The sequence below is a fragment of the Sphingopyxis sp. DBS4 genome (assembly GCF_024628865.1).
In the GTDB taxonomy this organism is placed as follows: Bacteria; Pseudomonadota; Alphaproteobacteria; order Sphingomonadales; family Sphingomonadaceae; genus Sphingopyxis.
In genome coordinates this window covers 3689330-3743587 of sequence record NZ_CP102384.1, presented here as the reverse complement: position 1 = coordinate 3743587, position 54258 = coordinate 3689330, and the positions used below count along the sequence as shown (strand labels likewise).

Genomic DNA, 54258 nt, shown 5'->3' with positions numbered 1-54258 from the left:
GCGGATCACGTCCCACAGCCCGACCTTCATCGCGTGCAGCTCCGCCAGCCGCTCGGCATAGGGCATCGCCGCGAGCGGCCGGGCGAGGACATCGCCGAGCAGGCGCCAGAACTGATTGGTCGGATGCGCATAATATTGCCGTTCGGCGAGCGATCGCGCACCGGGCAGGCTGCCGAGGATCAGCAGGCGCGTATCGCGGGCGACGTGCGGGGCAAAGCTGGCGTGGCGCGGCGCGGACATGGCAAGGGGATAGCGCGGACGCGGCGGCGCAACAATATTACCGACCGCGAAGCCTCGCCCCTTGACCGACGGGGGAATCGCCGCTAGGGGCGCGCTCGACCGAAAAGGGCGGTTTGCCGCCTTTTTCAGTTACAACAGCGCTTGAACATTGCTGGCGCGGATGGAGCCTCCGGAGGATCAATGCGATTCCGCCGGGGTCTTTTGCTGTTATCAGGTCGGCCGTTTTTCGCCATTTTCGGCGGGTGAGCGGCCGGAGCTTCATCCACCGCGGTACAGTAACCGTTCGCTTTGATGGGCGGACACATAAAGGTGAAGCATTCATGCCCACGATCAACCAGCTGGTCCGCAAGGGCCGGACTCCCCAGAAGGTGAAGTCCAAGGTTCCGGCGATGGACGCAAACCCGCAAAAGCGCGGCGTTTGCACCCGTGTCTACACGACGACCCCGAAAAAGCCGAACTCGGCGCTCCGCAAGGTTGCCAAGGTCCGCCTGACCAACCAGCGCGAAGTCATCACCTATATCCCCGGCGAAGGCCACAACCTCCAGGAACACAGCGTCGTGCTGATCCGCGGCGGTCGTGTCCGCGACCTTCCCGGTGTGCGTTACCACGTCCTGCGCGGCGTGCTCGATACGCAGGGTGTGAAGGACCGCAAGCAGAGCCGTTCGAAATACGGCGCGAAGCGACCCAAGTAAGGTCCGCTTTTTCGGCTATTTGATCATCCCGCGACGCTTTGGCGGCGGGATGCTGTTGTAAAAGGAATTACCCATGGCTCGTCGTCGTCGTCCTGAGCGCCGCGAAATCCTGCCCGATCCCCGTTTCGGGGATATCGTGCTGTCGAAATTCATGAACAGCGTCATGCTGGACGGAAAGAAGTCCGTCGCCGAGAGCATCGTTTACGGTGCCCTGGAATCGGTCGAAGCCCGCGCCAAGAAGGAACCGATCGGCGTGTTCCACGAAGCGCTGGCGAACATCCGCCCGAACATCGAAGTCCGCAGCCGCCGCGTCGGCGGTGCAACCTATCAGGTTCCGGTCGAGGTCCGTCCCGACCGCGCGCAGGCGCTGGCGATCCGCTGGCTGATCGCCGCGGCGCGCAACCGCAGCGAAACCACGATGGCCGCGCGCCTGTCGGGCGAGCTGCTCGACGCGTCGAACAACCGCGGCAACGCCGTGAAGAAGCGCGAAGACACCCATCGCATGGCCGAAGCGAACCGCGCCTTCAGCCACTACCGCTGGTAAGGGAAAGCGGGACGCCCCGGCGTCTCGCAATCGTAAATATTCTTCCTATATCGGGGGCGGCCCCACCGGCCGCTCCCCAAATCCAAGGAAAAGACCATGGCACGCAGCCATCCGCTCGAACGCTATCGCAATTTCGGTATCATGGCGCACATCGACGCCGGCAAGACCACGACGACCGAGCGTATTCTCTATTACACCGGCAAGTCCTACAAGATCGGCGAAGTCCATGACGGCGCCGCCACGATGGACTGGATGGAACAGGAACAGGAACGCGGCATCACGATCACGTCGGCTGCCACTACCTGTTTGTGGAAGGCCGATGAAGGCAAGGGCCCCGAGCATCGCCTGAACATCATCGACACCCCCGGACACGTCGACTTCACCATCGAGGTCGAGCGCAGCCTGCGCGTCCTCGACGGCGCGGTCGCCGCGTTCGACGGCGTTGCCGGCGTCGAGCCGCAGTCGGAAACCGTGTGGCGCCAGGCCGAAAAATACGGCGTGCCGCGCATGTGCTACATCAACAAGCTCGACCGCACCGGTGCCAATTTCTATTATTGCGTGCAGACGATCATCGATCGTCTGGGCGCGGTTCCGGCCGTCCTTTATCTGCCGATCGGCGCCGAAAGCGATTTCGTCGGCCTCGTCGACCTCGTCAACGAGCGCGCGATCATCTGGAAGGACGAAAGCCTGGGCGCCGAATTCTTCTATGAAGAGATCCCCGCGGACCTCAAGGACAAGGCCGCCGAATATCGCGAAAAGCTCGTCGAGCTCGCCGTCGAACAGGACGACGCCGCGATGGAGGCCTATCTCGAAGGCACGCTTCCCGACGTCGCGACGCTGAAGGCGCTGCTCCGCAAGGGCACGCTGGCGCAGGCCTTCGTACCGGTGCTGTGTGGCTCGTCGTTCAAGAACAAGGGCGTCCAGGCGCTGCTCGACGCGGTCGTCGACTATCTGCCCTCGCCGCTCGACATTCCCGACGTTCAGGGCATCAACCCGGCGAACGACCAGCCCGACTCGCGCGCGACGTCGGACTCGGCGCCGCTCTCGCTGCTCGCGTTCAAGATCATGAACGATCCGTTCGTCGGCTCGCTCACCTTCGCCCGCATCTATTCGGGCACCCTCACCAAGGGCACCTATCTGAACTCGGTGAAGGACAAGAAGGAAAAGATCGGCCGCATGCTGCTGATGCATGCCAACAGCCGCGAGGACATCGAGGAAGCCTATGCGGGCGACATCGTCGCGCTGGCGGGCCTCAAGGAAACCACCACCGGGGACACGCTCTGCGCGACCAACGCGCCGATCATCCTCGAACGGATGGAATTCCCCGAACCGGTGATCGAGCTGTCGGTCGAACCCAAGACCAAGGCCGACCAGGAAAAGATGGGCATCGCGCTCAACCGCCTGGCCGCCGAGGATCCCTCGTTCCGTGTCTCGACCGACCATGAATCGGGCCAGACGATCATCAAGGGCATGGGCGAGCTTCACCTCGACATCCTCGTCGATCGCATGAAGCGCGAGTTCAAGGTCGAAGCGAATGTCGGTGCGCCGCAGGTGGCGTATCGCGAATCGCTCGCGAAGCCGGTCGACGTCGACTATACCCACAAGAAGCAGTCGGGCGGCTCGGGCCAGTTCGGCCGCGTCAAGGTCAGCGTCGCTCCCGGCGAGCGCGGTTCGGGCATCACCTTCATCGACGAGATCAAGGGCGGCAACATTCCGCGCGAATATATCCCGTCGGTCGAAAAGGGCATGCGCGAATCGGCCGAAAACGGTCACATGATCGGCTTCCCGATCATCGACTTCGAAATCAAGCTCACGGACGGCGCCTATCACGACGTCGACTCGTCGGCGCTGGCGTTCGAAATCGCGGGCCGTGCGGCGATGCGCGAAGTGGCGGCGAAGGCCGGCATCAAGCTGCTCGAACCGGTGATGAAGGTCGAGGTCGTGACTCCCGAGGAGTTCATGGGCGACGTGATCGGCGACCTCAACAGCCGCCGCGGCCAGATTCAGGGCACCGACAGCCGGGGCAACGCCCAGGTGGTCGAGGCCATGGTCCCGCTCGCCAACATGTTCGGCTATGTGAACCAGCTCCGCTCGTTCACCCAGGGCCGCGCGCAATACTCCATGCAGTTCTCGCACTATGAAGAAGTGCCGAACAACGTGGCCGAAGAAGTGAAGGCCAAGATGGCCTGACGGATCGAAGCCGCGCGGACTTGCGCCGCGCGGCAAGACCCTCTAAGGGCGGCGCCTGATTCAGCAGGCTCGTCCGCGACTGATCAACGCAAACACTGAACAAGAAGGTTATACCATCATGGCCAAGGCTAAATTTGAGCGGACGAAGCCGCACTGCAACATCGGCACCATCGGTCACGTCGACCATGGCAAGACCTCGCTGACCGCAGCGATCACCAAGGTGCTCGCGGAAAACATCGCCGGCAACGCGGCCGTCGACTTCGCGAACATCGACAAGGCGCCCGAAGAGCGCGAGCGCGGCATCACCATTTCGACCGCGCACGTCGAATATGAGACCAACGGTCGCCACTATGCGCACGTCGATTGCCCGGGTCACGCCGACTATGTGAAGAACATGATCACCGGCGCCGCGCAGATGGACGGTGCGATCCTCGTCGTGTCGGCCGCTGACGGCCCGATGCCGCAGACCAAGGAGCACATCCTGCTCGCGAAGCAGGTCGGCGTTCCGACCATGGTCGTCTTCCTCAACAAGGTCGACCAGCTCGACGATCCCGAGCTGCTCGAGCTCGTCGAACTCGAAATCCGCGAAGAGCTTTCGAAGCGCGACTTCGACGGCGACAATATTCCGATCATCGCCGGTTCGGCCCTCGCCGCGCTGGAAAGCCGCGACGACAACATCGGCAAGGACGCGATCCTGAAGCTGATGGAAGCCGTCGACAGCTGGATCCCGCAGCCCGAGCGTCCGCTCGACAAGCCCTTCCTGATGCCGATCGAAGACGTGTTCTCGATCTCGGGCCGCGGCACCGTCGTCACCGGTCGCGTCGAAACCGGCATCGTCAAGGTTGGTGAAGAAGTCGAAATCGTCGGCATCAAGGACACCAAGAAGACGACCGTCACCGGCGTCGAAATGTTCCGCAAGCTGCTCGACCAGGGCCAGGCTGGCGACAACATCGGCGCGCTGATCCGCGGCGTCGGCCGTGAAGAAGTCGAGCGCGGTCAGGTTCTGGCCAAGCCCGGTTCGATCACGCCGCACACCGAGTTCACCTCGGAAGTCTATGTCCTGTCGAAGGACGAGGGCGGCCGTCACACGCCGTTCTTCGCCAACTATCGTCCGCAGTTCTACTTCCGCACCACCGACGTCACCGGCGAGGTTATCCTCCCCGAGGGCACCGAGATGGTCATGCCGGGCGACAACGTCCAGCTGTCGGTCAAGCTGATCGCTCCGATCGCCATGGACCCGGGTCTGCGCTTCGCGATTCGCGAAGGCGGCCGCACGGTCGGCGCGGGGGTTGTCGCGACGATCACAAAGTAATATAGGGCCGCGAGCCGCGCGATTCGGATCGATTCGCGCGGCTCGTAGCTTAAAGGTTTTTGATGGCCGCTCCGGCTTCCAATAGGAAGTCGGGACAGGCCATTTCGGCTCTTTCGCATCGTCAGACGGGATTCGACTGGATAAGTCATGGAAACGCAGAATATTCGCATTCGCCTGAAGGCCTTTGATCACCGCGTGCTCGATCAGGCCACCACCGACATTGCCGATACGGCACGTCGCACGGGCGCTCTCATTCGCGGCCCGATCCCGCTGCCGACGCGCATCGAGAAATTCACCGTGAACCGCGGTCCGCACATCGACAAGAAGTCGCGCGAGCAGTTCGAGGTGCGTACCCACAAGCGGCTGCTCGACATCGTGCAGCCCACCCCGCAGACGGTCGACGCGCTGATGAAGCTCGACCTCGCCGCGGGCGTGAACGTCGAGATCAAGTTGGCCTAAGGCCAACGCAGCCCCCGCGAAAGCGGGGGTCTCTATCGGCAGGACGCTTCGGCGCCTGCATCACGATAGGGTGGATACCGCCGGTCGCTTCCACCGGAAGCATTTCAGACCGGGCTGCGTCCCCCGTCTCGCCGCTTCTCCTTCGGGATGGCGGCACCTCAGCCCGGACGGGGCGATGCATCGAAATCACGGGCTGGGAGGGTAGTCGTCGGGCTTTGCCTGCTGGCTTCCCGCAAGCCGTGCGGAATGGTCCGCCCGGCCTCTGTTGAGGAGTATGATCATGCGTACTGGCGTGATCGCGAAGAAAATGGGGATGACCCGCCTGTTTCAGGACGACGGCCGCCACGTGCCCGTCACCGTCCTGAGCCTCGAAGGCTGCCAGGTCGTCTCCGTGCGCGATAAGGACCGCGACGGCTATGTGGCCGTTCAACTGGGTGCCGGTTCGGCCAAGGCGAAGAACGTCGCCAAGCCGCAGCGTGGCGCCTATGGCAAGGCCGAGGTCGAGCCCAAGGCGAAGCTCGTCGAATTCCGCGTCGCCGACGACGCGACGCTCGACGTCGGTGCCGAGCTTTCGGCCGACCATTTCGTCGCCGGCCAGATCGTCGACATCCAGGGCGTGACGCAGGGCAAGGGCTTTGCCGGTGCGATGAAGCGCTGGGGTTTCGGCGGTATGCGCGCGACCCACGGTGTTTCGATCAGCCACCGTGCGCATGGTTCGACCGGTAACCGTCAGGATCCGGGCCGCGTCTTCAAGAACAAGAAGATGGCCGGCCACATGGGCGCGCGCAATCGCACCCAGCAGAATCTCGAAATCGTCCGCACCGACGTCGAGCGCGGTCTTCTCTTCGTCAAGGGCTCGGTCCCTGGCTCGAAGGGCGGCTGGCTGCTCGTCCGCGATGCGGTGAAGCTGCCGCGTCATCCCGAGGCCCCCTATCCGGCGGGCATCAAGAGCGCGGCCAACACCAACGATGCCCCGGCTGACGCGCCGGTCGAAACGCCGGTCGAAGAAACCGTCGTCGACACCGCGGCCGCCGACGGCGCACAGGAGTCCTGATCATGAAGGTCAAGGTTCAGACCCTCGATGGCAAGGCTGGCGCCGACATCGATCTTAACGACGACGTCTTCGGCGTCGACGCACGTGCCGACATCCTGCACCGCGTCGTCGCGTGGCAGCTCGAAAAGCGCCGTGGCCCCGCCCGCGCCGCCCGCGAGCGCAGCGACGTTGCCCGCACCGGCAAGAAGTTCGGTCGCCAGAAGGGTGGCGGTACCGCCCGTCACGGCGATCGCAAGGCGCCGATCTTCATCGGCGGTGGTAAGGCGCATGGTCCCCGGGCTCGCACCTTCGGCCATTCGCTGAACAAGAAGATTCGCGCACTCGGCCTCAAGATGGCGCTGAGCGACAAGGCGAAGGGCGGCAAGATCGTCGTTCTCGACACGCTCGAGCTCAAGGACGCGAAGACCAAGGCGCTCGCCGGCAAGCTCGGCAAGCTCGACCTCGGCAACCGCGCCCTGTTCATCGACGGTGACGCGGTCCACGCCAGCTTCGCGATGGCATCGGCCAACCTGATCGGCATCGACGCGATGCCGGCTGCGGGCGCCAATGTCTATGACATCATCCGTGCCGACACGCTGGTCCTGACCCGCGCGGCGGTCGAAAAGCTGGAGGCCCGTTTCAATGGCTAAGGCAAAAACTGTCGATGCGCGTCATTATGACGTGATCCTCGCTCCGGTGATCACCGAAAAGTCGACGCTGCTCAGCGAAAACAACGCCGTGGTGTTCAAGGTCGCGAATGACGCGACCAAGCCCGCGATCAAGGCGGCCGTCGAGGCGCTGTTCGATGTCAAGGTCGTCGGCGTCAACACGCTCGTCACCAAGGGCAAGACCAAGCGCTGGAAGGGCAAGCCCTACACCCGCAGCGACGTGAAGAAGGCGATCGTTCGCCTGGCCGAAGGCCAGTCGATCGACGTCACCACGGGCGTCTGAGCGGCTCGGGAAGGCAGAGAAAATGGCACTCAAACATTATAACCCGACCAGCCCCGCGCAGCGCGGCCTGATCCTCGTCGACAAGTCGTCGCTGTGGAAGGGCAAGCCCGTCAAGGCGCTGACCGAAGGCAAGCGCAAAACCGGCGGCCGCAACAACAAGGGTCATGTGACCTCGCGCGGCATCGCCGGCGGCCACAAGCAGAAGTACCGCTTCATCGACTTCAAGCGTCGCAAGTGGGACATGCCGGCCACCGTCGAGCGTCTGGAATATGACCCGAACCGCACCGCGTTCATCGCGCTGGTGAAATATGAGGACGGCGAGCTCGCTTACATCCTGGCGCCGCAGCGCCTCGGTGTCGGCGACACGATCGTCGCGGGCAAGAAGACCGACGTGAAGCCGGGCAACGCGATGGAATTGTCGCAGATGCCGGTCGGCACGATCGTCCACAATATCGAGATGAAGCCGGGCAAGGGCGGCCAGATCGCTCGTTCGGCCGGCACCTATGCGCAGGTCGTCGGTCGTGACCGCGGCCTCGTCATCGTGCGTCTCGGTTCGGGCGAACAGCGCTACATTCGCGGCGAGTGCATGGGCACGGTCGGCGCGGTGTCGAACCCCGACAACCAGAACACCAATCTGGGCAAGGCGGGCCGCGGCCGCTGGCTCGGCAAGCGCCCGCTGACTCGCGGCGTTGCCAAGAACCCGGTCGATCACCCGCACGGCGGTGGTGAAGGCCGCACCTCGGGTGGCCGTCATCCGGTGACCCCGTGGGGCAAGCCGACCAAGGGTGCCCGTACCCGCCACAACAAGTCGACCGACAAGATGATCATCCGGTCGCGTCACGCGAAGAAGAAGAGGTAAGCCATGGCTCGCTCGGTCTGGAAGGGTCCGTTCGTCGACCTTCATCTCCTCAAGAAAGCCGAAACGGCCCAGGACGGCGGCAGCTCTGCGCCGATCAAGACCTGGTCGCGCCGGTCCACCATCCTGCCGCAGTTCGTCGGGCTGACCTTCAACGTCTACAACGGCCGCAAGTTCGTGCCGGTGTCGGTCAATGAAGACATGGTCGGCATGAAGCTGGGTGAATTTGCGCCGACGCGCTTCTTCCCCGGCCACGCGGCCGACAAGAAGGGCAAACGCTAATGGGCAAGGAAAAGTCCCCCCGCCGCGTTGCGGACAATGAGGCGCTCTCGGTCGGCACGCAGATTCGCGGCTCGGCGCAGAAGCTGAACCTCGTTGCCGCGCTGATCCGCGGCCGCAAGGTCGAAGACGCGATGAACGTCCTCGCTTTCTCGAAGAAGGCGATGGCCGTCGACGTGCGCAAGGTTCTCGCCAGCGCCGTGGCGAACGCGGAGAACAACCACAACCTCGACGTTGACGCGCTGGTCGTCAAGGAAGCGAGCGTGGGCAAGTCGATCTCGATGAAGCGCTGGCACGCTCGCGGCCGCGGCAAGTCGACCCGGATCGTCAAGCCTTTCAGCCGCATCCGCATCGTCGTCCGCGAACAGGAAGAAGAGGCGTAAGATGGGCCAGAAGAGCAATCCGATCGGCCTGCGCCTGCAGGTCAACCGCACCTGGGACAGCCGCTGGTTCGCCGAGGGCCAGGACTATGGCCGCATGCTTGTCGAGGATCTGAAGATCCGCAAGTTCGTGTTCAAGCACCTGCCGCAGGCCGCGATCTCGAAGGTCGTGATCGAGCGTCCGGCAAAGCTGTGCCGCGTGTCGATCTATGCCGCCCGTCCGGGCGTCATCATCGGCAAGAAGGGCGCCGACATCGAAAAGCTGCGCAAGCAGCTCGGCGCGATGACGGGCAGCGACGTGTCGCTGAACATCGTCGAGATCCGCAAGCCCGAAGTCGACGCCAAGCTCGTCGCGCAGGGCATTGCCGATCAGCTCGAACGCCGCGTTGCCTTCCGCCGCGCGATGAAGCGCGCGGTGCAGTCGGCGATGCGTCTCGGCGCCGAAGGCATCCGCATCAACTGCGCCGGCCGTCTCGGCGGCGCGGAAATCGCGCGCACCGAATGGTATCGCGAGGGCCGCGTGCCGCTGCACACGCTGCGCGCCAACGTCGACTATGCCGAGGCCGAAGCGCACACCGCTTACGGTGTCTGCGGCATCAAGGTCTGGATCTTCAAGGGCGAGATCCTGGGTCATGACCCGATGGCGACCGACCGTCTGATGCTCGACGCGCAGACGACCGGCGTCCGTCCGGCCCGTGACGATCGCCGCTAAGGACTGCTGACATGCTGCAACCGAAAAAAACCAAGTTCCGCAAGGCTTTCAAGGGCCGCATCCATGGCCTCGCCAAGGGCGGCACCAGCCTGAACTTCGGCTCCTACGGGCTGAAGGCGATGGAGCCCGAGCGCATCACCGCGCGCCAGATCGAAGCGGCCCGCCGCGCGATCAGCCGCGCGATCAAGCGCCAGGGCCGCCTCTGGATTCGCGTGTTTCCCGACGTCCCCGTGTCGTCGAAGCCCGCCGAAGTCCGCATGGGCAAGGGCAAGGGCTCGCCTGAATTCTGGGCCGCCCGCGTCAAGCCCGGCCGCATCCTGTTCGAACTCGACGGCGTCCCCGGCCCGGTGGCCGCGCTGGCGTTCGAACGCGCGGCGATGAAGCTGCCGATCAAGACGAAGGTCGTTGCCCGCCTCGGCGACACCTCGCACCTGGAGGGTTGAGGGCCATGGCCAAGACCGAAGATCTGACCAAGAAGACCGACGACCAGCTCGCCGAACAGCTTGGCGAACTGAAGCGCGAGGCGTTCAACCTCCGTTTCCAGGCCGCCACCGGCCAGCTGGAAAAGGCATCGCGGGTCAAGGAAGTGCGTCGCACCATCGCGCGCGTCAAGACCGAGCAGACCGGGCGCGCGCGCTCGGCCGCCAAATAAGGAGACCAACCCATGCCGAAGCGCATATTGACCGGCACGGTGGTGTCCGACAAGGGCGACAAGACCGTCGTGGTGAAGGTGGAGCGGAAGGTCAAGCACCCGCTCTACGGCAAGATCATCCGCCGTTCGAAAAAGTATCACGCCCACGATGAGGACAACGCCATCAAGGCTGGCGAAACCGTCCGCATCCAGGAAACGAAGCCGATTTCGAAGCTGAAGACCTGGAAGGTTCTCGACAAGGTCGAAATCTCGACCAAGGCGAAAAAGGCCGACGAGATCGCGTAAAGAGTTTCACGGAACCGCCGGGGTGCCCCGGTAGGCCAAGGAAGAAGGAAGTGCATCGATGATTCAGATGCAGTCACAATTGGAAGTCGCCGACAACAGCGGTGCGAAGCGCGTCCAGTGCATCAAGGTGCTTGGCGGCTCGAAGCGCCGTGTTGCCGGCGTTGGCGACGTGATCGTCGTGTCGATCAAGGAAGCCCAGCCGCGCGGCAAGGTGAAGAAGGGCGACGTGCATCGCGCCGTCATCGTCCGCACCGCGAAGGACGTGCGCCGTGCCGATGGCTCGGTGATCCGTTTCGACAGCAACGCCGCCGTGCTGGTCAACAAGAATGAGGAGCCGATCGGCACCCGCATCTTCGGCCCCGTCGTCCGCGAACTGCGCGGCCGCGGCTATATGAAGATCATCAGCCTGGCGCCGGAGGTTCTCTAATCATGGCGAACAAGATCAAGAAGGGTGACACGGTCGTCGTCCTGTCCGGCAAGGACAAGGGCAAGACCGGCGAAGTGACGCAGAGCCTGCCGAAGGACGGCAAGGTCGTCGTCGCGGGCGTCAACGTCATCACCCGTCACCGCAAGCCGACCCAGCAGAACCCGCAGGGTGGCCTCGAGCGCAAGGAAGCGCCGCTCTTCGCGAGCAAGGTCGCGCTCGCCGATCCCAAGACCGGCAAGCCGACGCGCGTCCGCTTTGAAACCAAGGACGGCAAGAAGGTCCGCGTGGCCGTGAAGTCCGGGGAGACGATCAATGGCTGACAATTACACCCCGCGCATGCGCAAGCGCTATGACGATGTGATCGTCAAGGCGATGACCGAGAAATTCGGTTACAAGAATGCGATGGAAGTGCCGAAGATCGAGAAGATCACGCTCAACATGGGCGTCGGCGAAGCCACGCAGGACAAGAAGAAGGTCGAGAGCGCGGCCGCCGAGATGGAACTGATCGCGGGCCAGAAGCCTGTCGTGACCAAGGCGAAGAAGTCGATCGCCCAGTTCAAGCTGCGCGAAGGCATGCCGATCGGTTGCAAGGTCACCCTGCGCCGCGAACGCATGTACGAGTTCCTCGATCGCCTGATCACGATCGCGATGCCGCGCATCCGCGACTTTCGCGGCGTGTCGGCGACGAGCTTCGACGGCCGTGGCAACTATGCCATGGGCCTCAAGGAACAGATCATCTTCCCCGAGATCAACTATGACCGCATCGACCAGGTGCGCGGCATGGACGTGATCGTCACCACCACCGCTCGCACGGACGAGGAAGCCCGCGAACTGCTCAAGCTGTTCGGCTTCCCCTTCCCGATCGAAGCGCAGGAAAAGGAAGCCGCCTGATCCCTCCGGGACCAGGCAGGCTCTTTCAAGAAGGAAAGAGAACTTAAGTCATGGCGAAACTGAGTTCGACGAACAAGAACGAGCGTCGCAAGAAGCTGGTGAAGAAATATGCCGGCCGTTACGCGAAGCTGAAGGCGATGGCCGCCGACACCTCGCTCGACGATGGCGAGCGTCTGATCGCGCGCCTCAAGATGGCGGAAATCCCCCGCAACGGTAACCCGACCCGCATCCGCAACCGGTGCGAGCTGACGGGCCGCCCGCGCGCTTACTACCGCAAATTCCGGCTGTGCCGCGTGCAGCTCCGCGATCTGGCCAACAAGGGCCTGATCCCCGGTGTTGTGAAGTCGAGCTGGTAAGGGACTGACAAGATGGCAATGACCGATCCCCTGGGTGATATGCTCACCCGCATCCGCAACGGCCAGCAGGCGAAGAAGGACAGCGTCCTGACCCCCGCCTCGACCCTGCGCGTCCGCGTTCTCGATGTGCTCCAGCGCGAAGGCTATATCCGCGGCTACAGCGAGGAATCGCTGGGCGCGAAGGGCCAGCACAAGGGCATCCGCATCGAACTCAAATATTTCGAGGGCCAGCCGGCGATCCGCCACGTGGCCCGCGTCTCGAAGCCGGGCCGCCGCGTCTATTCGGGTTCGAAAGAGCTGCCGATCGTGCGCAACGGCCTGGGCATCACCATCGTGTCGACCCCGCGTGGCGTGCTTTCGGACGCCGAAGCCCGCGAACATAATGTCGGCGGCGAAGTGCTGGCGGAGGTGTTCTGATGTCGCGCATTGGTAAGAAATCAGTAGCGATCCCGGGCGGCGTCACCGCCGCGATCGATGGCGGTCAGCTGTCGGTCAAGGGGCCGAAGGGCACGCTTGCGATGCCGCTTTCCGACAACATCAATTATGAAGTCGGCGAAGGCAGCATCTCGGTTCAGCCCGCGAACGACAGCCGCGAAGCGCGCGCCTTTTGGGGCATGCAGCGCACGCTGGTGCAGAACCTGGTCACGGGCGTGACCGAGGGCTTCACCAAGGTGCTCGAAATCACCGGCGTCGGCTATCGTGCCAACTCGCAGGGCAAGACGTTGAAGCTGCAGCTCGGCTACAGCCACGATGTCGATTTCGCGGTGCCCGAGGGCATCGAGATCAAGACGCCGGACAATACGACGATCGAGATCAGCGGTATCGACAAGCAGAAGGTCGGCCAGGTCGCGGCGGAAATCCGCCGTTGGCGCAAGCCCGAACCCTATAAGGGCAAGGGCATCAAATATCGCGGCGAGTACATCTTCCGCAAAGAAGGCAAGAAGAAGTAAGCCATGGCACATCTTACCCCTTTCCAAAAACGTCGCCAGCGCGTCCGCACCGCGCTCCGTCAGCGCGCCGCCGGGCGTCCGCGTCTTTCGGTGCACCGTTCGGGTCGTCATATCTATGCGCAGCTTATCGATGACGCCGCCGGCAAGACGCTGGCTGCAGCCTCGACGCTCGACAAGGATGTGCGCGGCAAGACCGGCGCGACCGCGGCTGCTGCTGCCGATGTCGGCAAGCGCCTCGCCGACGCCGCCAAGAAGGCGGGCGTGACGCAGGTCGTGTTCGACCGCGGCGGTTTCCTGTTCCACGGGCGCATCAAGGCGCTGGCCGACGCGGCGCGCGAAGGCGGATTGGAGTTCTAATCATGGCAGACGAAGTTCAGAACGCCGAAGTCGCTGTCGAAGCGACCGAAAACACCGGCGCTCCCCGCCGTGGCCGTGGCGGCCGCGACGGCGGTCGCGGTGGTCGTGACGGTGGCCGTGGCCGCCGCGACGATCGTCGTCCGCGCGACGAGGATGGCGGCGAGGAGCTGATCGAAAAGCTCGTCCACATCAATCGCGTCTCGAAGACGGTGAAGGGCGGCAAGCGCTTCGGTTTCGCCGCGCTCGTCGTCGTCGGCGACGGCAAGGGCCGCGCCGGTTTCGGTCATGGCAAGGCGCGCGAAGTGCCCGAAGCCATTTCGAAGGCGACCGCCGCCGCGAAGAAGGCGATGATCCGCGTTCCGCTGCGCGACGGCCGCACGCTGCACCATGACGGCCGCGGCGTGTTCGGCGCGGGCAACGTCACGCTGCGCTCGGCGCCCGCGGGGACCGGCATCATCGCCGGCGGCCCGATGCGCGCCGTGTTCGAATCGCTGGGCGTCGCCGACGTGGTGACCAAGTCGGTCGGCACCTCGAACCCCTACAACATGATCCGCGCGACCTTCGAGGCGCTCGGCGAGCAGACCAGCCCGAAGTCGGTCGCGCAGCGTCGCGGCAAGAAGGTTTCGGACCTGATCAAGCGTGGCGGTTCGTCCGACCGCGCAGCCGAGGCCGAGGCCGCGGCGGTGACGGAGTAAGACAATGGCCGACAAGAAGATCAAGATCCGCCAGATCGGTTCGCCGATCCGTCGTCCCAAGAGCCAGCGTGCGATCCTGACCGGCCTCGGCCTGGGCAAGATGCACCGCGAGGTCGAACTGGTCGACACCCCCGAAGTGCGCGGCATGATCCGCAAGCTTCCGCACATGGTGGAAGTCGTCGAGGGCTAAACCGACATGAAGCTCTACCGCCTGTTGACCGGTCCCGACGACAGCGCCTTCTGCGCGCGGGTCGAGGGATTGCTCAACCGGGGGTGGCAGCTTCACGGCAGCCCCTCGATTACCAATGTCGATGGTCGCGGTTATGTCGCCCAGGCCATCGTGATGGAGAAGGCCGGGCCCTATCCCGGTTTTCAGCCGTCGAATGAAATCGAACCGGACTGACCCCTTGGGTGGTCCATAGCGCGAACACAGCGAAAGCGAGTGCAATGACTATCAAACTCAACGATCTTCGTGACAACAACGGTGCCCGCAAGGGCCGGATGCGCGTCGGACGCGGCATCGGCTCGGGCAAGGGCAAGACCGCCGGTCGCGGCCAGAAGGGCCAGAAGGCCCGCAGCGGCGTCGCGATCAACGGCTTCGAGGGCGGCCAGATGCCGCTCCACATGCGCATCCCGAAGCGCGGCTTCAACAACATCTTCGGCAAGGACTATGCGATCGTCAATCTGGGCCAGGTCCAGAAGCTGATCGACGAGAAGAAGCTCGACGCCAAGAAGACCGTCGACCACGCCGCGCTCAAGGCCGCCGGCGTTGCACGCGGCGGCAAGGACGGCGTCCGCCTCCTCGCCAAGGGCGAACTGACCGCCAAGCTGACCTTCGCGGTCGCCGGCGCGTCGAAGGGCGCGATCGAGGCGGTCGAAAAGGCCGGCGGCAAGATCGAACTGCCCGCGGCGCCGGAAGCCAAGGCGGAATAAGCGATATCGGATGGGGCGGCTCTCAGGGGCCGCCCCATTCTCCTTACACGAACCTGTTTTCCGTTCGTGTCGAGCGAATATCAAAAGCGGCATTGGAGCGTCGGCTCACCGCTAAATGGGCCTTTCCCCTTGCGCTTCGTGACCGTCGAACGCACATAGGCGCCGGGTCGCGGGGGGCGCGGTCCGCCACTCGAGGAATAACACCCATGGCCTCTCGCGCCGACCAGCTTTCTTCCAGCCTGAACTTTTCGAAGTTCGGCCAGGCGACCGAACTCAAGAACCGCCTCTGGTTCACGATCGGCGCGCTGATCGTTTTCCGCTTCCTGTCGTTCGTGCCGCTGCCGGGGGTCGATCCCGTCGCGCTGTCGCGGCTCTATTCGCAGGCGGCGTCGGGCGGCATCCTCGACATCTTCAATACCTTCTCGGGCGGCAGCCTCGAGCGCATGAGCATCATCGCGCTCGGCGTCATGCCCTATATCACTGCGTCGATCGTGGTTCAGCTCGCCTCGGCGCTCGCCCCCAGCCTCGCCGCGCTCAAGAAAGAGGGCGAGAGCGGACGCAAGAAGCTCAACCAGTACACGCGCTACGGCACGGTGTTCCTGACCGCGATCCAGGGCTATTTCATCGCCGTCGGCCTCGAAACGCTCGGCCAGAGCCAGGGCGTCGCGGCGGTCGTCGATCCGGGCATGATGTTCCGCATCGGCGCCGTGATCAGCATTGTCGGCGGCACGCTCTTCCTGATGTGGCTCGGCGAACAGATCACCAGCCGAGGCATCGGCAACGGCGTTTCGCTGATCATCATGGCGGGCATTCTCGCCCAGCTTCCGCGCAGCTTCGCGCAGATGTTCACCCAGGTGCGCGAAGGCTCGATGGGCGGCGGCACGATCATCGCGGTCATCGGCGGCGCGGTCCTGATCATCGCCGTGATCAGCTTCATGGAGCTCGCGCAGCGCCGCGTCCTCGTCCAATATCCGAAACGCGCGACGCAGCGCGGCATGATGCAGGCCGATCGCAGCCACCTGCCGCTCAAGGTCAACACGTCAGGCGTGATTCCGCCGATCTTCGCTTCGTCGCTGCTGCTGATGCCGCTCACCGTCACCCAGATGCTCGGCAGCAATGTCCAGCAGGATACGGCGTGGGGCGAATTTCTCGTCACCCTCAACCAGTATCTCGCGCACGGCCAGCCGCTCTACATGGCGCTCTATGCCGCGGGCATCATCTTCTTCTGCTTCTTTTACGTCGCGGTCGTCTTCAACCCGGAGGAAACCGCCGACAATCTGAAGCGCCAGAACGGCTTCATCCCCGGCATCCGCCCGGGCAAGAACACCGCCGCCTATCTCGACTTCGTGCTGACGCGCATCACCGTGATCGGCGCGGTCTATCTGGCGCTGATCTGCCTCGTTCCCGAATATTTCATCGCGGGGTCGGGTTTGCCCTTCCAGCTCGGCGGCACCAGCCTGCTGATCATCGTCAACGTGACGATCGACACGATCAGCCAGATCCAGAGTCACATGCTCGCGCATCAATATGGCGATCTCATCAAGAAGGCCAAATTGAAGGGCGGCGTTGCGCGGCGCTGACCGGTCGGTTAGGGCCACCCCGACGGAACTGGAAACAGGGGCTTTGCATGACGCTGAACATCATTTTGCTGGGTCCGCCGGGGGCGGGCAAGGGAACGCAGGCTTCGCGGCTCGAAAGCGAACATGGCATGGTCCAGCTTTCGACCGGAGACATGCTGCGCGCCGCGGTCAAGGCAGGAACGCCGATCGGCCTCCAGGCAAAGGCGGTGATGGACGCGGGTGAACTGGTGTCGGACGAAATCGTCTCCGGCCTGATCGGCGAACGGCTCGACGAGCTCGGCGGCGAAACCTCGGTGATCTTCGACGGCTATCCGCGCACCGCGGCGCAGGCCGACGCGCTCGATTCGATCCTCTCGGCGCGCGGCCGCAAGCTCGACCATGTGATCGAACTGGTGGTCGAGGAGGATGCGCTCGTCGACCGCATCACCGGCCGCTTCAGTTGCGCCAAATGCGGTGAAGGCTATCACGACCGTTACAAGCTGCCCAAGGTCGCCGATACGTGCGACGTCTGCGGCAGCCACGACTTCAAGCGTCGCCCCGACGACAATGAGGAAACGGTGCGCACGCGGATGGCCGAATATCGCGCCAAGACCGCGCCGATCCTGCCGATCTACGAAGCGCGCGGCATCGTCAGCAAGGTCGACGGCATGGCCGACATCGACCATGTCAACGACGCGATCGAGGCGATCCTGGGAAGCGCCCGCTAGTCAGCTCTTCCGCCGCCGTCTATGAGGACGACGAAGGGGGACTGGGGCATGGGTTTCAAATCATATCTCGCGCTCGTCGCGTTGGGCGGTGCTGCGCTTGCGGCCGTGCCGGCGCAGGCGAAGGTCATCGACCAGAGCGACATCGGCTTCACCGTCGCGCACACCGCGCAGGTCGCGGCGACCCCCGACGATGTCTGGAAGATGCTGCGCCTCCCCGACAAATGGTGGTCGAAGGAGCATAGCTGGTCGGGCGATGCCGCAAACTTCTGGCTCGATTCACAGGCTGGCGGCTGCTTCTGCGAAAAACTTCCCGGCGAAGGCGGCGCGATGGGCAGCGTCCAGCACGCGCGGATCATCTTCGCCAAGCCGGGCGAGATGATGCGCTTGTCGGGCGCTTTCGGTCCGCTCCAGAGCGAAGCGGTCACCGGCACGCTGACGATCCATATCAAGCCGACCGCGACGGGCAGCGCGATCCGTTTCGACTATGTCGTCGGCGGCTATATGCGCTTCAAGGTCGCCGATGTCGCACCCGCGGTCGACAAGGTGCTCGGCGAACAGCTTGTCGGCCTCGCGAAAGCGCTCGGCGGTTCGCTGCCGGTCGCGCATGAAAAGGACGACGGCGATGCGAAGGAAGCCTCCGCGAAGGACGCGCCGGCCAGCGACGAACCTGGCCTCGACGCTGTCGCCGCCGATCTGGTGAAGGAAACGCCGAAGGATGAGCCCGAGGATTGAAGCGCGGTCATCTTGGATTGGAAAGCCGTGTTCCCCCGCGAAGGCGGGGGCCCATCTTCCGCTGGTGCCAGTTTGAACCGGCCGGAGATGGGTTCCCGCCTTCGCGGGGGAACACAGATGCTTTCAATCGAAGATGACTCTATTCCGCGGGCTTCCCCCGCAGCTTCGCGAGCGCCGCGAACGGCCCCGCCTGTTCCTCGCTGAGCACGCCTTTCTCGGCGAGGATGCGGTCGGCGTCGGGGTGACGCGGGAAGGGATCGAGCGCCAGCGACAACGTCTGCACCGCTGCTTCGCCGAGGTCGATCCGCTCACCTTCGAGCGGCAATATGTCGAGGTCGGCGTCGCTGATTTCGACCTCCTCGTCGCTCGCCGGCGACGCGTCGCGGAGGAAGCGGAGGTCGAAGGGTTCGTGGAGCCGGGCGGGCACCGGCAGTCCGGTCGCCGCGCAGCTTTGCACGACCTTGGCATCGATCGTGCCCGTCGCCGCGATCCCGCCCGCGACGCTGCGCACCTCGGCAGCCACCGCGAAGCGGTCGAGCGCGACCAGGGCCAGCCGCCGCGCGATCGCGGCCCGCGACGCTTCGTCGGCTTCGATCGCCACCGTGCGGCCTTGGCCTGCTTCAGCGAGCGTGACGAGATGCGAGAATTCGGGCACGGTCATGCCGTCTGTCCGGGCAGGCGGTCGGCGGCGACCAGCGCCGCGACCGGCATCGCCGAAAGGCCCGCGCGCAAGTCCGCGACTCCCGCCAGCACATGCGCCAGTCCCGCTTCGGGCGGCTCCTTGCCGCGCCACAAATTGCGTACCAGCGCTGCCTTGAGCTCGTCCGACCCGTCGGGCGCGCGATAGACGCCGAGCCGGCCCCCGAGCGCGCCGACCATCCGCCCGATCTGTTTGCCGACGACCATGTCTCCGAAACCGATCTGGCGCATCTGGCCATCCATGTCGTCGACGAACAATTCGGTGAGTTGAACCCCCGCGACCGCTTGATCGGGATCGTCGTCGATCCGGTGGAGGACGAGCGCGAGCACCAGACTGATCATGTCGAAGCGGCCGTCGAGCGTGTCGGGAACCTGACCGTCGCTATACCAGTGCGGCGCGCGCGCAGCGGCGATGACGGCATTCCATAGCGGGCGGCGTGCCTCGCGCGGATCGGCGTCGGGTTTGAAGAGCTTGCGGAGCGATGAGAACATCGCGCACGCTTAGGCGGAATCACCCCATCCGAAAAGGGGCGTCGGATTCGGTTTCCGATGCGCGAAAACCGTTCGGCACCGGCCCGCTCCCCCACCCGGCCACCCGACGGCAGTATCATATGGGTGGCCGGGTGGGGGAGCGGGCCGGTGCCGTCTCCACCAAAATCGAGTCAGCTTGGCGCAAGCATTGCCGCGGCATAAGCCGCTTGTGCCTGCCGTCTGCTTGCGGTTAAGAGGCGCGATTGCCAGCGCTCGCGCAAAGCGGCGCAACGGAGATAGTTGATGCCGATCCAGACCCCCATGCTTCCCGCCCGCCCCGTGCGCCTGATCGTCGCCGGGCTGGCGCTTGCGCTGACCGCCAGCGGCTGCGCGCAGCTCAAGGGGCGGCAGGGCTATGTCGTCGATCCGGTGCTCACCACCGCGATCACCCCCGGCGTCGACAATCGCGAATCGGTCGAAAAGACGCTGGGCCGCCCGACCTTCGTCGGCCAGTTCAGCGACAATGAATATTATTATGTCTCGCGCGAGACCCGCCAGCTCGCCTTCGCCCGCCCGCGCCCCGTCGCGCAGCAGGTGCTGCGCGTGCGCTTCGATCCCGCAGGCAACGTCGTCGGTGTCGACAAGACCGGCCTCGAACTGGTGAGCAAGATCAGCCCCGAAGGCGACAAGACCCCGACGCTCGGCCGCCACCGCAGCTTCTTCGAGGATATCTTCGGCAATATCGGCGCAGTCGGCGCCCCCGGCATGGGCGGCGGTGGGTCGCAGGGGCAGTAAAGATTATCGATGTCCTGTTCAGGTTGATCCGTCTGGGAGCCTGACTTGTCCTTAAAAAACAACTGTTCCCCCGCGAAGGCGGGGGTCCATCTCCGGCCGGTGCTATTTTGAACCGGCCGGAGATGGGTCCCCGCCTTCGCGGGGACACACAGCTCTTTTTGCGCACAAGTGTCTTGCGCCGATTGAATCCATCTCGACAGGACAGACTGTAGCGGAGGGGAGCCCTCTCGTTACCCTGCGATGCCCCCCGCGGCGAGCACCGCGAGCGTCACCAGATCCGACGCGGGCGAGGCCATGGTCGCGACCTGCACCGGCTTTTCCATCCCGATCAGCATCGGGCCGATCACCGCGCTGCCGCCGAGTTCGCGCAGCAGCTTCGCCGACAGATTGCCCGATTGCAGCCCCGGCATGATCAGCACGTTCGCGGCTCCCGACAGGCGGCAGAAGGGATATTTCTCCATCACCTTCGCATTGAGCGCGACGTCGGGCGCCATTTCGCCCTCATATTCGAACTCGGGCTTGCGCTCGTCGAGAATGTGGACCGCCTCGCGGATATTGTCGAGCCATGACCCCGGCGGGTTGCCGAAGGTCGAATAGGAAAGGAAGGCGACGCGCGGTTCGTGCCCCATCCGCCGCGCGACCTGTGCGGTGCGCTCGGCGATGTCGGCAAGCATTTCGGCCGACGGACGTTCGTTGACCGTGGTGTCGGCCATGAACACCGTGTGATGCTGGCCGACGAGGACATGGATGCCGAACGCTGTCTTGCCCTCGGCGGGGTCGATCACGCGCCGCACTTCGCGCATCGTCTGCGAATAGGTGCGGGTGACGCCGGTGATCATCGCGTCGCCGAGGCCGAGCTTGAGGAGCAGCGAACCGAAGATGTTGCGGTCGCGGTTGACCATGCGCTCGATATCGCGGCGGAGATAGCCGCGGCGCTGAAGCCGCTCGTACATCATCTCGACCATCTGCGGCACATGCGGCGAATTGACGCTGTTGTGGACCTCGAAGCTTTCGGGATCGGTGACCCCCATCGCGCGCAGCTTGTCGTGCAGCCCCTCGCGCCCGACGAGCACCGGAATGCCGTAGCCGCCGTCGCGGAACTGGATCGCTGCGCGCAGCACCACTTCTTCCTCGCCCTCGGCGAAGACGACGCGCTTCGGATTGGCGCGCGCCGCTTCATAGGCGAGCGTCAGCACCGAGGTCGTCGGATTGAGCCGCGCGCGCAGGCTGGTGCGATAGGCCTCCAGATCCGCGATCGGCTGCTGCGCGACGCCGGTGTCCATCGCCGCCTTGGCGACCGCGGCGGGGACGATCTCCATCAGCCGCGGGTCGAAGGGCGAGGGGATGATATATTCGGGGCCGAAGCTCGAGGCGCGTCCGCCATAGGCCGCCGCGACCTCCTCGGGCACCTGCTGGCGCGCGAGGTCGGCGATCGCATAGGCGGCGGCGATCTTCATCTCCTCGTTGATCGCGGTCGCGCGCACATCAAGCGCGCCGCGGAAGATGAAGGGGAAGCAGAGGACGTTGTTGACCTGGTTCGGATAGTCCGAGCGCCCCGTCGCGATGATCGCATCGGGCCGCGCCGCGCGCGCGTCGGGCGGCGAGATTTCGGGATCGGGGTTCGCCATCGCGAAGATGATCGGCGCGGGGGCCATGTCCTTGACCATCTCGGGCTTCAGCGCGCCCGCGGCCGACAGGCCCAGGAAGACGTCGGCGCCCTTCAGTGCCGCGGTCAGGTCGCGCGCCTCGGTCGGCACCGCGTGCGCCGACTTCCACTGGTCCATCCCCTCGGTGCGGCCCTGATAGATGGTGCCCTTGCGGTCGCACATGATGACATTCTCGTGCCGCACGCCCATCGCCTTGATGAGCGCGGTGCAGGCGATCGCCGCGGCGCCGGCGCCGTTGACGACGACCTTGATCTCGCCGAGATCGCGGCCGGTCAGGTGGCAGGCGTTGATCAGGCCGGCGGCGGTGATGATCGCGGTGCCATGCTGGTCGTCATGGAACACCGGGATGTTCATCTTTTCCTTGAGCGCCGCCTCGATGATGAAGCAGTTGGGCGCGGCAATGTCTTCAAGGTTGATGCCGCCGAAGCTCGGTTCGAGCAGTTCGACCGCGTCGATGAACGCCTGCGGGTCCTCGGTCTTCACCTCGAGGTCGATCGAATCGACGTCGGCGAAGCGCTTGAAGAGGACGGCCTTGCCTTCCATCACCGGCTTCGAGGCGAGCGCGCCGAGATTGCCGAGCCCGAGGATCGCGGTGCCGTTCGAGATCACCGCGACCAGATTGCCCTTGATCGTATAATCATAGGCCTTGGCCGGATCCTCGGCGATCGCGTTGACCGGGACGGCGACACCGGGCGAGTAGGCGAGGCTGAGGTCGCGCTGGGTCGCCATCGGCTTCGAGGCGATGATCTCGATTTTCCCGGGCCGGCCGTAATTATGATAGAGCAGGGCCTCGCGGTCCGAGAATTGCACCTTGTTGCCGCTGTCCATGTTTTTCCCCTTGGTTCGATTCCAGACGCGCGCCCGTTTCCCAATCCCCTAGCGTCACCTTGGCGAAATGTAACTGCCTACGGAGCGAGCCTCGGGAAAAAGATTCGCGCGGCGGGCGAACAAACTCCGTGGGTCTGATAAGATTTACAGGTCTGCGAAGGGCGGTTTCGGCTACTCTTCTCCCCTCCCGCCCGCGGGAGGGGTTGTGGGGTGGGCCAGCGGCGTTGCGGTTGCCCACCCCGCTGCGACTGACGAACAAAGTTCGTAAGTCTCGCTGCCCCTCCCGCTTGCGGGAGGGGAAAGCGGCGCCATCCTCCACCGTTCGCTCCCCACTCAAAGCTGCCCTCATGTCGCCCACGCCTTGCCATGCCGCCCCCAATCACTAAGCAGAGTGCGATGCCTGCCACCGCCCGCCCCGCCGCCAACAGTAACAGCGCCCCCGCCGCCACCCCGATGATGGCGCAATATTGGGCGCTGAAGGAGAAAGCGGGCGACTGCCTGCTCTTCTATCGCATGGGCGACTTTTTCGAATTGTTCTTCGAGGATGCCAAGGCGGCGGCATCGACGCTCGACATCGCGCTGACCTCGCGCGGCGAGCATGGCGGCGCGCCGGTGCCGATGTGCGGCGTTCCCGTGCATAGCGCCGAATCCTATCTCGCGCGGCTGATCAAGGCGGGGCACCGCGTCGCGATCGCCGAGCAGATCGAAACCCCGGCCGAGGCGAAGGCGCGCGGTGGTTCGAAAGCGCTCGTCGCGCGCGACATCATCCGTTTCGTCACCGCGGGCACGCTGACCGAGGAGGCGCTGCTCGAAGGGCGCAGCGCGAACCGGCTCGCGGCGCTCGCGCGGGTCGGGAGCGAGGGCGAGGTCGCGATTGCCGCCGCCGACATCTCGACCGGGCGGTTCGAGGTTGTGGCGGTGCGCCCCGAGCAGGTCGACGCCGAACTCGCGCGGCTCGCGCCCTCCGAACTGCTGGTCAGCGAACAGGCCGAGGAGGTGCCCGAATGGGTCGCGCGCCAGGTCGTGCGGCGCCCCCAATCCGACTTTTCGAGCGCGGCGGCGGAGAAGCGTCTCGAAAGCTTCTTCGGCGTGCAGACGCTTGACGGTTTCGGCCAGTTCTCCCGCGGCGAGCTGGCGGCGATGGGCGCGCTCGCCGCCTATCTCGATCATGTCGCGACCGGACAACCGATCTTCCTCCAGCCGCCGCTTCGCGTATCGGCGTCGGGGCGGATGGCGATCGACGCCGCGACGCGCGAAAGCCTCGAACTCGTCCGCACGATGGCGGGTGCGCGCGACGGCAGCCTGCTCGGCACGATCGACCGCACCGTCACCGCGGCGGGCGCGCGGCTGCTCGCCGACGATCTCGCGAGCCCGCTCACCGACAAGGCGGCGATCCTCGACCGGCTCGACCTTGTCGACGCACTCGCGCGCGATGCGCTGTGGCGCGGCAATCTGCGCGCCGCGCTGCGCGCGCTGCCCGATGCCGGGCGCGCGCTCGGGCGGCTCGTCGCGGGGCGCGGCGGGCCCCGCGATCTCGCGCAGCTTCGTGATGCGCTCGGCGGCGCGCGGTTGCTCCGCGAACGGCTCGCGCGGCGCCCAGACCTGCCCCCTTTGCTGGCGCGGCTGCTGCCGGGACTCGACGGCCATGGCGCGCTCGTCGACGAACTGACCCGCGCCTTGATCGAAACGCCGCCGGTCGACGCCGCGCAGGGCGGCTATGTCGCCGAGGGTTATGACCATGCGCTCGACGCCTTGCGCGAAACCGCGCGCGACGGGCGCAAGGCAATCGCTGCGCTCGAAGCGCAATATCGCGATCGTACCGGCATCGCCTCGCTCAAGATCCGCCATAACGGCGTGCTCGGCTATCATGTGGAGGTGCCCGCGAAGCACGCCGACGCGCTGATGGCACCCGAATCGGGTTTTACCCATCGCCAGACGCTGGCGGGCGTCGTGCGCTTCAACTCGGCCGATCTTCACGAAACCGCGAGCCGCGTCACCCAGGCGGGCGTTCACGCGATCGCCGCCGAGGCCGCGCACCTCGAAGCGCTGACCGATGCCGCGGTGGCGCGGCGCGAGGCGATCGCGGCGAGTTGCGACGTGCTGGCGCGCATCGACGTCGCCGCGGCGCTTGCCGATCATGCGATGAGCCACAATTGGTGCCGCCCCGACCTCGCCGACGAACCGTGCCTCGACGTGGCGGGTGGGCGGCATCCGGTGGTCGAGGCGGCGCTCGCCAAATCGGGTGAGCGCTTTGTCCCCAACGATGTGTCGCTGTCGGAAGCCGACCGGCTGTGGCTCGTCACCGGCCCCAACATGGGCGGTAAATCGACCTTTCTGCGCCAGAATGCGCTGATCGTCGTGCTCGCGCAGGCGGGCGGCTTCGTGCCGGCGGCGTCGGCGCGGCTCGGGCTCGTCGACCGCCTGTTCAGTCGTGTCGGGGCGAGCGACAATCTCGCGCGCGGGCGCTCCACCTTCATGGTCGAGATGGTCGAGACCGCCGCGATCCTCGCGCAGGCAACACCGAACAGTTTCGTCATCCTCGACGAGGTCGGGCGCGGCACCTCGACCTATGACGGGCTCGCGCTCGCCTGGTCGGTGGTCGAGGCGGTGCACGAGGTCAATCGATGCCGCTGTCTGTTCGCGACGCATTATCACGAACTGACGCGGCTTGCCGAAACGCTGAACGCCTTGTCGCTCCACCATGTCCGCGCGCGCGAGTGGCAGGGCGATCTGGTGCTGCTCCACGAAGTCGCCGAGGGGCCCGCCGACCGCAGCTACGGCCTCGCGGTCGCGCGCCTCGCGGGGGTGTCCGCGGCCGTCGTCAAGCGTGCCGAGGCGGTGCTCGCGAAACTCGAGGCGGGGCGCGAGAAGACCGGCGGGCTCGCCGCGGGCCTCGACGATTTGCCGCTCTTCGCCGCGACCCTTGCCGAAGCCCCCGCCGCCGCGACCGACGCGCTGCGCGAGGCGCTTGCCGCCATCGATCCCGACGCGCTCGCGCCGCGCGAAGCGCTCGATGCGCTCTACCGGCTCAAGCAGATCGTGGCGGGTGAGGTCTAATGGCGATTCAGGCCGGATCGTCGAAAAAGCAGCGTGTCCCCGCGAAGGCGGGGACCCATCTCCGGTCGGTTCCATTTTGCGCCGGCCGGAGATGGGCTCCCGCCTTCGCGGGAGAGCGCAACTTTCTTGAAGGGCGTTCGGGATGAGCGACCTGTTCGACGATCTCGAAAACCGCCGCGCGATTATCGATCGCCGCGCGCTGTCCGATCGGCTCGATACCATCGCCGAGGAGACGAGCGATTCGGGCACGCGCCGCCGTGCGATGGTCGCGCTGCTCAAGGAGGCGCTCGAAACCGGGCGTGCCGAGATCGACCGCCGGTTGCTCGACCATCCCTCGTCGGGGCGTGTCGCGGCGAACGCGACCGCTTTCCTGATCGACCAGATCGTCCGGCTGAGCCACGATTTCACGGTCGACCGCCTCTATCCCGCCAGCAACCGCTCGGCGGGCGAGCGGATCACGCTGATCGCGGTCGGCGGCTACGGCCGCGGCGAGATGGCGCCGTTCAGCGACATCGACATCGGCTTCGTCACGCCGTTCAAGCAGACGAGCTGGACCGAACAGGTGATCGAGGCGCAGCTCTATACGCTGTGGGATTTGGGGCTGAAGGTCGGGCACAGCTCGCGCTCGATCGACGAGATGATCCGCGCCGCGAAGGAGGATCTGACGATCCGCACCGCGCTGCTTGAGGCGCGCTTCATCTGGGGCGACCGCGACCTTTACGACCAGGCCGCGGCGCGCTTCGATGCCGAGGTTGTCGCGGGCAATGCGCGCGCCTTCGTCGCCGACAAGCTCGCCGAGCGCGACGATCGACACAAGCGCATGGGCGATTCGCGCTATGTCGTCGAACCCAATGTGAAGGAAGGGAAGGGGGGACTGCGCGACCTCCACACCCTGTTCTGGATCGGCAAGTTCATCCACCGCGTCCGCACCGTTCCCGAGCTCGTCGACGCCGGGCTGCTCACCGAACGCGAGCTCCGCCAGTTCGAGCGCGCCGAGAATTTCCTGCTAGCGGTGCGCTGCCACCTCCATACGCTCGCGGGGCGCGCCGAGGACCGGCTGACCTTCGATTTCCAGCGCGAGATCGCGCAGCGCATGCATTTCGCCGAGCGGCCGGGGAAAAGCGCGGTCGAGCGCTTCATGCAGCTCTATTTCCTTCATGCGAAAAGCGTCGGCGACCTGACCGGCACCTTCCTCGCGCATCTCGACGAGCAGCTCGCGGCGCGCGGGCGGCGCTTCCTGCCGACGCTGCGGCGGCGGCCGGGCAAGCTCCATGGTTTCGTCCTCGACCGTGGTCGGCTCGCGTTGCCGTCGGACGATTTTTTCGCGGCCGACCCGGTGCGGCTGATCGAGATTTTCGCGCTCGCCGACAAGCATGGGCTGGAGATCCATCCGCAGGCGATGCGCCAGGCGCGCCACGACGCCAAGCTGATCGAGACGCAGGGCGTGCGCCGCCAACCCCGCGCGAACGAATTGTTCCTCGACGTGCTGACCAGCCCGCGCGACCCCGAAACGGTGCTGCGCTGGATGAACGAAGCGGGGGTGTTCGGCCGCTTCGTTCCCGACTTCGGCCGCGTCGTCGCGCAGATGCAGTTCGACATGTATCATCATTATACCGTCGACGAGCATACGATCCGTGCGATCGGCCTGTTGTCCGATATCGAGCAGGACCGGCTGAAGGAGGATCACCCGCTGTCGACGATGATTATGCACCAGCTTCATTCGCGGCGGGTGATCTATGTCGCGGTGCTGCTGCACGACATCGCCAAGGGGCGCGGCGGCGACCATAGTGTGCTCGGTGCCGAACTCGCGCTGCGCGTCTGCCCGCGACTGGGGCTCAGCGAAGCCGAGACCGAGACGGTGTCGTGGCTCGTCCGCCACCATCTGCTGATGTCGGCGACCGCCTTCAAGCGCGACCTTGCCGATTTCAAGACGATCCTCGACTTCGCGCAGATCGTCCAGAGCCCCGAGCGGCTGCGCCTGCTCCTCGTTCTCACCGTCGTCGACATCCGCGCGGTCGGGCCGGGGGTGTGGAACAGCTGGAAGCGCCAATTGCTCAGCGAATTGTTCGACTCGGCCGAGGAGGTGCTGCGCCTCGGCCACAAGCAGCGCGGGCGCGAGGCGCGGATCGCGAGCAAGAAGGAAGCGGTGGCGGAGCTGCTCGGTATCGGGGAAAAGCGCTTCGCAGCGCTGATCAAGCGGCTTCCCGAAAGCTATTGGATTGCTGAGCCGGTCGAGGTGATCGCCGCCAACCTTCGCCATATCGAGGCCGCGGGCGACGCCCCGCTCCACATCGCCGCGGTGCCCGACGAGGATCGCGGCGCGACATTGGTGATGGTGCTCGCCGCCGACCATCCGGGGCTTTTCTACCGCATGGCGGGAGGCATCCATCTTGCGGGCGGCAACATCATCGACGCGCGCATCCACACGACGCGCGACGGCATGGCGCTCGACAATTTCCTCGTCCAGGACCCGCTCGGCCGGCCGTTCGCCGAGGCGGGGCAGATCGACCGCCTGACCCGCGCGATCGAGGACGCACTCGCCAATCGCCAGAAGCTGCTGCCGAAACTCGAAGCGCGCGCACTGCCGCGCACCCGCGCCGAGGCGTTCCGCATCGCGCCGAACGTGTTCATCGACAATAAGGCGTCGAATCGGTTCACGGTGATCGAGGTCAATGCGCAGGACCGCCCGGCGCTGCTCAACCAGCTCGCCTATGCGCTGTTCCAGTCGAAGGTGACGGTGCACAGCGCGCATGTCGCCACCTATGGCGAGCGCGCGGTCGACACTTTCTATGTCACCGACCTGATCGGCGACAAGATCGACGCTGCGGCGCGGGTCAAGAGCCTCGAAAAGCGGCTGCTGGAGGCGGCGGCAAGCCGCAGCGAAGAGGCGGTGGCGGCTTAGGGTCCTGACCCTAGAAATCGAATCCGTGTTGCACCGGCGCGACCGGCACGCCCTCTAGCTCGAGCATCCGCGCCTTGGACAAAGCGCCGCCCGGTGCGGAGAACCCTCCGATCCCTCCGCCCGCAGCCATGACCCGGTGGCAGGGGATGATCAGCGGCACGGGATTCGTTGCCATCGCCTGCCCGACCGCGCGGGCATGTTCGGGGCCCGCATCGAGTGCGCGGGCAACCGCGCCATACGTCGTCGTCTGGCCCCAGCCGAGCTTGCGTACATGGGCATAGACCCGCGCGAAGAAGGGCGGCGGTTCGCCGAGTTCGACCGGCGCTTCGAAAAACTCGACCCGCTCGCCTTCGAAATAGCGGATCGCGGCGTTGATGACCGCCGCTATCCCGGCCGGCGGCTCCGCTCGCCTCGCGCCGGGAAGGTGACGCAAAATGGCGCGCTCGGTCTCGGGCGCGGTCGGCGCGGGCAGACGAAAGCTCGCTATGCCGGCGCCCTTCCAGCCGATTGCCGCGACCCCGGTCGCCGTTCCGAAGAGCTGATAATGGCCCTGGCTGATCAAGCCTGATCCCCCGTTCTTGTCGGAGATATAGGGCGGTATTTTTTCAAAGCCATATCGTCGGCGCAGAGGCGCGAGCGGCTGCGACCGGACCGCTTTGGGGCGGAAAGCCGACGTTGCCCAAAGAGGGGATCAGCTTGTGCCCGCCTTCACCGGATTTCGTTCATGCGCGGCGATATTCTCCGGCAGCGTCAGCCACGCGTGCCGGTCCTGCGCCCAGACCGCCTGCTCGGGCATCGGAAAATCGGGATCGGCAAAGGCGCCGACGGCGACGCCGATGCGATCCGGAAGCCGGTCGGGTTCCCACCACAGCGACGATCCGCATTCGGGGCAGAAATGGAACGTGACGTCGAAACCGCTCGCCGATGTCCGCCGAAACGTCTTCGCAGCCCCCGCGGCCAGCGAGACGGCGACGCGGGGATAGAAAACCGCGACGCTGAACAGCGACCCGGTCCGCCGCTGGCAGTCGAGACAATGGCAGAGCGAGACTTTCGCGGGTTCGCCGATGCAGCGGAGCTGGAGCCGGCCGCAATGGCAGGTTGCGAGCCGCTCGATCGGCGCGCCGCTCATGCGCCGGTCATCGCGGCGGCGGCGGCGAGCAGCCCCGCGTTGAAGCGCTGCGACAGCGGCGCATCGGGAACCGCGTTGAAGCCGTGGATCGCCCCGGCGTAGCTGTGGAGCTCGACCGGCACCCCGGCGGCGGTCAGCCGCCGCGCATAGTCGAGATTCTCGTCGAAGAAGAGGTCGAGGCTGCCGGTCGCAATATAGGCAGGCGGCAGGTTCGACAGATCGTCGGCGAGGCTCGGCGAGAACCAGCCGCGCCGCGCGTCGTCGGCGCGGTAATCGCCCCGCAGAGCGCGCCAGCCGAAGCGGTTGCTCGCGCGCGTCCAGATGAATTCGCCGGTGGTCGGATTACGCCAGGGGCAGGCATCGCCGCCGGTGCGATGGTCGAGCATCGGATAAGTGAGAAGCTGCCCTGCGATTCCCGGGCCGCCGAGGTCGCGTGCCATGATCGCCAGCGCCGCCGCCAGCCCGCCGCCCGCGCTTTCGCCCGCGACGACGATGCGGCTCGTATCGTACCCGAGCGCATCGGCTTGCCCCGCAAGCCACGCCAGCGCCGAATGGCAATCCTCCTGCGGCGCCGGAAAGGGATGTTCGGGCGCAAGCCGATATTCGACCGAGGCGACCGGCACGCCGGCGGCTGCGGCTAGTGCCGCCGGTCCCGCCTGCATCTGCCGGATCGACCCCATCACCATGCCGCCGCCATGAATATGCAGGATCGCGCCGCTGCCCGGCCGGGTTTCCGCCGGACGATAGAGGAAGATCGGAATATCGGGCCCGCCGTGGATCGACGGGATCAGCACCTCTTCGGGTGCGATGACCGGCGGTGGCAGGAAGGCATAAGTTTCGGACGCTCTGGCGCGAATATCGGCGATGGGCACCGATTCCAGGTCGATGCGCGGAAAGATGTCGAGCACCGGCGCGATATCCGGGTCGACGAGATGGCGGGTATTCATGGCGGGTTTCTCCCCAGACTCTGTTGCCGGGACAAGTTGCACGAAATTCGCATCGGGCTCCAGACCGTGCGAGCAGATTCCGACTGTTTCCCGTCATTTCCGCGAAAGCGGGAACCCAGAGTGGGGTCAGCCGACGCATGCTCTGGGTTCCCGCTTTCGCGGGAATGACGAAGGTTGGGAATGTCCGCGCTCCACCCCAAGCCGCCGCTCCAGCGAGGGAGGACTTTGTCCGCGCGGCCTGGGCCTTGTCGGGGCCGCCCTACCCGCGCAGCACCGCCCCCAGCTTCGCCGCCGCGACAACCACCTTGTCGGCAATCGCCTTCAGATCGGCGTCGGTGAAGCTCTTTTCCTGCGGTTGCAGTTCAACCTCGACCGCGAGGCTAACCTGCCCCTCGGGCACCCCTTGGCCGGCAAAGCGATCGAACAGCCGGGCGTCGACGATCGCCGCCTTGTCGGCGCCGCGGATCGCGCGGACCAGATCGGCGGCCGCCAGCCCCTCGGGCGCGAGGAAAGCAAAGTCGCGGCGCACCGATTGCAGCGCGGGCGGCGCATAGGCCACACGCGCCGGGCCGCTCGCGCGTTTCGTCGGAATCGCATCGAGGAAGATCTGCACCGCCATCACCGGGCCATCGACGTCGAAATGTTTCGTCAGTGCCGGGTGCAGCGCGCCATATTCGGCGAGCACCGCCTTGGGGCCGAGCCGCAACGTCGCCGACTGGCCGGGATGCCAGATGCCGGGTCCGGCAACGGCTTCCATCACCTGCAGCCGCTCGGCGGGCGCGCCTGCGGCGTCGAGCAGCGCCAGCGCCGCCGCCTTCGCGTCGAAGGCGTCGAAGGGCGCGGCCTTGCCGGTCTGCCAACCGCGCTGGGTCTTGTCGCCCGCCATTACCAGCCCAAGCGTCGGATGTTCGCAATCGTCCCGATAACGGCGGCCGATCTCGAACAGGCGGATGCTTCCGGCGCCGCGATCCTGATTGCGCTGCGCGGCGGCGAGCAGGCCGGGGAGCAGCGACGGACGCATCACCTTGAGGTCTTCGCTGATCGGGTTGGCGAGGCTCCAGATGCCGCCGCCGAAGGGTGCGGCCTCGCGTTCGGAAATGAAGCTCCACGTCACCGCTTCGTGGAAGCCCGCGGCCGCCGCGGCGCGGCGCACCCGGCGTTCGAGCATCTGTTCGGCGGTCGCGGTCGGCCGGGCGACGCCATCGGCGCGCGGCAGCGGCACCGATTCGATCGCGTCGAATCCGGTGATCCGCGTGACTTCCTCGACCAGATCGGGCGCGCCGTCGACGTCGCGGCGCCAGCTCGGCACCGCGACCTGCCAGTGCCCGGCCTGCTCGATAATCGAGAAACCGAGCGCTTCGAGTATCTCATTCTGGCGCGATGCCGGAATCGCGATGCCGCCGAGCGTCGCCGACAGCGCCGGGTCGTAATCGACCGTCTTCACCTCGGCGGGCGGGGTGCCCGCGCGCGTCACCGCCGACGGCGTGCCGCCGCAGATGGCGAGGATATGACCCGTCACGATTGCCGTCGCGTCGTCGAGGAAGGCCGGATCGACCCCCCGCTCGAAGCGGCTGCGCGCGTCGCTGGTCAGGCCGAGCGCCTGCCCGGTCAGCGCGATGCGTTCGGGGGTGAAGTAAGCGATTTCGATCAGCACGTCGGTCGTCGCTTCGCTGCACCCGCTATGCTCGCCGCCCATGATGCCCGCGATGTCGTGGACCTCGCGCTCGTCGGCGATCACGGTCATCGTGTCGATGAGCGTATAATCCTTGCCGTTGAGCGCGGTCACCGTCTCGCCCGCCTCTGCGCGCCGCGCGACGAGTGCGCCGGTCAGCGTGGCGCGGTCATAGATGTGGCTGGGGCGGCCGAGGTCGAACATCACATAATTGCTGATGTCGACGAGGGCGGAGATCGAGCGTTGCCCGACCGCTTCGAGGCGGCGGCGCATCCAGTCGGGCGCCGTGCCGTTGGTCACGCCGGCGATCGTGCGGCCGAAGAAGGCGGGACAGGCGTCGGGATCGTCGGTGCGGATTTCGGTCGCGGGCGCGCCTTCGCCCGGGATCGTCGGGACGTCGAGCGGCTTCAGCGTACCGAGCCCGGCAGCGGCGAGGTCGCGCGCGATCCCGCGCACCCCCATGCAGTCCTGCCGGTTCGGGGTGATCGAAATGTCGATCACCGGATCGCCCGCGCCCGCATAATCGGCGAAGGGCGTGCCGATCGGGGCGTCGGCGGGCAGCTCGATGATGCCGTCATGATCGTCGCCAAGCTCCAGCTCGCGCGTCGAGCACATCATGCCGTTCGATTCGATGCCGCGCACCGCGGCGACCTTCAGCTCCATGCCGTTCGCGGGCACCACCGCGCCGGGCAGCCCGAGTACGCCGACGAGCCCCGCGCGCGCGTTCGGCGCGCCGCAGACCACGGTGAGCGGATCGCCGCCGTCGCCGGTGTCGACGGTCAGCACCTGCAGCTTGTCGGCCTGGGGGTGCTTCGAGGCGGTCAGCACCTTGGCGACGCGGAAGCCCGCGAGCTTCTCGGCCGGATTCTCGACGCCTTCGACTTCGTGGCCGATGCGGTTGAGGGCGCCGACGACATCGGCGACCGAATAGTCGCCATCGAGATGCTCGCGGAGCCAGTCGAGGGTGATCTTCATGCCGAAATCCCCCCGCTCAGCGTTGGCACCGACAGTGCGCCGAACCCGTAATGCGCCAGCCAGCGCAGGTCGCCGTCGAAGAAGGCGCGCAGGTCATCCATGCCATATTTGAGCATCGCCAGCCGGTCGATGCCGATGCCGAAGGCAAAGCCCTGCCATTCGTCTGGATCGAGCCCGCAGTTCGCGATGACGCGGCGGTTGACCATGCCGCTGCCCAGCAGCTCCATCCACGCATGGCCCTCGTCGTCGCCGTTGCCGCCGACGATCCGCCGCCCCTTTTCCTGGGCATAGCCGACATCGACCTCCGCCGAAGGCTCGGTGAAGGGGAAATAGGAGGGGCGCAGGCGGAGCACGATGTCGTCGCGCTCGAAGAAGGCCTTGAGGAAGGTTTCGAGCGTCCATTTGAGATGCCCCATATGGATGCCGCGGTCGATGACGAGGCCTTCGACCTGATGGAACATCGGCGTGTGCGTCGCGTCGCTGTCGCTGCGATAGACGCGCCCCGGCGCGATGATCCGGATCGGCGGCTGCTCGCTCATCATCGTGCGGATCTGCACCGGCGATGTGTGGGTGCGCAGCAGCATCGCGCGGCCCTCGGCATCGGTGTCGGGGAAATAGAAGGTGTCGTGCATCGCGCGCGCGGGATGCGTCTCGGGAATGTTGAGCGCGGTGAAATTGCGCCAGTCGTCCTCGATCTCGGGCCCGGTCGCGACCGCGAAGCCCATGTCGGCGAAGATTTCGGCAAGCTCGTCCATCACCTGACTCACCGGGTGGACGCTGCCTTTGGGTGCGGCGGCGGCGGGGAGCGTCATGTCGAGCGTCTCTTCGGCAAGCTTCGCGTCGAGCGCGGCGCCTTCAAGCGCGGCCTTGCGTGCGCCGATCGCGGCGGTGATGGCTTCGCGCAGGCCGTGAATCTTCGGCCCTTCGGTCTGGCGCTCTTCGGGGGTCATGCCGCCGAGCGTCTTGAGCAGCCCGGTCACGCTCCCCGCCTTGCCGAGCGCCGCGACGCGCAGCGCCTCGAGCGCGTCGAGATCGCTTGCGGTTTCAATCTCGCCCAGCAGCTTCGCTTTCAAGGCTTCTGTCTCGCTCATCGTCGTTCGTTTCTGTATCGTTCGGGGGACGGCGGTCCCCCGCGCGTCGGTCGTCTGCCGCTTGCACCGAAGGCGGCGCACGGGTCAAGTCCGGCGGCGCGAAACGCGCGCTATCCGCCGGGCTTGTGGAGTCCCTGCACCGCTTCGCCGGCCGCCGCGGCGCGCGCCAGCGCGGCAGCGCCGAGGATCGGCTTCGGCCGCGCGGCATAGGCGCGCGGGCTCATTCCCATGAAGCGCTGGAAATCGCGCGTGAACTGCGCCTGATCATAATAATGATAGTCGAGCGTTTCGATCCAGCTCATCGACGGGTCGAGCATGAAGCGCGCGAGGCTGCGCAGGAAGCGCTGGCGGCGCAGCAGCAGCTTGGGCGGAAAACCGAAGGCGCGCCGCGACAATCGCTCGACCGACCGCTCGGAGAGGCCGAGCTTTTCGGCGAGTTCGGCGACGCTGGTCAATTCGTCGTCGATGAGCGCGGCGTGGGCGGCGAAGATGGCGGGATCGTCGGGCGGCGCGGCGGCGAGCAGACCGGCGAAATGGTCGTCGAGCAGGCGCGCCGCACTCTCCGCATCATTTGCCTGCCGAAGCTCGTCCGCGAGCGGGGCGTGCGCGGCGAATGCAGGATGCTGCGCGCCATCGACGAAATGGTCCGCGAGATCCTCGGCGGGAAGCGCGAAGAATTTGGCCCAGCCCGCGGGCAGGATTCCAATGCCCCAAGCGCGCATCCGGCCCGCGGCGAAATAGGTCGCCTGGCTCGTTGGGCCGGTGACGATGAAGCGCGGCGCGGGGGCCGGCGTGTCGCCGCCGACCGCGGCAAGCGAGGGTTCACCATCGATGAAGCGCAGATTTGCCCATTCGGGATGCAGATAATCCTCGACGCGCACTCCGGGGGACGCCTCGACCTCGGTGAGGTAGATGATGCTGCAATAGGGACGAAGCGGCTCCGATACGGGAAAGAAGCGCGTCGTGACGCGCACGCCGGCCGCCGGCCCGCTGGCAGTTTCTCCCACGGTCATGACGTCATCTCATGCGGAGCGGCGCGTAAAAAAACAACAGTTCAGACGAAGCGATTGTCGGGTTTTTACAATTTTTCGCAGGCCCGCGACGGCATATGTCGCGCCATAGGGACACTTCCGCCGGCCGTATGCTTTCTGCGACCCACGGCTATCCGGTTCGGAGGGAGGGGGGCGATGGTTTTCCAATAAGCCATTGTCGGAACGGCGCGGGGGGAAACCTTCGCGCCGTTCCTGTTTGAGGACCGCAGGGCGTCGGCTAACGACCGATTGCGGATGCCCCGGCATCTCCTAACTTTGTCATCCCCGCGAAAGCGGGGACCCAGAGCGTGCGTCGGCTAACCCCACACTGGGTTCCCGCTTTCGCGGGAATGACGAAGGTGGGCAGGGGTAGCCCCCCACCCCAAAGCCGACATCCGGCGCAGGTGATCGCAGCCCAACGAAAAAGGGCGGCCCCGAAGGACCGCCCTTTTGTTTCAGCAATTTCGCCGAAAGCCTTACGCTGCCTTGGGCAGCGCCGCCTTCGCCTGTGCGATGATCGCGGTGAAAACGCCGCCTTCGTTCATCGCCAAGTCGGCCATGACCTTCCGATCCAGCTCGATCCCGGCCAGCTTCACGCCGTGCATGAACTGCGAATAGGTCAGGCCTTCGGCGCGGACCGCAGCGTTGATGCGCTGGATCCACAGGGCGCGGAAGGTCCGCTTCTTCACCTTGCGGTCGCGATAGGCGTATTGACCGGCCTTTTCGACCGCCTGCTTGGCGATGCGAATCGTGTTCTTGCGACGGCCGTAATAGCCCTTCGCCTGATCAAGGATCCGCTTGTGCTTGGCGTGCGTGGTCGTGCCGCGTTTGATGCGTGACATGGTCTAGCGCTCCTTACTTCAGGCCGTACGGCGCCCAGAGGCGTACATGGGCCGTGTCCGAATCGCTGAGCACGCTGGTGCCGCGGTTGGTGCGGATATATTTCGAATTGTGCGAAATCAGGCGGTGACGCTTGCCGGCAACGCCGTGCTTCACCTTGCCCGAGGCGGTGAATTTGAAGCGCTTCTTCACACCGCTCTTGGTCTTCAGCTTGGGCATTTTCGTCTCCTTTTTAAGCGACGATATCGACCGGCCCTGGCAGCCCTTGTCGCCAGGCAGGTCCGCTAATCTATCGTGCGAAGGCGCGCGCCTAGACGGATTCGCGCCGAATTGCAAGCGGGGAAGCGGCCTAGAAGCTTGCGCCGTCGACCTTCTGGATTGTCAGCGAATCGAGGTCGGCCTCGGGCACGCAGCGCAGGTTGACCGCCGCCATCTTCTTGCCGTCGGGGCCGGTGCCGACCGAAAAGCCCTGACAACCGCAGTCGGTGCAGAATTGATGGTCGATATTATGCTTGTTGAACGTGTAGGAAGCGAGCTTGTCGCTGCCGCCCGTCAACTGGAACTGGTCGATCGGCACGAAGGAAAGCAGGAAGCCCTTGCGCCGGCAGTGCGAGCAGTTGCAGCTCATCGCCGTCGTGGGAATGTCTCCCTCGACCGTATAGGTCACCGCGCCGCAATGGCAGCTTCCGTCGAACGCCATGTCTCTCTCCCTGGGGCCTGGCCCTAATGGTGGCAGGCAAGCCCTTCGATAACATCTTCCAGCCGCGCCGGATCGCCTAATGCGATGACATGGCCGTCACTGTCGGCGTTCAGCGGCTCGCCGTTCCAGTCGCACATCGTCCCGCCCGCGCCCTCGACGATGGGGACGAGCGCCGCATAATCGTGGAGCTTCAACCCCGCCTCGACCACCAGGTCGATATGACCGCTGGCCAGCAGACCGTAGTTATAGCAGTCGCCGCCAAAGACCATGCGCTTGTGCGACGTCTTTGCCGCGAGCGCCATGAAATGCTCGCCGTCGTGGTCGCTGAAATATTGCGGGCCCGTCGTTGCCAGCACGGCGTCGGACAGGTTGCGGCAGGTGCGCGTACGCGCGGGCTTGCCGTTGAGCAGGGTCGGCTGCCCCGTCGCGCCCACCCAGCGCTCACCGGCGATCGGCTGGTCGATGATACCGATCAGCGGCCAGCCGTCCTGGAGCAGCGCGATCAGCGTACCGAAGATCGGGCGACCGGCCATGAAGCTGACGGTGCCGTCGATCGGATCGAGCACCCATTGGCGCGATGCCTCTGGCCGTTCGGCGCCATATTCCTCGCCGATGATGCCGTCGCGCGGTGCCTCGGCATCGAGCAGGCGGCGCATGGCGGCTTCGGCGGCGCGGTCGGCCTCGGTCACCGGCGAGGCGTCGGCCTTGGCCTCGTGCGAAAAGGCGGCGCGGAAAAAGGGACGGATCGTCGCGCCCGCGGCGTCGGCGAGGCGATGGGCGAGCGCGATGTCGGATTCGAGGGTCATCTTGTTTCCCAAAGCAAAAAACCTGTTCCCCGCGAAGGCGGGGGTCCATCATCCGCCCGTGCAAAATAGCGCCGACAGGAGATGGGTCCCCGCCTTCGCGGGGACACACGACAGCCCTGAAGGCGGCGCCACGCTACGCCAGCCTAGTCGAACAGCGACGACACGCTCGATTCGTCGGCGATGCGCTTGATCGCTTCGCCGAGCAGCGGCGCGACGGTCAGCGCGCGGACCTTGCCGCTGTCGTTGACCGCGTCGGTCGGCATGATCGAATCGGTGATGACGAGTTCGGTGAGCTCGCTCGCATCGACACGGGCGACCGCGCCGCCCGACAGGACGCCGTGGGTGCAATAAGCGACGACGCCCTCGGCGCCCGCGGCCTTCAGCGCGGCGGCGGCGTTGCAGAGGGTGCCCGCCGAATCGACGATATCGTCGATGAGGATGCAGAAGCGGCCCGCGACGTCGCCGATGATATTCATCACTTCGGATTCGCCGGCGCGCTCGCGGCGCTTGTCGACGATCGCGAGCGGCGCGTTGTCGAGCCGCTTCGCGAGCGCTCGGGCGCGCACCACGCCGCCGACGTCGGGCGACACGACCATCAGATTCTTGCCGCCGAAGCGCGCCTGGATGTCAGCGCTCATCACCGGTGCGGCATAGAGATTGTCGGTCGGAATGTCGAAGAAGCCCTGGATCTGCCCGGCGTGGAGGTCGATCGCGAGGACGCGGTCGGCGCCCGAGGTGGTGATCAGATTGGCGACGAGTTTGGCCGAGATCGGCGTGCGCGGGCCGGGTTTGCGGTCCTGGCGGGCATAGCCGAAATAGGGGACGACCGCGGTGATGCGCTTCGCCGAGGCGCGGCGCAGCGCGTCGGTGAGGATCAGCAACTCCATCAGATTGTCGTTGGCCGGGAAATTGGTCGGCTGGACGACGAACACATCCTGGCCGCGCACATTTTCGTGGATTTCGACGAAGACTTCCTCGTCGGCGAAGCGGCGGACGCTGGTGTCGGTCAGCGGCAGTTCGAGATAATCCGCAATCGCGCGGGCCAACGGCAGATTGCTGTTGCCGGAGATGAGTTTCATGGGGGCCCTTTCGCGGTGAGTGGGATTGCGCCGCCCTTAGCCAGCGGGCGCCGATAGGGGAAGGGGTTAAAGCCACCCCGCGGCACGCAATTGCGGCATCATGTCGCGCGACACCGGAACCTCCTGTCCGCCTGCCAATGTCAGCATGGCGGAGCGGCCGTCGCGGCGCACCGAGGCGACGGCATCGCGGGCGACCCACCAGCTCCGGTGGACGCGAAGGCCGTCGACGGAACCGAGCCCTGCAATGGCGTCGCGCATCCTCATCAGGACCAGTTCTTCGCGCGCCTCGCCGATGACGCGGACATAATGATCCTCGCCCTTCAGGGCGCGCACGGGGCCGAAGCCGGGCGGCAGGGGAAGCGAGGGCGGCGAGACGATGGATGGCGTTTCGGCGCGCGGCACGTCGGCATCGACCGCTACGGCGGCTGGCGCGTGCGGCTTGCCCGCCGGCGCGCGTCCGAACAGCGCGGTCATGGTGACGGCGACGACGGCGCAGATGATCAATATATAGAAATAGAGCCGCCAGAAGCCGGGCCAGCGGAGCACTTCGGGAAAGCCGATCCCCATCGACATCACCGCGATGATCAGGGTCAGGGGAAAGCTGCTGACGACAAGCGCGAGCATGGTGCCCGCCGGTCCCGGCAATCCGGTGGTTTCGCACAGCCAGCGGGCGACGATCCCCGACGGGCGATAGACGGCATAGCCCGCGAGCAGCCAGATCACCCAGACCAGCATCCGTTCGGCGGTGGGCAGCGCGAAGGTGCCGAACGGGCCGAGCAGCCCGAGCAGCAGGCCGAGCGCCGCCATCGCCATCAATTCCATCGCCAGCCGCTTTGCCATCCGGCGGCTTGTGTGGGCCCGTTCGCGAAGCGTCAATGGGCCGCGCGCCCCGCTTTGCGAAGAAATCGGCCGGATCGGCGAAGCGGCGCTTGCCGGCGAACGGCGGCGCGGCAGGAGGAAGGGGCGACTGGCGAACAGCCGGAAAATGTCACCGGAAAAAGAACAGGATCGACCCATGACCGCACTTGCTTCCACCCGCAACGCCTCGGCGCTGGTCCGCCGGATCGCGCTGACCGTGCTGCTGATCGCCGGGGTCACCGCGCTCGCCATTGCCGTGCGGCTGGTGGCGGGCGCGCCGTCCGCCTATCGCACTCCGCCGCTCGCGATATGGGTCCATCTTGCGACGGTGCTTCCCGCGCTCCCGCTCGGCGCCTGGCTGCTGTGGCGCCCGGTCAAGGGCGATACGGCGCACCGCATCGGCGGGCGCGTCTGGGCGCTGCTGATGCTGGTGACCGCGATCGACAGCTTCTGGATTCGCACCCTCACCGGCGGCATCGGGCCGATCCATGTCTTTTCGGTGCTGACGCTCGTGCAATTGCCGCGCGCGATCTGGTTTGCGCGGATGGGCGATATTGATCGCCATCTGAAGACGATGCGCGGGATATTCTTCGGACTGGTCGCCGCCGGCGTTTTCGCGATGGCCCCGGGACGGACGCTGTGGGCGCTTCTCTTCGGTTGAATGGGCAGGGCGGTTGCGCCTAAACCCCCCGGCATGACAACCGAGCTCTCCATCGTCCTGTCGCAGATGACCCAGTCGGTCGGCGACCTTGCAGCCAATGCCGACGCGATGCGCGACGTTCGCGCGCGGCACGGCGATGCCGACCTGATCCTCTATCCCGAACTGCAACTGATCGGCTACCCGCCCGAGGATCTGGTGCTCAAGCCCGCGCTCGCCGAGCGTGCGGCAACGGTCCTCGCCGAACTGGCGGCCGAGACCGGCGACGGTGGCCCGGCGATGCTCGTCGGGTCGGTCGAGCGCGACGCCGAGGGGCGGCTCTACAATATCGTCGCGCTGCTCGACGAGGGCCGCGTGGTCGCGACGCGGCGCAAACACGAACTGCCCAATTACGGCACCTTCGACGAAAAGCGCGTCTTTGCTCCGGGCCCGCTTCCTGATGTGATCGAATGGCGCGGCGTGAAGCTGGGGCTGCCGATCTGCGAGGACGGATGGTTTCCGGCGGTCTGCGGGCACCTCGCCGATCAGGGCGCCGAAATGCTGATCTCGGTCAACGGCAGTCCCTATGAAATCGACAAGGACGACCGCCGCCTGACGCAGGTGTTCGCGGCGCGCGTTGCCGAGACGGGGCTGCCGCTGATATTTCTGAACCGCATCGGCGGGCAGGACGAGCTGGTGTTCGACGGTTGCTCCTTCGTGCTCAACGCCGACGGGACCGCCGCGCACCGGCTGACCGACTGGGAAAGCGAGGAGCGCGTGACGCGCTGGACGAAGGGCGAAGGCGGCTGGACCTGTGAGGCGGGCGCAATCGCCGCGTGGGAGGCGCATCCCGCCGATATCTACAGCGCAATGATCCTGAGCTTGCGCGACTATGTCGAACGCAACCGCTTCCCCGGCGTCGTGCTCGGGCTGTCGGGGGGCATCGATTCGGCGATCTGCGCCGCCATTGCCGCCGACGCACTCGGCCCCGACAAGGTCTGGTGCGTGATGCTGCCGAGCCGCTTCACCAGCCAGGAAAGCCTCGATGATGCGAGGGGCTGCGCTCAGATGATCGGGTGCCGGCTCGACACCATCCCGATCGCGCCCGCGGTCGAGGCGTTCGATGCGATGCTCGCGGACAGCTTCGCCGACAAGGACGTCGATACGACCGAGGAGAATGTCCAGTCGCGCATTCGCGGGGTGACGCTGATGGCGCTTTCCAACAAATTCGGACCGATGCTGCTGACGACGGGCAACAAGAGCGAGATGAGCGTCGGCTATGCGACCATCTATGGCGACATGGCGGGGGGCTATAATCCGCTGAAGGACGCCTACAAGACCACGGTGTTCGCGCTTGCCGAATGGCGTAACGCGCATGTGCCGCGGCTGTCGCGCAACCCGGTGACGCCGGTGATGCCCGCCAATATCGTCACCAAGCCGCCGAGCGCCGAGCTGCGCCCCGACCAGAAGGACGAGGACAGCCTGCCGCCATATGCCGATCTCGACTGCATGCTCCACATGCTCGTCGAGGAGGAAGCGAGCGTCGACGATGTCGTCGCGCGCTACGGTTTCGACCGCGCCGCCGTGGCGCGGATCGAGCGGCTGCTGATGATCGCCGAGTATAAGCGCCGCCAAGCGCCGCCGGGGGTCAAATTGTCGACGCGCAACTTCGGCCGCGACCGGCGCTATCCGATCACCCACGGGTTTCGGACGGGGTAGGCGCGCGCGGACTCGCGTCGCGCGCGAATCGGGTTATAGGCGCCTGCATGACCGTCACGACCCGCTTCGCCCCCTCGCCGACCGGTATGCTCCACGTCGGCAATGTCCGCACCGCGCTTCACAACTGGCTATGGGCGCGCAAGGCTGGCGGGCGCTTTCTGCTGCGCATCGACGATACCGACATCGAACGGTCGAAGGAGGAATATGTCGACGGGATTCGCGCCGACCTTGCGTGGCTCGGACTCGATATCGACGGCGAGGAGCGGCAGTCGGCGCGCTTCGCGCTTTATGAGACCGAGTTTGAGAAGCTGAAGGCCGCGGGCCGCGTCTATGCCTGTTACGAGACGCCCGAGGAACTCGAGATTCGCCGCAAGGTCCTGCTCTCGCGCGGGTTGCCGCCGGTCTATGAGCGCAAGCCCGCCGATGCGCCAGTGCCCGCGGGGGTCGCGCCGCACTGGCGGTTCCGGCTCGACCATGGCGCGCCGATCGCCTGGACCGACCTGGTCCGCGGCGACCAGCATTTCGACCCGAAGACGCTGTCCGACCCGGTCGTGCGCCGCGCCGACGGCAGCTGGCTCTATCTGCTGCCGAGCGTGATCGACGACATCGCGATGGGCATCACCCATGTGGTGCGCGGCGAGGATCATGTGTCGAACACCGCGGCGCAGGTCCAGATGTTCGCGGCGCTCGGCGCCGAACCGCCGGTCTTTGCGCACGAGGCACTGCTCGTCGGGACCGAGGGAAAATTGTCGAAGCGGCTCGGCTCGCTCGGCATGGACGGCCTGCGCGGGCAGGGGATCGAACCGATCGCGCTCGTCGCGCTGCTCGCGCGGCTGGGGACGAGCGATCCGGTCGAGCCGATGACGTCGCCCGCGCCGCTGATCGAAAGCATCGACTTCGCGCGCTTCGGCCGCGCGCCGGCGCGCTTCGACGAGGCCGAACTGGCGCTGCTCAATCAGAAGATATTGCACCACACCGATTATGCCGCGGTCGCGCCGCGCCTGCCGGTCGCGATCGGCGAAGCGCGCTGGAACGCGATCCGCCCCAATCTTGCGACCGTTGCCGAAGCCGCCGACTGGGTCGCGGTGTTCGACGGCCCCTTCGCGTCGCCCGCGCCCGAGTCGAGCGACCGGCCGGTGCTCGCCGCCGCCGCAGCCGTGGCGCCGGGGCTCGACTGGGGCGCCGATCCGTGGCGCGTGCTGACCGATGCGGTGAAGGCGGCGACGGGTGCGAAGGGCCGCGCGCTCTTCCTGCCGCTGCGCCGCGCGTTGACCGGGCGCGATCACGGCCCCGACATGGCCGAACTGCTGCCGTTGATTGCCAAGGATCAGGCGGTCGCACGCCTTTCCGCCTGAGGCGGGCTCTTCATCGAACGAGACTCCCTGTCATCTCCCAATGCCGTTACTTGACAAAAATAGAGATGTTATATTATCTCTTAATTCGACCCGGCTCATAGCGGCGGTCATCGCACGGGGACCGGGTCGATAAGGCAAGGAGAGGTGCCATGACCCTGATTCCCATGATGTCCGCGATCATCGCGAGTCCCGCCAAGCAGAGCGCGCCCGCCGGACCCGCGCCGTTTGCACGCGAAAGCTACGACCCCGGCGCCACGCATCGCCCGGTTGCGGCGATCTTCGCCTTTGGGCTGCCCGCTGCGCTCGTGGTTGCGGTCGCGCTGTCGCCGATGATCATCAAGGAGAAGCCGCGGACCGAGCCGCAGACGTGGACCGACTTCACCATCGACAAGCCGAAGCCCGAACCGCAACCCGAACCCAAGCCGCAGACCGATCCTGCCCAGACGCGGGTGGCGCCCGTGCCGTCCCCGCTACCGCCGATCGCGTCGGACCCGCCGATTTTCGACCCCGCGCCGCCCTATACGCCGCCTGCGGGCACGGGATCGGGTTCGGGCGCCGGCGATCCGCCGCTGCCGCCGAAACCCGCGCCTTTCCTCGTCGCCGAGGTCGATCCGCGCTTCGCCGGCAGCTTCCAGCCCGATTATCCGGCGAACGAACAGCGCCGCGAGATCGAGGGGAGCGTCCGGGTGCGCGTGCTGATCGGCACCGATGGGCGCGTCAAGGCGGTCGAGCTCGTCAGCACCGACAGTCAGGGCTTCTTCGACGCGACGAAGCGGCGCGCGCTGACGAAATGGCGCTTCAAGCCCGCGACGCGCGGCGGCGTGGCGGAGGAAAGCTGGAAGGAAATGACCGTGCGCTTTCAGATCAGGAACGGCTGAGACCCCTCCCGGGAGCGGGCGCGTCCCTGCGTCCGCTCCCGCTTTTCCTCGCCGCACGGCTTGACATCGTCGCCGAATCCGGCCAATGGCGCGCGGATAAATGGGGGCGGCGCCCGACGCGCGGCCCTCTTTGTTTTTCACAGCAACCGCCGGGGCCCCCAGTCCCGCCACATGCGCCGGATGTCCCTGCGGATGTGTCAATAGTTTGAGGAACAGGGCCATGGCCAAGCCGACGACCGTCAAGATCAAGCTGGTGAGCACCGCCGACACGGGCTTTTTCTACGTCACCAAGAAGAACCCGCGCACGATGACCGAGAAGATGTCGGTGCGCAAATATGACCCGCGTGCGCGCAAGCACGTCGAGTTCAAGGAAGCCAAGATCAAGTGATGCCTCTCCCCATGCGCCGACGGCGCGTGGGTGGATAAGGCTTCACTCCCGCTTGAGCGGGAAGCCAGAAGGGCGGCCGAGGGCCGCCCTTTTTCGTGGTGAAAGGTCGCGCGGGGCCTCTCGGAAAGACTGGGCTACGGCCCGTCCGGCCACGATAGCCCTTGGCGCTGGGCCGACTTCGCGCCACAACGCTCTGCATGAACCGCATTCCCGCCATCGCCGTGGCCGCATAAGGACTCGAAGAGATGCCGATCATGGCCGCCCGCCATTATCACGAGGGCAAGCTCGTCCGCGACCTCGGCCCCGACGACGTCATTCCCGAGGATTGCGCCGACGCGGATTTTTTCTGGCTCGGCCTGTTCGAGCCGACTCCCGAAGAACTCGGCGGGATCGCAAAGCGCTTTCATCTCCATCCGCTCGCGGTCGAGGATGCGCTGAAGGCGAAGCAGCTTCCCAAGGTCGAGGTTTATGGCGATCAGCTTTTCGTCATCGCCGCGACCGCCACGCTGGATGGCGACACGATCCAGTCGGGCGAGACCGCGATCTTCCTCGGGCGCCATTTCGCGGTCACCGTCCGCCACGGCTCGGCGCGCGCGCATACCGAGGTGCGCGCGCGGCTGGAAACGCTGCCCGCGAAACTCGCACATGGCCCTGACTATGTCCTCTATGCGATCCTCGATTTCATCATCGACGGCTATTTTCCGGTGGTCGACGCAATCGAGGATCGACTGCTGTTGGTCGAGGAAAGCGTGATGGACACGCCGCTCGACGCCGAGGAGATCCGCCACCTCTATGCCCAGCGGCACGAGATCATCCGGTTCCAGCGCATCGTCGGGTTGATGAAGGACGTTGCGGCCCGCCTGGTCGGCGCCGCCGACCTGCCGTGGATCGACGATGCGGTGCGCCCCTATTTCCGCGATGTGTGGGACCATGTCCAACGCGCCGAATTCCGCCTGTCGGGGCTGCGCGAAGTCGCGGGGTCGGTCGTCGATACCAATTCGCTGCTCGAGCAGCAGCGGCAGGGCGCGATCACGCGCCAGCTTGCGGCCTGGGCGGCGATCCTCGCGGTGCCGACCGCGATCGCGGGAATCTATGGGATGAATTTCGAGCATATGCCCGAACTCGGCTGGACCTTCGGCTATCCGTTCGCCATTGCCCTGATGGCGAGTATCTGCGGCCTTCTTTATTGGCGGTTCCGGACGATCGGCTGGCTTTGATCGCGCTCGCTTTGCCGCATAAGCGGGGACCATAGGCAACTCGCGACATACCCGTGCATTCCGGTCCTTCGACGCCTTGCGCTAACCTTCTTTTAACCGCTTGCTCCGACATCTGTCGCCATGGTCATAACCGCATATTTTCTTCCCGCCGCGGCGGGCGCCGACGAGCGCGGCCGCGCCCGCCGCAAGCTCAGCCTTCCGGCGCTGGGGACGCAGAGCGGCGGTGGCGGCATTGCGGTGCTCGTCCACAATATTTCGGAAACAGGAATGCTTCTCGAAAGCGACGCCGATCTTGCGGTCGGCGATTCGATCGGGATCGATTTGCCGCACGCGGGCGAAAGCCCGGCGACGGTGATGTGGATCAGCGACCGCCTCGCGGGTTGCCGCTTCGATACTCCGGTATCGTCCGCGACGCTGAGCGCCGCGCAGCTCCGCAGCAGCGTCACCCACGATCCGCTCTTCGACGACGAGGCCGCTTCGCCCGCCGATCAGGCCTTCGGCCGCCGGCTTCAGCGTCTGCGTGCGCAGGCGGGCCTCAACCAGGCCCAGCTTGCCGACCGCATGGGCGTCAGCGCGCCCGCGGTTTCGGGCTGGGAAAAGGGGCGCGCGCGGCCCAAGCACAGCCGCATGGCGGCGCTCGCCGCGATCCTGGGGGTGCCGACGTCCGAACTGCTCGGCGATCAGCCGCCCGAGGCGCTTCAGGATCTGATCGAGCGCAGCCGCGCCCAGATTGCGACGATGGTCGGAACCAGCGCTGACAAGGTGCGGATCATCATCGAGCTGTAAGGCGGCGTCCTGCCCTCAATGACGAAGATGGGGAGGTCCAAAGCCCCACGTCGCCCCGGCCATTCCGCTTGCCCTCGCACCGATCCGCCCTATATTCATGTCCACGCGACACCAAAGGAGTGAACAGGATCATGGATCTGAACTGACCGCATCGCCCGCAAGCCGTGCCTTCAGGAAACTTCTGTCCATGCCCTCGATCACCCTCGCCAACGTCAGTTGGTCCACGCCCGATAATCGCACCATTCTCTCGAACCTCGATCTCGCCTTTGCGTGCGAACGCACCGGCATCGTCGGGCGCAATGGCGTCGGCAAGTCGACGCTGCTGCGCCTGCTGACCGGCGAGCTGACGCCCGCATCGGGGCATGTCGCCATCGACGGCCGCGCCCGGCTGCTCCGCCAGTCGGTGCAGGTCGGCGCCGGCGAGACGATCGCCGACCTGTTCGGCGCGCACGCGGGTCTCGCGCTGCTCCGCAAGGCCGAGGCGGGGGAGGCGAGCATCGACGAGATCGCCGAGGCCGACTGGACGCTCGAAGCGCGGATCGACGAAGCGCTCGCCGCGGTCGGCCTGCCATTGTCCGCCGACACCCCGCTCGACGCCTTGTCGGGCGGCCAGCGAACGCGCGCCGCGCTGGCAGGCGCGATGTTCGGTGCCCCCGACTTCCTGCTGCTCGACGAGCCGACGAACAATCTCGACCGCGAAGGCCGCGCCGCGGTGCGCGAACTGCTGCGCGGCTGGCGCGGCGGCGCGATCGTCGTCAGCCACGACCGCGAACTGCTCGAGGAGATGGACGCGATCGTCGAGCTGACCGCGCTCGGCGCCGCGCGCTACGGTGGCGGGTGGAGCGCCTATCGCGCGCGCAAGGATATCGAGCTCGCCGCCGCCGAAGCCGAGCTTGCGGGCACCGAGAAGCGGCTCGACCAGAACCGGCGGCAGGCGCAGACGGCGACCGAGAAGCAGGACCGGCGCGATTCCGGCGGGCGGCGCAAGGCGGCGCGCGGCGACATGCCGAAGATCGTCATCGGCGGCCTCAAACGCCGCGCCGAGGAAACGCGCGCCGCAGCCAGCCGCCTCGCCGAACGCCAGCGCGGTGCGGCCGAGGACGCCGTTTCGGTGGCGCGCGGCCGGATCGAGATCGTCGATCCGCTGTCCGCGGGCCTGCCCTCGACCGGCCTTCCCGCTTCGCGCACCGTGCTCGAATTGAGTTGCGTCACCGCGGGCTATGCGCCGGGGCGGCCGGTGATCGCCGATCTGTCGCTGACGGTCACCGGGCCCGAGCGCGTCGCGATCACCGGCCCCAACGGGTCGGGCAAGTCGACGCTGCTCGCGCTCGTCGCGGGTACGCTCGCGCCCTGGTCGGGGCGGGTACGCGTGCCGGTGCCCTTCGCCTTGTTCGACCAGCGCGTGTCGCTGCTCGACCCTGCGCTGTCGATCGCCGACAATTTCCTCCGCCGCAATCCCGGCACGACGAACAATCAGTGCCGCGCGGCGCTCGCGCGCTTCCGTTTTCGCGCCGATGCCGCCGACCGTCTCACCGGCACGCTCAGCGGCGGCCAGATGCTCCGCGCCGGCCTTGCCTGCGTCCTCGGCGCGCCGATGCCGCCGCAGCTGCTGATCCTCGACGAGCCCGGCAACCACCTCGACCTCGATTCGCTGACCGCGATCGAGGCGGGGCTCGCCGCCTATGATGGCGCGCTGCTCGTCGTCAGCCACGATCCGGCGTTTCTAGACGCGATCGGAATCAAGCGCGAGGTCGTGCTGGGACAGTAGGGAATGACGAAAGGAGAGGGCGAGCGGAGGCTCCCCTCACCCATCGCGCAACGGCCGCCGGGCGGCTTCATTCTCGACGATATGGCGGATCGTGATCAGCGTCTTGAACGAATGAACGCCTTTGTCTTCGCCCAGCGCGCGGCGGGTGAAGAGGTCATATTCCTCCATCGACCCGACCTGGACCTTGAGCAGGAAATCATCGTCGCCGGTGACATCCCACGCGGCGGTGATTTCGGGATGGCGGGCGATCTCGCGCGCAAAATTGTCCATCGTTTGCGCGCCCGCCTGTTCCATCCGGACGAGCACATGCATGGTGAGCGCCGAGCCGGTGAGCGCGGGATCGACCAGCGCGATGTCGGCGACGATCACCTTCTCCTCGCGCAGCCGGCGAAGGCGGCGCAGCACGGCTGAAATCGACAGTCCGACCGTATCGGCGAGCACGCGCGCGGGCTGAAGATTGTCGCGCCGGACGAGGTCGAGCAGGCGACGGTCGAAACGGTCGAGGTCGATCATTTTTCGCATATTATGGCTTATAGCGCAAAAATTGGTCGCCGATATGCCGAATTTCGGCGCCTATAGTCGATGCGAATCGCCTAGATGGTTCGTATCCGAACCGTTCGAGCCGACCGGCTCTCTCCCCTCCCTGCGGTTCGGATGCAGGAGATCGAATATGGCCCGCATCGCACCCGAAACCAGCTGGCTCCAGCGCCTCTGGACCTCGGTGGTCGAAACCTCTGCCGCCGCCGTCGCGGCGCATTATCACGCCCCGTGGGAGCGTAAGGCGAAGCGTTGAGCGGCTGTCCGTCGTCCCCGCCTTTCCGAATGAAGGCGATCGACCCGAATGGCTGGAGCGCGGACCCCATATTTCGTCATCCCGGACTTGATCCGGGACCCATTCCTTCTTCGCCGGTTTGAATGGACCCCGGATCAAGTCCGGGGTGACGAGGCACGCAGCGGCACGCGCACCGCTCAGGCAAAGGCCCCGACGCTCTCGATGAACTTGATCACCGAAATCGGTTTCGAGACATAGGCTTCGGCCCCGGCAGCGCGGATCTGTTCCTCGTCGCCCTTTCCGGCATAGGCGGTAACCGCCATGATCGGCACCGCGCGCAGCGTCAGGTCGGCCTTCATCTGGCCGATCAGGTCGAGCCCGCTGACGTGCGGGAGTTGAATGTCCATGATGATCAGGTCGGGCGCGATCTCGCGCGCCTTCGCTAGCGCATCGCGCCCGTCGCGCACCGGATGCGCCTGATAGCCATGGGCGTTGAGCAGGTCGCAGAACAGGCGGAGGTTCAGCTCATTATCCTCGACGACCAGGATGGTCTTGCCCATGTGAAATCTCTTCCCCACCTTGCGTGCGCGGCCCGTGTAGGCGAATCGTCGGCACGACACAATTCATCGCGGCGAAGGGATTTCCGATTGGACGAGGATGATGCGGCGCTGGCGCTCCACGCGCTCGGCTGGATCTTGAGCGACGAACCGCGCGCCGAGCGGCTGCTCGGCCTGACCGGGCTCGATCCCGATTCGCTGCGCGCGTCGCTCGGCGAGCAGGCCACGCTCGCTGCGATCCTCTCCTTCCTCACCGCCCATGAGGCTGATCTGATCGATTGTGCCGAAGCGCTTGAGGTGAAACCCGAATCCCTTGCCGCCGCCGCGCGGCGGCTCGAAGGAAACCAGAGGATGGACGCATGACCCGGCCGCTCGTCATTACCGATTGCGACGAGGTGCTGATGCACATGGTCGTCCCCTTCGCGCAGTGGGTCGACGAGGAGCATGGCGTGCTCTTCCGCATGGAGGATGCGAGCTTCGCCGGGGCGCTCAAGCGCAAGGAGTGCGGCACGCCGCTGGAGGCGGCCGAGGTCTGGCCCTTGCTCGACGGCTTCTTCCGCACCGAAATGGGGCGGCAGACCGAGATTCCGGGCGCGATCGCGGCGATGGCGGCGATCGGTGCCATCGCTGACATCGTCGTGCTCACCAACGTCGGCCCCGATCATCAGGCGGCGCGCGGCGCACAGCTTGCCGCGCTCGGCTTCCACGCGCCGGTGATCGGCAGCCGCGGCGGCAAGGGCGAGCCGGTGCGCGCGCTGATCGCGGAGCACCGGCCCTCGGTCGCGGTGTTCATCGACGATTTGCCGAACCACCATCATTCGGTGGCGATCGAGGCGCCCGAGGTGTGGCGGCTCCATTTCGTCGGCGAGCCCGCGATCGCCGACAAGGTGCGCCCCGCGAAACATGCCCACGCGCGAATCGACGATTGGAGTGCGGCGTGCGAGTGGATATTGGCGCGGCTTGCCGAAAATATTCCGGCCCCGGCCCCGCAACCTGTATAAAGGAACGATCATGTCCGACATCCCCGCCAAGCTCGCCGCCCTCGGCCTCGACCTGCCCAAGCCCGCCGCGCCGGTTGCGGCCTATGTGCCCGTGGTCGAGCAAGGCGGACTGCTCCATATCTCGGGCCAGCTTCCGTTTCGCGATGGACAGGTCGTCACCGGCCGGCTCGGCGCCGACATGGACGAGGCGACGGGCTATGACGCCGCGCGCCGCTGTGCGCTGATGCTCGTCGCGCAGGTCGGCCAGGCGGTCGGCGGCGACTGGTCGCGGGTCGAGAAGATCGTCAAGCTCGGCGTTTTCGTGAACAGCGACCCCGGCTTCACCGCGCAGCCGAAGGTAGCGAACGGCGCGTCGGAACTGATGGAATCGCTGTTCGGCGAAGCGGGTCGCCACGCACGCAGCGCGGTCGGCGTGTCGGTGCTGCCGCTCGGCGCCGCGGTCGAGGTCGATGCGATCGTCGCGGTGAAGCCGGCGTAGGATCGCGGTGGCCGAAGCCGACCCGCCTGCGCGGACCGTCACGCTCGGCGGCGGCGTCGCCGCGGTCGATGCGGCGGCGTGGGACGCGCTCGCGGGCGGGGGCAATCCGTTCGTCAGCCATGATTTCCTGACGTTGCTCGAGGAATCGGGCAGCGTCGGGCCCGGCACCGGCTGGCAGGCGGCGCCAATCCTGGTCGAGGACGCGGGCGGCGCGCTGGTTGCCGTTGCGCCCGCCTATCTGAAGTCGCACAGCCAGGGCGAATATGTCTTCGACCACGCCTGGGCCGATGCCTGGGCGCGCGCCGGGGGCGACTATTATCCGAAGCTGCAGATCGCGGCACCCTTCACGCCGGTACCGGGGCCGCGCCTGCTCGCGCAGGACGAGGAGGCGGCGCTGTTGCTGATCCGCGGCGCCGAAGCGGTGGTGCGGCAGAACGGGCTGTCGTCGGCGCACGCGACCTTCGTCGCGCCCGAGCAGATGCCGCTGTTCGAGCGCGCGGGCTGGCTGGTGCGGCGCGACATCCAGTTCCATTTCGCCAATGCGGGCTATGCCGGCTTCGACGATTTCCTCGCCACACTGACCTCTGCCAAGCGCAAGCAGCTCCGCAAGGAACGCGCGCGGGCGGTCGAGGGCCTGCGGATCGAGGAGGTCACGGGCGAGGCGATCGGTCCCGATCATTGGGACGCGATGTGGGCCTTTTATCAGGACACCGGCGCGCGCAAATGGGGGCATCCCTATCTGACCCGCGCGGCGTTCGACCTGATGGGGCGGCGCATGGCCGACCGGATCATCCTCGTCATCGCTTATGACGGCGCGGCGCCTGTCGCGGGGGCGATGCATTTCCTCGGGTCCGACACGCTGTACGGCCGTTACTGGGGCTGTGTTCGCGACATCCCCTATCTGCATTTCGAGCTTTGCTATTACCGTGCGATCGACATCGCGATCGAACGCGGCCTCCGCCGCGTCGAAGCCGGTGCGCAAGGCGGCCACAAGCTTGCGCGCGGCTATGGCCCCGTCGCGACCTGGTCGGCGCACTTCATCGCCGATCCGGGTTTTCGCCGTGCGGTCGCGGACTATCTGGAACAGGAGCGCGCGGCCGAGGTGCAGGAAATGGAATGGCTGGAAGGGCATATGCCCTTTCGGCGGGCCGAATAAATCTCACGCAAAGGCGCAAAGGCGCCAAGAGAAATGCGCGGCCGGTTTTTGGGAATAATCTCACACAAAGACACAAAGAGGGCAGTTTCTGCCGATTCCGTCTCGCGACCATCATCGGAGACTATCTGGCTGGACGTTGTCCGGCCCCTTTCCAAAGGACATCGAAACCGTCGCAACGATCGAACGGCATCACGCCCTCTTTGTGTCTTTGTGTGAGACTTTTTCTTCTTCGCGCCTTCGCGTGAGATCCAAAAAACCCCACGCAGCGGCGAAATCTCAGGCCGCGAAGCGCCGGGCCGCCGGGCGGCGGGCCGTCTCGTCGAGCCAGGCGCGCGCCTGGCGCTGGGCTTCGGCGATTTCGTCGCGGCTCATTTCGTCCGACAGTTCGGCACGGCAGCGCTGGCCTTCGAGGCTGCCGCCGAGCGCGGCGAGATTGAACCATTTATGCGCCTGGATCAGATCGACATCGACCCCGCCGGTCCCGGTGGAAAAAGCGATGCCGAGATCGAAATAGGCATTGGCGTCGCCGCGCGCGGCGTCGAGCAGACGGCTTTCGATCAGATATTGGGCAGACTTCAGACTGTTCGCCATGATAACCCCCTTTGCCTCCACCCCACATGGAGACCTCGGCCCCCAAAGTTGCGGTTTATGGTCAACAAAGTGTTAACGAGGACGCGGATTTTTGGAGATAATGCGAGAAAGGGCCGGGAATCCGGTATTTTCTCCGTCATTGCGAGCGCAGCAAAGCAATCCAGAGTGTGTGTAAACCGCCCTGGATTGCTTTGCTGCGCTCGCAATGACGGGGTCGTTTATTCCACCGCCAGATTGTCGATCAGCCGGGTCTTGCCCATCCGCGCCGCGGCGAGCAGGCGCGCGGGTTTGCGGAAAGCGGTCAGCCTTTCGAGGCTGTCGGCATCGGCGAGCGCGACATAGTCGACGCTGTCGAAGCCGCCCGCGACGATGTCGGCTTCGGCCTTCGCGAGGGCTTCGCCGACATCGGCGCCGCCCGCGATCGCCTTTGCCGCCGTCTTCAGCGCGCCGGGAAAGGCAGTCGCGGCTCCGCGCTGCTCCTTCGAGAGATAGGCGTTGCGCGATGACAGCGCGAGGCCGTCGGCGTCGCGCGCGATCGGCGCCCCCAAAATGTCGAGCGCGAAGTCGAGGTCGCGCGCCATGCGGCGGATGATCGCGAGCTGCTGCCAATCCTTTTCACCGAAGATCGCGATGTCGGGACGGACCTGGTTGAACAGTTTCGACACGATCGTCGCGACGCCGTCGAAATGGCCGGGCCGGGCCGCGCCGCAATAATCGGCGCCGAGTTCGGCAACCTCGATATGCGTCGAATGACCGGCGGGATACATGGTGCCGACGTCGGGCGCCCAGAGCAGCGCCACGCCCGCTTCCACCAGCAGCGCGGCGTCGCGATCTTCATCGCGCGGATAGGCGGCAAAATCCTCGTTCGGGCCGAACTGGGTCGGGTTGACGAAGATCGAGACGACGACATGGTCGGCGACGCGCCTTCCCATGCGCACGAGCGACAGATGCCCATCGTGCAATGCGCCCATCGTCGGCACCATCGCGACGCTCTTTCCCCCCTGCTTCAGTGCCGAAACGGCACGGCGCAGCATCGCGATGTCACGGATGATTTGCACGCTTGCCCTGCCTCCGATATTGGCGGCGCGACGACCACCCCGAGCGGCTCCCATGCGCCGCCAACAGGAAAATCGCAACGCTCATGACGACGCCCGCCCCGCACCGCATCATCTTTGCCAATGAAAAGGGCGGGACC

General features: G+C 66.1%; 66 protein-coding genes (2 of these 66 only partly in view). 46 read left to right on the top strand and 20 right to left on the bottom strand.

What is annotated here, in order from left to right; all coding sequences use genetic code 11:
* Positions 1-240 carry the 5' end (the start) of a DNA-deoxyinosine glycosylase gene (locus NP825_RS18010; protein WP_257546193.1) on the bottom strand. 255 nt of this gene lie to the left of the window's left edge, so 240 of the gene's 495 nt are visible here — the first part of the coding sequence; its start codon is at positions 238-240; the stop codon falls past the left edge of the window.
* Positions 241-560: 320 nt separating this feature from the next.
* Between NP825_RS18010 and rpsL the strand changes: the two genes are divergently transcribed.
* From rpsL to NP825_RS17865, 29 genes are all read left to right on the top strand, one after another.
* Complete coding sequence (rpsL, locus tag NP825_RS18005; RefSeq protein ID WP_037515637.1) at positions 561-932, top strand: 30S ribosomal protein S12; 372 nt, start codon at positions 561-563, stop codon at positions 930-932.
* 73 nt (positions 933-1005) lie between these two features.
* Positions 1006-1476 carry a 30S ribosomal protein S7 gene (gene rpsG, locus NP825_RS18000; RefSeq protein ID WP_257546171.1) on the top strand — a complete coding sequence of 157 codons (471 nt, stop codon included), beginning with the start codon at positions 1006-1008 and terminating at the stop codon, positions 1474-1476.
* Between the two features lie 96 nt (positions 1477-1572).
* The gene (gene fusA, locus NP825_RS17995) at positions 1573-3666 is read left to right on the top strand and encodes an elongation factor G (RefSeq protein ID WP_257546156.1); all 2094 of its coding nucleotides are present in this window, start codon (positions 1573-1575) and stop codon (positions 3664-3666) included.
* A 118-nt stretch (positions 3667-3784) separates the two neighbouring features.
* Positions 3785-4978 carry an elongation factor Tu gene (gene tuf / locus NP825_RS17990; RefSeq protein ID WP_257546154.1) on the top strand — a complete coding sequence of 398 codons (1194 nt, stop codon included), beginning with the start codon at positions 3785-3787 and terminating at the stop codon, positions 4976-4978.
* 147 nt (positions 4979-5125) lie between these two features.
* Positions 5126-5437, top strand: a complete 312-nt coding sequence (gene rpsJ / locus NP825_RS17985; protein WP_011543089.1) for a 30S ribosomal protein S10 — start codon at positions 5126-5128, stop codon at positions 5435-5437.
* A gap of 280 nt (positions 5438-5717) precedes the next feature.
* Positions 5718-6491 (top strand): 50S ribosomal protein L3, encoded by a 774-nt coding sequence (rplC, locus tag NP825_RS17980; RefSeq protein ID WP_257546144.1) that lies wholly within the window; start codon positions 5718-5720, stop codon positions 6489-6491.
* Between the two features lie 2 nt (positions 6492-6493).
* Positions 6494-7120 carry a 50S ribosomal protein L4 gene (rplD, locus tag NP825_RS17975; RefSeq protein ID WP_257546142.1) on the top strand — a complete coding sequence of 209 codons (627 nt, stop codon included), beginning with the start codon at positions 6494-6496 and terminating at the stop codon, positions 7118-7120.
* Complete coding sequence (locus NP825_RS17970; RefSeq protein WP_033074355.1) at positions 7113-7421, top strand: 50S ribosomal protein L23; 309 nt, start codon at positions 7113-7115, stop codon at positions 7419-7421. The genes rplD and NP825_RS17970 overlap by 8 nt, the downstream gene beginning before the upstream one ends.
* 22 nt (positions 7422-7443) lie before the next feature.
* Positions 7444-8280 (top strand): 50S ribosomal protein L2, encoded by an 837-nt coding sequence (gene rplB, locus NP825_RS17965; RefSeq protein ID WP_257546138.1) that lies wholly within the window; start codon positions 7444-7446, stop codon positions 8278-8280.
* A 3-nt stretch (positions 8281-8283) separates the two neighbouring features.
* Complete coding sequence (gene rpsS, locus NP825_RS17960; protein WP_037556370.1) at positions 8284-8559, top strand: 30S ribosomal protein S19; 276 nt, start codon at positions 8284-8286, stop codon at positions 8557-8559.
* Positions 8559-8939, top strand: a complete 381-nt coding sequence (gene rplV, locus NP825_RS17955; protein WP_054589690.1) for a 50S ribosomal protein L22 — start codon at positions 8559-8561, stop codon at positions 8937-8939. Before rpsS ends, rplV begins: the two co-directional genes overlap by 1 nt.
* A 1-nt stretch (position 8940) precedes the next feature.
* The gene (gene rpsC, locus NP825_RS17950; protein ID WP_257546128.1) at positions 8941-9648 is read left to right on the top strand and encodes a 30S ribosomal protein S3; all 708 of its coding nucleotides are present in this window, start codon (positions 8941-8943) and stop codon (positions 9646-9648) included.
* 11 nt (positions 9649-9659) lie between these two features.
* Entirely contained in the window at positions 9660-10091 is a 432-nt protein-coding gene (gene rplP, locus NP825_RS17945; RefSeq protein ID WP_257546126.1) for a 50S ribosomal protein L16, read from the top strand.
* Positions 10092-10096: 5 nt separating this feature from the next.
* The gene (gene rpmC, locus NP825_RS17940; RefSeq protein WP_257546124.1) at positions 10097-10300 is read left to right on the top strand and encodes a 50S ribosomal protein L29; all 204 of its coding nucleotides are present in this window, start codon (positions 10097-10099) and stop codon (positions 10298-10300) included.
* Between the two features lie 12 nt (positions 10301-10312).
* Complete coding sequence (gene rpsQ, locus NP825_RS17935; protein WP_257546121.1) at positions 10313-10585, top strand: 30S ribosomal protein S17; 273 nt, start codon at positions 10313-10315, stop codon at positions 10583-10585.
* Positions 10586-10643: 58 nt separating this feature from the next.
* Positions 10644-11012, top strand: a complete 369-nt coding sequence (rplN, locus tag NP825_RS17930; RefSeq protein ID WP_056341829.1) for a 50S ribosomal protein L14 — start codon at positions 10644-10646, stop codon at positions 11010-11012.
* Positions 11013-11014: 2 nt separating this feature from the next.
* On the top strand, positions 11015-11332 hold the full coding sequence (rplX, locus tag NP825_RS17925) for a 50S ribosomal protein L24 (RefSeq protein WP_257546113.1): 318 nt from the start codon (positions 11015-11017) through the stop codon (positions 11330-11332).
* Positions 11325-11903: a 50S ribosomal protein L5 gene (gene rplE / locus NP825_RS17920; RefSeq protein ID WP_137892237.1), complete on the top strand. Its 579-nt coding sequence runs from the start codon at positions 11325-11327 to the stop codon at positions 11901-11903. The genes rplX and rplE overlap by 8 nt, the downstream gene beginning before the upstream one ends.
* Before the next feature lie 50 nt (positions 11904-11953).
* A complete protein-coding gene (gene rpsN, locus NP825_RS17915) occupies positions 11954-12259 on the top strand; it encodes a 30S ribosomal protein S14 (RefSeq protein ID WP_257546109.1) in 306 nt (101 codons plus the stop codon).
* Positions 12260-12271: 12 nt separating this feature from the next.
* On the top strand, positions 12272-12676 hold the full coding sequence (gene rpsH, locus NP825_RS17910; protein ID WP_058454357.1) for a 30S ribosomal protein S8: 405 nt from the start codon (positions 12272-12274) through the stop codon (positions 12674-12676).
* Complete coding sequence (rplF, locus tag NP825_RS17905; protein ID WP_257546104.1) at positions 12676-13209, top strand: 50S ribosomal protein L6; 534 nt, start codon at positions 12676-12678, stop codon at positions 13207-13209. Before rpsH ends, rplF begins: the two co-directional genes overlap by 1 nt.
* Before the next feature lie 3 nt (positions 13210-13212).
* A complete protein-coding gene (gene rplR, locus NP825_RS17900) occupies positions 13213-13566 on the top strand; it encodes a 50S ribosomal protein L18 (RefSeq protein WP_257546102.1) in 354 nt (117 codons plus the stop codon).
* Between the two features lie 2 nt (positions 13567-13568).
* Entirely contained in the window at positions 13569-14261 is a 693-nt protein-coding gene (rpsE, locus tag NP825_RS17895) for a 30S ribosomal protein S5 (RefSeq protein WP_257546100.1), read from the top strand.
* Positions 14262-14265: 4 nt separating this feature from the next.
* Entirely contained in the window at positions 14266-14451 is a 186-nt protein-coding gene (rpmD, locus tag NP825_RS17890; protein WP_037515666.1) for a 50S ribosomal protein L30, read from the top strand.
* A gap of 6 nt (positions 14452-14457) precedes the next feature.
* The gene (locus tag NP825_RS17885) at positions 14458-14664 is read left to right on the top strand and encodes a DUF1737 domain-containing protein (protein WP_257546087.1); all 207 of its coding nucleotides are present in this window, start codon (positions 14458-14460) and stop codon (positions 14662-14664) included.
* A gap of 44 nt (positions 14665-14708) precedes the next feature.
* The gene (rplO, locus tag NP825_RS17880; protein ID WP_257546085.1) at positions 14709-15194 is read left to right on the top strand and encodes a 50S ribosomal protein L15; all 486 of its coding nucleotides are present in this window, start codon (positions 14709-14711) and stop codon (positions 15192-15194) included.
* A 206-nt stretch (positions 15195-15400) separates the two neighbouring features.
* Positions 15401-16774, top strand: a complete 1374-nt coding sequence (secY, locus tag NP825_RS17875) for a preprotein translocase subunit SecY (RefSeq protein ID WP_257546083.1) — start codon at positions 15401-15403, stop codon at positions 16772-16774.
* A 53-nt stretch (positions 16775-16827) separates the two neighbouring features.
* Positions 16828-17481, top strand: a complete 654-nt coding sequence (locus NP825_RS17870; protein ID WP_257551527.1) for an adenylate kinase — start codon at positions 16828-16830, stop codon at positions 17479-17481.
* Positions 17482-17529: 48 nt separating this feature from the next.
* A complete protein-coding gene (locus NP825_RS17865; protein WP_257546078.1) occupies positions 17530-18213 on the top strand; it encodes a hypothetical protein in 684 nt (227 codons plus the stop codon).
* Positions 18214-18352: 139 nt separating this feature from the next.
* Here NP825_RS17865 and NP825_RS17860 read toward each other — a convergent pair whose 3' ends face one another.
* Positions 18353-18874: a DUF177 domain-containing protein gene (locus NP825_RS17860; RefSeq protein ID WP_257546076.1), complete on the bottom strand. Its 522-nt coding sequence runs from the start codon at positions 18872-18874 to the stop codon at positions 18353-18355.
* Entirely contained in the window at positions 18871-19404 is a 534-nt protein-coding gene (locus NP825_RS17855; protein WP_257546074.1) for a ubiquinol-cytochrome C chaperone family protein, read from the bottom strand. Before NP825_RS17855 ends, NP825_RS17860 begins: the two co-directional genes overlap by 4 nt.
* A 282-nt stretch (positions 19405-19686) precedes the next feature.
* On the opposite strand from NP825_RS17855, the gene NP825_RS17850 reads away from it, so the two are divergent.
* A complete protein-coding gene (locus tag NP825_RS17850; RefSeq protein ID WP_257546072.1) occupies positions 19687-20178 on the top strand; it encodes an outer membrane protein assembly factor BamE in 492 nt (163 codons plus the stop codon).
* Positions 20179-20408: 230 nt separating this feature from the next.
* Here NP825_RS17850 and NP825_RS17845 read toward each other — a convergent pair whose 3' ends face one another.
* Positions 20409-22673 (bottom strand): NADP-dependent malic enzyme, encoded by a 2265-nt coding sequence (locus tag NP825_RS17845; RefSeq protein ID WP_257546070.1) that lies wholly within the window; start codon positions 22671-22673, stop codon positions 20409-20411.
* A 396-nt stretch (positions 22674-23069) separates the two neighbouring features.
* Here NP825_RS17845 and mutS point away from each other — a divergent pair, with 396 nt between their 5' ends.
* Together mutS and NP825_RS17835 are read left to right on the top strand one after the other, a co-directional pair.
* Positions 23070-25730: a DNA mismatch repair protein MutS gene (gene mutS / locus NP825_RS17840; protein WP_257546068.1), complete on the top strand. Its 2661-nt coding sequence runs from the start codon at positions 23070-23072 to the stop codon at positions 25728-25730.
* A gap of 142 nt (positions 25731-25872) precedes the next feature.
* Positions 25873-28632: a [protein-PII] uridylyltransferase gene (locus NP825_RS17835; protein ID WP_257546065.1), complete on the top strand. Its 2760-nt coding sequence runs from the start codon at positions 25873-25875 to the stop codon at positions 28630-28632.
* A gap of 10 nt (positions 28633-28642) precedes the next feature.
* On the opposite strand, the gene NP825_RS17830 is transcribed toward NP825_RS17835, so the two are convergent.
* The 12 genes from NP825_RS17830 to NP825_RS17775 all read right to left on the bottom strand — a co-directional run bounded on the left by NP825_RS17830 (position 28643) and on the right by NP825_RS17775 (position 39742).
* A complete protein-coding gene (locus tag NP825_RS17830) occupies positions 28643-29194 on the bottom strand; it encodes a methylated-DNA--[protein]-cysteine S-methyltransferase (RefSeq protein ID WP_257546062.1) in 552 nt (183 codons plus the stop codon).
* Positions 29195-29323: 129 nt separating this feature from the next.
* Positions 29324-29761, bottom strand: a complete 438-nt coding sequence (locus NP825_RS17825) for a GFA family protein (protein ID WP_257546058.1) — start codon at positions 29759-29761, stop codon at positions 29324-29326.
* Positions 29758-30708 carry an alpha/beta hydrolase gene (locus NP825_RS17820; protein ID WP_257546056.1) on the bottom strand — a complete coding sequence of 317 codons (951 nt, stop codon included), beginning with the start codon at positions 30706-30708 and terminating at the stop codon, positions 29758-29760. The genes NP825_RS17825 and NP825_RS17820 overlap by 4 nt, the downstream gene beginning before the upstream one ends.
* Before the next feature lie 259 nt (positions 30709-30967).
* Positions 30968-33355: a phenylalanine--tRNA ligase subunit beta gene (gene pheT / locus NP825_RS17815; RefSeq protein WP_257546054.1), complete on the bottom strand. Its 2388-nt coding sequence runs from the start codon at positions 33353-33355 to the stop codon at positions 30968-30970.
* Positions 33352-34446, bottom strand: a complete 1095-nt coding sequence (gene pheS / locus NP825_RS17810; RefSeq protein ID WP_257546051.1) for a phenylalanine--tRNA ligase subunit alpha — start codon at positions 34444-34446, stop codon at positions 33352-33354. Before pheS ends, pheT begins: the two co-directional genes overlap by 4 nt.
* Positions 34447-34556: 110 nt before the next feature.
* Positions 34557-35459 carry an AraC family transcriptional regulator gene (locus NP825_RS17805; protein WP_257546049.1) on the bottom strand — a complete coding sequence of 301 codons (903 nt, stop codon included), beginning with the start codon at positions 35457-35459 and terminating at the stop codon, positions 34557-34559.
* A 494-nt stretch (positions 35460-35953) separates the two neighbouring features.
* Positions 35954-36319 carry a 50S ribosomal protein L20 gene (gene rplT / locus NP825_RS17800; protein WP_257546047.1) on the bottom strand — a complete coding sequence of 122 codons (366 nt, stop codon included), beginning with the start codon at positions 36317-36319 and terminating at the stop codon, positions 35954-35956.
* Between the two features lie 13 nt (positions 36320-36332).
* Positions 36333-36536: a 50S ribosomal protein L35 gene (gene rpmI / locus NP825_RS17795; protein ID WP_257546045.1), complete on the bottom strand. Its 204-nt coding sequence runs from the start codon at positions 36534-36536 to the stop codon at positions 36333-36335.
* 130 nt (positions 36537-36666) lie between these two features.
* Positions 36667-37017 (bottom strand): GFA family protein, encoded by a 351-nt coding sequence (locus tag NP825_RS17790; RefSeq protein WP_257546043.1) that lies wholly within the window; start codon positions 37015-37017, stop codon positions 36667-36669.
* A 23-nt stretch (positions 37018-37040) separates the two neighbouring features.
* Positions 37041-37823, bottom strand: a complete 783-nt coding sequence (gene hisN / locus NP825_RS17785; RefSeq protein WP_257546040.1) for a histidinol-phosphatase — start codon at positions 37821-37823, stop codon at positions 37041-37043.
* 143 nt (positions 37824-37966) lie between these two features.
* Complete coding sequence (locus NP825_RS17780) at positions 37967-38902, bottom strand: ribose-phosphate pyrophosphokinase (RefSeq protein WP_257546038.1); 936 nt, start codon at positions 38900-38902, stop codon at positions 37967-37969.
* Positions 38903-38968: 66 nt separating this feature from the next.
* Positions 38969-39742, bottom strand: coding sequence for a LytTR family DNA-binding domain-containing protein (locus NP825_RS17775; RefSeq protein WP_257546036.1), 774 nt, complete (start codon positions 39740-39742; stop codon positions 38969-38971).
* A gap of 175 nt (positions 39743-39917) precedes the next feature.
* Between NP825_RS17775 and NP825_RS17770 the strand changes: the two genes are divergently transcribed.
* From NP825_RS17770 to NP825_RS17735, 8 genes are all read left to right on the top strand, one after another.
* Positions 39918-40421, top strand: a complete 504-nt coding sequence (locus NP825_RS17770; protein ID WP_257546034.1) for a DUF2306 domain-containing protein — start codon at positions 39918-39920, stop codon at positions 40419-40421.
* Positions 40422-40454: 33 nt separating this feature from the next.
* Positions 40455-42116: an NAD+ synthase gene (locus NP825_RS17765; RefSeq protein WP_257546032.1), complete on the top strand. Its 1662-nt coding sequence runs from the start codon at positions 40455-40457 to the stop codon at positions 42114-42116.
* 47 nt (positions 42117-42163) lie between these two features.
* Positions 42164-43471 carry a glutamate--tRNA ligase gene (locus NP825_RS17760; RefSeq protein WP_257546030.1) on the top strand — a complete coding sequence of 436 codons (1308 nt, stop codon included), beginning with the start codon at positions 42164-42166 and terminating at the stop codon, positions 43469-43471.
* Positions 43472-43620: 149 nt separating this feature from the next.
* Complete coding sequence (locus NP825_RS17755; RefSeq protein WP_257546028.1) at positions 43621-44349, top strand: energy transducer TonB; 729 nt, start codon at positions 43621-43623, stop codon at positions 44347-44349.
* 220 nt (positions 44350-44569) lie between these two features.
* Entirely contained in the window at positions 44570-44737 is a 168-nt protein-coding gene (gene rpmG / locus NP825_RS17750) for a 50S ribosomal protein L33 (RefSeq protein WP_003042331.1), read from the top strand.
* Positions 44738-44982: 245 nt separating this feature from the next.
* Complete coding sequence (gene corA, locus NP825_RS17745; RefSeq protein WP_257546012.1) at positions 44983-45954, top strand: magnesium/cobalt transporter CorA; 972 nt, start codon at positions 44983-44985, stop codon at positions 45952-45954.
* A gap of 120 nt (positions 45955-46074) precedes the next feature.
* Complete coding sequence (locus tag NP825_RS17740; RefSeq protein WP_257546010.1) at positions 46075-46740, top strand: helix-turn-helix domain-containing protein; 666 nt, start codon at positions 46075-46077, stop codon at positions 46738-46740.
* A 187-nt stretch (positions 46741-46927) separates the two neighbouring features.
* Positions 46928-48508, top strand: coding sequence for an ABC-F family ATP-binding cassette domain-containing protein (locus NP825_RS17735; protein WP_257546008.1), 1581 nt, complete (start codon positions 46928-46930; stop codon positions 48506-48508).
* Between the two features lie 36 nt (positions 48509-48544).
* Here the strand turns inward: NP825_RS17735 and NP825_RS17730 are convergent, their stop codons facing one another.
* A complete protein-coding gene (locus NP825_RS17730; protein ID WP_257546006.1) occupies positions 48545-49030 on the bottom strand; it encodes an Lrp/AsnC family transcriptional regulator in 486 nt (161 codons plus the stop codon).
* A 148-nt stretch (positions 49031-49178) separates the two neighbouring features.
* On the opposite strand from NP825_RS17730, the gene NP825_RS17725 reads away from it, so the two are divergent.
* On the top strand, positions 49179-49301 hold the full coding sequence (locus tag NP825_RS17725; RefSeq protein ID WP_257546003.1) for a hypothetical protein: 123 nt from the start codon (positions 49179-49181) through the stop codon (positions 49299-49301).
* 176 nt (positions 49302-49477) lie between these two features.
* Here the strand turns inward: NP825_RS17725 and NP825_RS17720 are convergent, their stop codons facing one another.
* On the bottom strand, positions 49478-49840 hold the full coding sequence (locus NP825_RS17720) for a response regulator (protein WP_257546001.1): 363 nt from the start codon (positions 49838-49840) through the stop codon (positions 49478-49480).
* An 87-nt stretch (positions 49841-49927) separates the two neighbouring features.
* On the opposite strand from NP825_RS17720, the gene NP825_RS17715 reads away from it, so the two are divergent.
* The 4 genes from NP825_RS17715 to NP825_RS17700 are packed head-to-tail and all read left to right on the top strand — an operon-like array spanning position 49928 to position 52472.
* A complete protein-coding gene (locus NP825_RS17715) occupies positions 49928-50200 on the top strand; it encodes a DUF3572 domain-containing protein (RefSeq protein ID WP_257545999.1) in 273 nt (90 codons plus the stop codon).
* Positions 50197-50838, top strand: coding sequence for an HAD family hydrolase (locus tag NP825_RS17710; protein WP_257545997.1), 642 nt, complete (start codon positions 50197-50199; stop codon positions 50836-50838). Before NP825_RS17715 ends, NP825_RS17710 begins: the two co-directional genes overlap by 4 nt.
* A 10-nt stretch (positions 50839-50848) precedes the next feature.
* Positions 50849-51316, top strand: coding sequence for a RidA family protein (locus NP825_RS17705; protein WP_257545994.1), 468 nt, complete (start codon positions 50849-50851; stop codon positions 51314-51316).
* A 7-nt stretch (positions 51317-51323) separates the two neighbouring features.
* Positions 51324-52472 (top strand): GNAT family N-acetyltransferase, encoded by a 1149-nt coding sequence (locus NP825_RS17700; protein WP_257545992.1) that lies wholly within the window; start codon positions 51324-51326, stop codon positions 52470-52472.
* Between the two features lie 276 nt (positions 52473-52748).
* Here the strand turns inward: NP825_RS17700 and NP825_RS17695 are convergent, their stop codons facing one another.
* Both NP825_RS17695 and panC read right to left on the bottom strand, forming a co-directional pair.
* Positions 52749-53063: a hypothetical protein gene (locus NP825_RS17695; RefSeq protein ID WP_257545990.1), complete on the bottom strand. Its 315-nt coding sequence runs from the start codon at positions 53061-53063 to the stop codon at positions 52749-52751.
* Positions 53064-53281: 218 nt separating this feature from the next.
* The gene (gene panC / locus NP825_RS17690; RefSeq protein WP_257545988.1) at positions 53282-54121 is read right to left on the bottom strand and encodes a pantoate--beta-alanine ligase; all 840 of its coding nucleotides are present in this window, start codon (positions 54119-54121) and stop codon (positions 53282-53284) included.
* 83 nt (positions 54122-54204) lie between these two features.
* On the opposite strand from panC, the gene NP825_RS17685 reads away from it, so the two are divergent.
* Positions 54205-54258, top strand: the start of a protein-coding gene (locus tag NP825_RS17685; protein ID WP_257545986.1) for a division plane positioning ATPase MipZ. The gene runs 756 nt beyond the window's last position; 54 of the gene's 810 nt are visible here — the first part of the coding sequence; it begins with the start codon at positions 54205-54207; its stop codon lies off the right edge, out of view.

Excerpts from the sequence above, each read along its gene's own strand:
- rpmI (WP_257546045.1), bottom strand. The coding sequence starts at position 36,536 with ATGCCCAAGCTGAAGACCAAGAGCGGTGTGAAGAAGCGCTTCAAATTC.
- NP825_RS17825 (WP_257546058.1), bottom strand. The coding sequence starts at position 29,761 with ATGAGCGGCGCGCCGATCGAGCGGCTCGCAACCTGCCATTGCGGCCGG.
- rplO (WP_257546085.1), top strand. The coding sequence starts at position 14,709 with ATGACTATCAAACTCAACGATCTTCGTGACAACAACGGTGCCCGCAAG.
- rplB (WP_257546138.1), top strand. The coding sequence starts at position 7,444 with ATGGCACTCAAACATTATAACCCGACCAGCCCCGCGCAGCGCGGCCTG.
- NP825_RS17865 (WP_257546078.1), top strand. The coding sequence starts at position 17,530 with ATGGGTTTCAAATCATATCTCGCGCTCGTCGCGTTGGGCGGTGCTGCG.
- NP825_RS17820 (WP_257546056.1), bottom strand. The coding sequence starts at position 30,708 with ATGAATACCCGCCATCTCGTCGACCCGGATATCGCGCCGGTGCTCGAC.
- NP825_RS17710 (WP_257545997.1), top strand. The coding sequence starts at position 50,197 with ATGACCCGGCCGCTCGTCATTACCGATTGCGACGAGGTGCTGATGCAC.
- NP825_RS17730 (WP_257546006.1), bottom strand. The coding sequence starts at position 49,030 with ATGCGAAAAATGATCGACCTCGACCGTTTCGACCGTCGCCTGCTCGAC.
- tuf (WP_257546154.1), top strand. The coding sequence starts at position 3,785 with ATGGCCAAGGCTAAATTTGAGCGGACGAAGCCGCACTGCAACATCGGC.
- NP825_RS17695 (WP_257545990.1), bottom strand. The coding sequence starts at position 53,063 with ATGGCGAACAGTCTGAAGTCTGCCCAATATCTGATCGAAAGCCGTCTG.
- NP825_RS17760 (WP_257546030.1), top strand. The coding sequence starts at position 42,164 with ATGACCGTCACGACCCGCTTCGCCCCCTCGCCGACCGGTATGCTCCAC.
- NP825_RS17885 (WP_257546087.1), top strand. The coding sequence starts at position 14,458 with ATGAAGCTCTACCGCCTGTTGACCGGTCCCGACGACAGCGCCTTCTGC.
- pheS (WP_257546051.1), bottom strand. The coding sequence starts at position 34,446 with ATGAGCGAGACAGAAGCCTTGAAAGCGAAGCTGCTGGGCGAGATTGAA.
- NP825_RS17720 (WP_257546001.1), bottom strand. The coding sequence starts at position 49,840 with ATGGGCAAGACCATCCTGGTCGTCGAGGATAATGAGCTGAACCTCCGC.
- NP825_RS17790 (WP_257546043.1), bottom strand. The coding sequence starts at position 37,017 with ATGGCGTTCGACGGAAGCTGCCATTGCGGCGCGGTGACCTATACGGTC.
- rplF (WP_257546104.1), top strand. The coding sequence starts at position 12,676 with ATGTCGCGCATTGGTAAGAAATCAGTAGCGATCCCGGGCGGCGTCACC.
- rpsL (WP_037515637.1), top strand. The coding sequence starts at position 561 with ATGCCCACGATCAACCAGCTGGTCCGCAAGGGCCGGACTCCCCAGAAG.
- rpsS (WP_037556370.1), top strand. The coding sequence starts at position 8,284 with ATGGCTCGCTCGGTCTGGAAGGGTCCGTTCGTCGACCTTCATCTCCTC.
- mutS (WP_257546068.1), top strand. The coding sequence starts at position 23,070 with ATGCCTGCCACCGCCCGCCCCGCCGCCAACAGTAACAGCGCCCCCGCC.
- NP825_RS17835 (WP_257546065.1), top strand. The coding sequence starts at position 25,873 with ATGAGCGACCTGTTCGACGATCTCGAAAACCGCCGCGCGATTATCGAT.
- rpsH (WP_058454357.1), top strand. The coding sequence starts at position 12,272 with ATGGCAATGACCGATCCCCTGGGTGATATGCTCACCCGCATCCGCAAC.
- rpmC (WP_257546124.1), top strand. The coding sequence starts at position 10,097 with ATGGCCAAGACCGAAGATCTGACCAAGAAGACCGACGACCAGCTCGCC.
- rplT (WP_257546047.1), bottom strand. The coding sequence starts at position 36,319 with ATGTCACGCATCAAACGCGGCACGACCACGCACGCCAAGCACAAGCGG.
- NP825_RS17850 (WP_257546072.1), top strand. The coding sequence starts at position 19,687 with ATGCCGATCCAGACCCCCATGCTTCCCGCCCGCCCCGTGCGCCTGATC.
- rplX (WP_257546113.1), top strand. The coding sequence starts at position 11,015 with ATGGCGAACAAGATCAAGAAGGGTGACACGGTCGTCGTCCTGTCCGGC.
- secY (WP_257546083.1), top strand. The coding sequence starts at position 15,401 with ATGGCCTCTCGCGCCGACCAGCTTTCTTCCAGCCTGAACTTTTCGAAG.
- fusA (WP_257546156.1), top strand. The coding sequence starts at position 1,573 with ATGGCACGCAGCCATCCGCTCGAACGCTATCGCAATTTCGGTATCATG.
- rplN (WP_056341829.1), top strand. The coding sequence starts at position 10,644 with ATGATTCAGATGCAGTCACAATTGGAAGTCGCCGACAACAGCGGTGCG.
- NP825_RS17740 (WP_257546010.1), top strand. The coding sequence starts at position 46,075 with ATGGTCATAACCGCATATTTTCTTCCCGCCGCGGCGGGCGCCGACGAG.
- rpmD (WP_037515666.1), top strand. The coding sequence starts at position 14,266 with ATGGCCGACAAGAAGATCAAGATCCGCCAGATCGGTTCGCCGATCCGT.
- NP825_RS17860 (WP_257546076.1), bottom strand. The coding sequence starts at position 18,874 with ATGACCGTGCCCGAATTCTCGCATCTCGTCACGCTCGCTGAAGCAGGC.
- NP825_RS17735 (WP_257546008.1), top strand. The coding sequence starts at position 46,928 with ATGCCCTCGATCACCCTCGCCAACGTCAGTTGGTCCACGCCCGATAAT.
- NP825_RS17775 (WP_257546036.1), bottom strand. The coding sequence starts at position 39,742 with ATGGCAAAGCGGCTGGCGATGGAATTGATGGCGATGGCGGCGCTCGGC.
- rpmG (WP_003042331.1), top strand. The coding sequence starts at position 44,570 with ATGGCCAAGCCGACGACCGTCAAGATCAAGCTGGTGAGCACCGCCGAC.
- rpsN (WP_257546109.1), top strand. The coding sequence starts at position 11,954 with ATGGCGAAACTGAGTTCGACGAACAAGAACGAGCGTCGCAAGAAGCTG.
- NP825_RS17755 (WP_257546028.1), top strand. The coding sequence starts at position 43,621 with ATGACCCTGATTCCCATGATGTCCGCGATCATCGCGAGTCCCGCCAAG.
- NP825_RS17705 (WP_257545994.1), top strand. The coding sequence starts at position 50,849 with ATGTCCGACATCCCCGCCAAGCTCGCCGCCCTCGGCCTCGACCTGCCC.
- NP825_RS17765 (WP_257546032.1), top strand. The coding sequence starts at position 40,455 with ATGACAACCGAGCTCTCCATCGTCCTGTCGCAGATGACCCAGTCGGTC.
- rpsC (WP_257546128.1), top strand. The coding sequence starts at position 8,941 with ATGGGCCAGAAGAGCAATCCGATCGGCCTGCGCCTGCAGGTCAACCGC.
- rplC (WP_257546144.1), top strand. The coding sequence starts at position 5,718 with ATGCGTACTGGCGTGATCGCGAAGAAAATGGGGATGACCCGCCTGTTT.
- pheT (WP_257546054.1), bottom strand. The coding sequence starts at position 33,355 with ATGAAGATCACCCTCGACTGGCTCCGCGAGCATCTCGATGGCGACTAT.
- rpsE (WP_257546100.1), top strand. The coding sequence starts at position 13,569 with ATGGCAGACGAAGTTCAGAACGCCGAAGTCGCTGTCGAAGCGACCGAA.
- rplV (WP_054589690.1), top strand. The coding sequence starts at position 8,559 with ATGGGCAAGGAAAAGTCCCCCCGCCGCGTTGCGGACAATGAGGCGCTC.
- hisN (WP_257546040.1), bottom strand. The coding sequence starts at position 37,823 with ATGACCCTCGAATCCGACATCGCGCTCGCCCATCGCCTCGCCGACGCC.
- NP825_RS17970 (WP_033074355.1), top strand. The coding sequence starts at position 7,113 with ATGGCTAAGGCAAAAACTGTCGATGCGCGTCATTATGACGTGATCCTC.
- corA (WP_257546012.1), top strand. The coding sequence starts at position 44,983 with ATGCCGATCATGGCCGCCCGCCATTATCACGAGGGCAAGCTCGTCCGC.
- NP825_RS17855 (WP_257546074.1), bottom strand. The coding sequence starts at position 19,404 with ATGTTCTCATCGCTCCGCAAGCTCTTCAAACCCGACGCCGATCCGCGC.
- rplD (WP_257546142.1), top strand. The coding sequence starts at position 6,494 with ATGAAGGTCAAGGTTCAGACCCTCGATGGCAAGGCTGGCGCCGACATC.
- NP825_RS17770 (WP_257546034.1), top strand. The coding sequence starts at position 39,918 with ATGACCGCACTTGCTTCCACCCGCAACGCCTCGGCGCTGGTCCGCCGG.
- rplP (WP_257546126.1), top strand. The coding sequence starts at position 9,660 with ATGCTGCAACCGAAAAAAACCAAGTTCCGCAAGGCTTTCAAGGGCCGC.
- NP825_RS17725 (WP_257546003.1), top strand. The coding sequence starts at position 49,179 with ATGGCCCGCATCGCACCCGAAACCAGCTGGCTCCAGCGCCTCTGGACC.
- NP825_RS17805 (WP_257546049.1), bottom strand. The coding sequence starts at position 35,459 with ATGACCGTGGGAGAAACTGCCAGCGGGCCGGCGGCCGGCGTGCGCGTC.
- rplE (WP_137892237.1), top strand. The coding sequence starts at position 11,325 with ATGGCTGACAATTACACCCCGCGCATGCGCAAGCGCTATGACGATGTG.
- rpsQ (WP_257546121.1), top strand. The coding sequence starts at position 10,313 with ATGCCGAAGCGCATATTGACCGGCACGGTGGTGTCCGACAAGGGCGAC.
- rpsJ (WP_011543089.1), top strand. The coding sequence starts at position 5,126 with ATGGAAACGCAGAATATTCGCATTCGCCTGAAGGCCTTTGATCACCGC.
- rpsG (WP_257546171.1), top strand. The coding sequence starts at position 1,006 with ATGGCTCGTCGTCGTCGTCCTGAGCGCCGCGAAATCCTGCCCGATCCC.
- rplR (WP_257546102.1), top strand. The coding sequence starts at position 13,213 with ATGGCACATCTTACCCCTTTCCAAAAACGTCGCCAGCGCGTCCGCACC.
- NP825_RS17845 (WP_257546070.1), bottom strand. The coding sequence starts at position 22,673 with ATGGACAGCGGCAACAAGGTGCAATTCTCGGACCGCGAGGCCCTGCTC.
- NP825_RS17780 (WP_257546038.1), bottom strand. The coding sequence starts at position 38,902 with ATGAAACTCATCTCCGGCAACAGCAATCTGCCGTTGGCCCGCGCGATT.